Source organism: Arthrobacter sp. JZ12 (assembly GCF_035189165.1).
In the GTDB taxonomy this organism is placed as follows: domain Bacteria; phylum Actinomycetota; class Actinomycetes; order Actinomycetales; family Micrococcaceae; genus Arthrobacter_D.
Genome location: NZ_CP045246.1, coordinates 2,744,485 through 2,798,740, shown reverse-complemented (window position 1 = coordinate 2,798,740; position 54,256 = coordinate 2,744,485). Strand labels below are relative to the sequence as shown.

Here is a 54,256-nt window from a genome sequence, read left to right as displayed (position 1 = left end):
TGCACCATCTACCGCGTGGCGAAGGGGCCGTCGATCCTTGACCGCGTTCTCGCAGTGGACGTGCTGCTGGCCATCGTGGGCGGCTCCCTCGCCGTCGACATGGTGGTGAATCGGCACACCAACCACCTGGCCATACTGGTGGCCATCTCGGTGATCGGGTTCATTGCTTCGGTGACAGTTGCCCGCTTCGTCACGGACGCCAAGAAGTGAGGTCGCCATGGAAGCTCTGTTGAACGGACTGACAGCCGCCCTGCTGCTGGGCGGTGCGCTGATGTCCCTCGCGGCCGCCGTCGGGCTTTTGCGCTTTCCGGACCTGCTGAGCCGGATGCACGCGGCAACCAAGCCGCAGGTGCTGGGGCTGCTGCTTTTCCTGCTGGCGATCGCCGTGGAGCTACGTAGCTGGGCGCTGGTGCCGGTTCTCATTGTCTGCTGGATCTTTCAGCTCCTCACGGCACCGGTCTCGGCCCACATGGTTGGCCGGGCAGGCTACCGGACCAAGCACCTGCGCAAGGACCTGCTCAGCAGGGACGACCTGAACGAGGTCGTGGAACACGCGGCCACCCGCCATCGTGAGAAGGGTGACCGCGCATCCGATAGCTGAGCCTAGGTGAGGTGGCGGGTGTTCTCGTAGCGCTGGATGGCCCGCTGCGTGGTGCGGTTGGTGAGAACGCGGATGGTGGTGCTCACGCTTCCGGAGATGATCGCGAAGGCCAGTGCAGAACGGAGGCTGTTCTCCAGACCCTCCTTGTCCTTCGGGGGCTCGTTGCCGGTCACGCGCTTCCAGAGGAAGTCCACCAGCTGCGTGCTCACGAGGCCCGCACCGATGCCCAGTCCCACACCCATCAGCTTGAAAATCAGATTCATGGCGCCTCCTTCAGTCGGCTTAGCTTTGCTTCCAGCCTAGCGTTACCGAGCGCGTAAGGAACGACCTCGAGGTCCCGGTTACCCCCTTTCCGGGTGTAAAGTGGACTTCGCTCAAAACAACGACAGGGGAGCGCATCCACATTGGTGGAGGGCGCTGAGAGTGCGGACCACCGCAGACCCTCGAACCTGATCCGGCTAGTACCGGCGAAGGGAGTCGAGTTCTCAGGGCGGCCGGCGGCGTGCCGGTATGCCCTCCCCTCCTGTATCCAGGAGGATCCCACCCATGACTGCAACTCAGTCTTCGCAGCCCACAAGCCGGCGCCGGTACGAATGGCGCGTCGTCGATATCGTCGTCGCATCCGTCATCTCCGTCGCCGTGGGCGTCATCTTCTTCGCGTGGTCGGCTGGTTACAGCGGCATCGCCGCGGTGACCGCTGCCTACCCGCCGCTGGCCGGGCTCTACACCGGCGGTTGGCTCATCGCCGGCGTGCTGGGCGGACTCATCATCCGCAAGCCCGGCGCGGCCATCTACTGCGAGGTTGTCGCGGCAGCCGTATCCGCACTGATCGGCACCCAGTTCGGCGTCGCTGTCCTCCTCTCCGGCCTCATCCAGGGGATCGGTGCTGAACTGGTATTCGCCCTGTTCCTCTACCGTCGCTGGAACCTGGGCGTTGCGCTCCTCGCGGGACTGAGCGCCGGACTTGCCCTCGCGATCAGCGAAAACATCATGTACAACGCCGCCTGGGCGCTCGACTACAAGCTGGTGTACGGGGTTTTCGCCGCAATTTCCGGCGTCGTGCTGGCAGGCCTGCTGTCCTGGCTTGCCACCCGCGGGCTGGCGAAGACGGGCGCGTTGTCATCGTTTGCTTCGGGCCGCACCGCCGACGTCTGACATGGGAGTGTCAGTCACCGCCCGGGGCTGGGGCTGGCGGCACTCCGGGCGCTCGCGCTGGGCGGTCCGCGACGTCGACCTGTCCATTGGTGAGGGCGAGCGCGTACTGCTGCTGGGTGCCTCCGGTGCCGGCAAGTCCACACTGCTGCATGGCCTGGCGGGCGTCTTGGGCGAGCAGGAAGAGGGTGAGCAGGCCGGCGAACTGGCTGTCGACGGCGCGCGGCCGGCAGCCGCGCGCGGCCGTTCCGGGCTTGTCCTGCAGGATCCCGACACCCAGCTGGTTCTGGCCCGCGTGGGGGACGAGGTCGCGTTCGGCGCCGAGAACCTGGCGGTGCCGCGGGATGAGATCTGGCCGCGGGTCCACCGGGCGCTTGGCGACGTCGGCCTCGAAGTGCCCCTCAACCATCCGACCACGGCCCTCTCCGGGGGGCAGAAGCAGCGGCTGGCGCTGGCAGCCGTGCTGGCCATGCAGCCGGGTTTGCTGCTCCTCGACGAACCAACCGCGAACCTCGACCCGGCCGGCGTCCTCGAGGTGAGGGACGCCGTCGTGCGCGTGCTGGACCGCACTTCCGCCACCCTGGTGGTGGTGGAGCACCGCGTCGACGTGTGGGCGGGTGTTGTGGACCGCGTGGTGGTCCTTGATTCCGACGGCGGCATCCTCGCCGACGGAAAGCCGGGCGTGGTACTGCACCAGGAAGCAACGCGGGCCCGCCTCATTGAGGCGGGTGTCTGGGTCCCGGGGCACTCCCCGCTCTCCACGGCAGGCCCGGCCGCGCAGTCCGGGCTCGCCGGCGACAGCGAGGACCTGTTGCAGGCGTCGGGCCTGTCCGTGGCGCGTAGACGGCGAGGGGCAGCAGTGCTCGACGGCGTCGACCTCACCCTGCGCCGGGGTGAGTCCCTCAGCGTGCTCGGTCCCAACGGAGCGGGGAAGTCCACGCTCGCACTTACCCTGGCAGGACTGCTGCAGCCCCGCGGCGGCGAGCTGAGCGCGCTCGAGCCGCTGGCGCGCGGCGCCGGAAACAGGCCGCACCGGTGGAAGTCGGCCGATCTGGTGGACCGGATTGGCACTGTCTTCCAGGAGCCGGAGCACCAATTCCTCACGCCGTCGGTGGTCGAGGAGCTTGAGTTCGGCCCCCGCCGGGTGGCCCGCCTGCCTGAGGAAGAGGTACGACGGCGCGTGGACCCCCTCGTGGAGCGGCTGCGACTGACCGGGCTGCTGAAAGCGAACCCCTTCACACTCTCCGGAGGCGAGAAACGGCGGCTGTCCGTTGCCACGATGCTCGCGACCCAACCCGACCTCCTGATTCTGGACGAGCCCACGTTCGGTCAGGACGCCAACACCTGGGCGGAACTGGTCGGGTTGCTCGCCGAACTTATCAGCTCGGGCACTTGCGTGGTTTCCGTGACACATGATCGCGACTTCACCTCCGCTCTTGGAAGCAGGATCCTGGCCGTCAACGGCACGGGTGCCCGAGTGGGAGCGGCGGCATGAGCGTCGATGTGCTGAATCCGGAAATCACCGGGCGGCTGCTGCCACGGGCCAACCCGCTCTCCAAGCTGTTCGCCGCGACGCTGGTCACCATCGTGGTCATGCTCAGCGTGGACTGGGTGAGCGCCGGCGTCGTGCTGGTCTGTGAGCTGCTGCTCCTGCCACTGCTGGGCATCAGCGTGCGGCGCCTGCTAGTGCGGACTTGGCCGTTTGTCCTTGCAGCGGTGGTCGGTGCGTATGGAACGGCACTGCTTGCAGAGAAGACCGGTCGCGTGGTGCTTGAGGCAGGTCCGGTTCTCTTCACGGAGGATTCGGTGAACGCCGGTCTTGCCATTGGGCTGCGCGCCCTGGCGATTGCGCTCCCCGGACTGTTTCTCCTTTCGAGTACCGACCCCACCGACCTTGCGGACGCGCTGGCGCAACGGCTGCGCGCGCCTCACCGGTTTGTGTTGGGAGCCCTTGCGGGGATGCGGCTGGTGGGTCTGCTCTTCGAGGAATGGCGAACCCTCGGACTCGCACGGCATGCCCGCGGCGTTGGCCATGAAGGTAATCCCGCAGCCCGTCTCGGAAACTTCCTCGGCCAGGCATTCGGGCTGATGGTGCAGGCGATCCGCAGGGCCACCCGCCTGGCGGTCGCTATGGAGGCCCGCGGTTTCGGGGCCGGCAAGCGGACCTGGGCGCGGGAAAGCACGTTCAGTCGCGTTGACATCGGCGTTGCGCTGGGAGGAGTGGTGATCGCCGCGCTCGCCGTGACCCTGGCCGTGCTGGCGGGAACCTGGAACTTCGTGTTGGGCTAGCCGTCGCTGTTCCGATCTGGATTTCCAGCCCCTACCGTTGTGGACTCTTGACCTTCCAATTCCTCCAGGGAGGTGCATCATGGGAAGACATGGCGCCTGGGGACAGCCTTTTTCCAACCCCGTGGCGCGTCAATAGTCTCTGGCGATGCCGAATGCGGGGGACGAGGATGGGCGACGGACAGGCTGACTGGCTCAGCAGTATCAGCGAGAAGCATCTGCGTGCCCTGCAGCGTTTTGTCCGCCGGCTTACCTCGGATGCTTTCCTTGTCGACGAGGTTGTCCAATTGACCCTGATGCGGGCCTGGGAACACCCGGACATCCGTGTCCGCAGTGATCTGGAGATCCGCGCCTGGCTGTTCGTAGTTGCCAAGAATGCCCTCGTGGACTCGTTTCGCAGCGCATTTCATCGCCATGAGTTCGATATGGATGAGCTGCCCGAAACTCCCTCTACCGACGAGCTGGAGCAACTGCTGACGTCCTGGCTGGTTTCCGATGCGCTCAACGACCTGTCCCAGGAGCACCGCGACGTGCTACAGCACTTCTACTTCCAGGGCGAGACGACGGCGGAGATTTCCCGGGCCCTCGGCATCCCGGAAGGGACGGTCAAATCCCGCCTGCACTATGCGCTGCGCTCGCTGAAGGCTGCCTTGCTCGCCCGGGATGTAGTCTCGGGCAGCTAGGCGGTTCCCCGCCCGGCTGCCCGAGGCAATCGCTACTGGATCTGTCGGCCCTACTGGATCGGTAGGCGCTACTGAATCGGTAGGCCCTACTGAATCGGTAGGCCTTACTGGATCATGGTCCCGTCCGGCCCGATGACGTACCAGACGTCATTGACACCCTGGCCGTTGGTGTCACCCGGTGCCTCATCTTCTGCGTAGTAGTAGATGGGCATGCCGTTGATGGTGACCTGAAGTTGGCCGTCGGGGGTTTCAATTGTTCCGAGCTCCCCGGTGACGCCTTCAGCCTCTACCTCTTCGGTCTCGGTCAAGACCGGTGGCCAGGCTTCGAGGCACCCGCCCTCGCAGGCGCTGACGCCGGAGTTGGCTTCGTCCTGGGTGAAGTAATAGAGAACCATGCCTTCAGCGTCAACTACTACTTCGCCGAGGTCGGTCTCGGCAACACCGAGCGGAGTTCCGACCTTGCCGCCGCTCCCGGCCGCCTCAGTCTCACCGTCCGTCGGCTCGTCGGATGGTTCCTCGGTCGTTCCCTCGGTCGCTTCCCCAGTCTCTCCTTCAGTTGCTTCCCCAGTCGTGGGCGGTGCTTCTGCCGCGGTTTCCTGGCCTGCCGGGATGTCCTCGGACTGGGTATCTGAACCGCCACAGCCGGTCAGCGCCAGGAGACAGGCGGCGACGACAGCGAATAGAACGCGCATTGCTTTACTCATATTGTGTTACCTCCCGTGATCACCCCCTGGACGCCCGGGGGATGGAAGTGGCCGCTCGGCCCCTCTGCTGAGAAGACGGAGAGACACCAGCGAAAGGTTCAATGGCGCGGGTAACTCACAGGGATATCCCAGCTTCAACGTTGAGTCGGCAGGACACACCCCTTATAGCGCGCCGAAAGGGGTGTGTCCTGCCGGATGAACGCGAGACGAAACCTACTGCGGAGCCGGGGTGTCCCAAACCGGACGGGCGGCGTTGATCGGGTCGTTGGGGTCTGCTTCGCCGGCCTTGAGCCCCACCCGGAACTGGACCATCATGTCGTGGTCCTCGTGCGGGAGGTTGTGGCAGTGGACCATGTAGCGGCCCTTGTGGTGTTCGAACTTCATGATCGCACGGACGGTCTCGTTCTCTCCGACGTATATGACGTCCTTGGGGCCCTGCTCGTAGGCGAAGGGTGCCCGGCCGTTTCGGCTGAGGATGCGGAAGTCAACCAGGTGGATGTGCAGGGGGTGGAACCAGCCGCCCGACTTGTTCTCAATCTCCCAGATCTCGACATCGTTCAGGCCGGGGTTAGCGAAGACCTGCTGGAAGTTGCTGGCGATGACGTCCGCCCAGCTCCGATCGTTGATCTTCCATTCACCATTCGAGCGTTCCACCCGCATGCGCCTGGTGGCTTTGGATTGGCTGGGAGTCAACTGCATCGGCACGCTGTCGGCGAGGACGGTTGGCATCGTGAGCGCCGTCGGATCGTTGCGGTCGAACGCCTCATCGATCACGTCAAAAGCCATGACGCGCCCGGTGTGGGCGTAGTCGATGTTGTTCTTGTTCGACAGGTTCTGCAGCTCAACCCGCTGCCCCGCCCGGTACTTGGAGAAGTCGATCAGGATCTCGTAACGCTCCGCGTTCGCGTGCCGGTAGGAGGTTACCGGTACCGCTTTGGGCATCAGTCCGCCGTCGGTGGCAACGATGGTCATCGGGTCACCGGTGCTGAGCTTGAGGCGGTAGGACCGGGAGATGCTGCACACCAGCACACGGAACCGGTAGATGCGCCGCTTGACCTTCATCACCGGCCACGGCACGCCGTTGACCAGGTTGATGTCGCCCCACAGGCCGCTGTGGCTGTGGTCGTCGTAGTTGGCGTTGCCGTCGGCCCGTAACTGGATGTCGCTGACCATCAGCGGGACATCAAACTCGCCCTGCGGCAGGAGCGCCTTCTCCACGGCGTCGTGAATCTGATACATCGCCACCAGCCCGGAGTAGGCGTTCTGCGCCGTGTAGTGCACGCCGTGGTCGTGGTACCAGAGGGTGCGGGCCGGCTGGATGTTCGGGTAGATGTAGTCCTTCTTGAACCCGGGCAGTGTGACGTCCGATGCGTAACCGTCGTACTGGGGCAACGACGCCGAACCATGCAAATGCGTTGACGTCGCCAACGGGGTCCCGAAGTCTGGATGCTTTCCCGGCAGCTGATTACGCATGGTCACCACCGCCTCGGTGCCCTTATCCAGGCTGATCGTGGGGCCGGGGAAGATCCCGTTGTAGCCCAGGATGCGGGTCTTCATCCCCGGAACGATCTCGGCCGTGGAGGACTGCTGGGTCACCGTGTAAAAGTTCCGCGGTTGCCCATTCACAGGGCTCACATCGGTCTTGTACGGCGCGAGGAACGGCGGCCGCTTGAAGCCCTGGGTGTAGGGCTTGAGTTTGGAACCGTCCAGGACCGGCACGTCCTGTGCGCTGATGGTGGAGACCGGAACTGTGAGGGTGGCTGCGGCAAGCGCGCCGAATCCGCCCATGGAGAGAAGCTGACGTCTGGTGATCGACATGGCGAGTCGCCCTTCCAAGTGGTGCAGTTTTGGGTGGGGGACGCGCATCGGGCTGTTTCCAGACTGCCGAGATCTATAACTCGATGTGTGTCTCGGTGCCAAGAGTGCGCCTGCGCTCTTGGGAAAACCTTGGACAAACGGTCGTCATGAAGCCGGTAATCGGGCGGCCGTTTCAGGGGCCGTGGGAAGGGCAGATCAGGACGCCGCGAGCGCCTTGCCGAGGTCGGTCTGGAGATCCTGGACGTCTTCGAGTCCCACTGACAACCGGACCACTCCGTCGGACAACCCGATGGCCGCGCGGCCTTCCGGACCCATTGCCCGGTGCGTGGTGGTGGCGGGGTGTGTGATCAGAGTCTTCGAGTCGCCGAGGTTGTTGGAGATGTCGATAATGGCCAGCGAGTCGAGCAGCCGGAACGCACGGTCCTTTGCCCCGCCTTCGGGAGCATCCAGTTCGAACGTGACTACCGTGCCGCCGGCGGACATCTGCGCGGACGCCAGATCAAACTGCGGATGGGATTCGAGCAGGGGGTACCGCACCCAGTTCACGCCGGGCTGCGCTTCGAGCCAGCGCGCCAGCGTCAGTGCCGAGGCTGAGGCGTGGTTGACGCGCAGCGACAGGGTTTCGAGTCCCTTCAGCAGCGTCCAGGCGTTGAAGGAGGACAGCGCCGGGCCGGTGTGCCGCATCAGCGTCTTCACCGGACCCTCGATGAATTCCTTGCGGCCCAGGATCGCGCCGCCAAGGACACGGCCCTGCCCGTCCATGTGTTTGGTTCCGGAATAGACGACGACGTCGGCACCCAGTTCGGTGCACCGCTGCAGCAGCGGGGTAGCGAAGACATTGTCCACTACCACCTGTGCTCCGGCCGCGTGGGCCAGCTTGACCACGGCGCGGATATCCACGATCTCCTGCATCGGGTTGGATGGGGATTCGAAGAACACGGCCGTCGCGGGAACCCGGAGGGCTTCCTCCCACTGCGCAAGGTCCCATCCGTCCACGAACACCGTTTCGACGCCCCAGCGGGGCAGGATTTCGTTCAGGATGACGAAGCACGAGCCGAACAGGCTGCGGGATGCGACCACCCGGTCGCCGGCGGCAAGCAGTGCGCCCAGCGCAGTGAATACCGCCGACATTCCACTCGCGGTCGCGAAGCACGCCTCGGCTCCCTCGAGCAGGCGGAGCCGCTCCTGAAACATGGCGACCGTGGGGTTGCCGTACCGGGAGTAGACAAACCGGTCCACGTCGCCGGTGAACGCCGCTTCGGCTGCCGCGGCTGACGAGTACACGAAACCGGAGTTGAGGAACAAAGCCTCCGAGGTCTCCTCGAAGTTCGATCGCGCCAACCCGCCGCGCACGGCGAGCGTGTCGGCGCCCCAGCCGGCGTCGTCGTGCCCCTGGATTCGGGGGTAGCCGCCGTTTCCGGCGACCGGTTCGCGGCTGCCGGCAGGCGCAAACGACGACGGCGTGGACTCACTCACCTGCATCGGTCCTGTCCGTGCCGGGCACGGGAGCCGCCTGTCCGCTGTGCGTGGTGGTGGCCAGTCCGCTGGCGCGCCACCCGCCGTCGGCCTCGAAGCCGTGCAGCACGTTGTAGGCGGTGTGGCCGGCAGCAGCCGCACTCTGCGCCGCCGCAACAGAACGGACGCCCGAGCGGCACAGGAACAGCAGCTCGCGTCCCTTCAACGCGTTGAGCTGGTTGAGGAAGGACGTATTGCGGGTTCCGTCCGAGCGGTTCCACTCGAGGAACAGGGGAGCAGTGCCAGCGTCGGTAAGGTCGGGCACTCCGACGGAGCGCCACTCCTCAACGGTGCGCACGTCAACCAGTACGGCGCCCTTGCTGACCCGTTCCACGGCGTCGCGTGGCGTGATGTTTCCGGCGTAGCCCTCAGCGGGCTGGTGGGCAGGGATGGCTGAATGCTGTGACACTGGTTCTCCTCACGCTGTGCACGGTGCTGATCAATTGATCGGTGTGCCGAGTATTCACCTGAGGCACCCCGCCGTGAAAAGAGGGTTGCCGGCCAGCAAGTCAGGGCTTGGCGCTGGCGCTCGTTACTCCGGATTGAACGTAGCATCGGCTGCGTCCGCCTGCCACGCGGAGCCGTAACCTTCTGTAACGACGGCGCACCCGGCGATGACGCGCAGCTCAGGACACGGACTCCACCAGCTCGCCCAGTTCGGCGGACAACTCGGGCGAAATGGTCAGCGGCTTCCCGTCAATCGATCCGATTTCTGCGAGCAGCCGGACGCTTGAGATGAGCCACGCGCCGTCGGCGTTGAACAGGTCCTCGGGGACCAGCGGACCGTACCCCAGTTCCCACCCGGCATCACGCGCTGCCTCGAACAGCGCGCCCTGTGAAGTGCCCGGCAGGATGCCTGTTTCCAGTTGTGGGGTGATGAGGTGCTTGACGCCGTTGATCACGCGCGCGATGAGCACAGTGGACGTAGGGCCCTCGAGGACCTTCCCGTCCGAGGAGGTGAAGATGACATCATCGGCGCCCTGTGACCGGGCATGGCGGAGGGCCGCCATGTTGACTGCGTAGGAGAGGGTCTTTGCGCCCATGAGCAGCCAGGGTGCCCGCTGGGCGACGGTGCTGTCGTAGCCCCGGTCCAGGAGCAGGACGGACAGCCGCTGGCCCCGCAGTCCCTGCGGCAGCGGCGTCACCAGGACCCATGCGATGGCAGAGCTGCCGGCATCCCCGTCGCGGACTGCGACGAGCTTGACCACCAGGTCGCCGTCGTCGTCCGCTTCCCGCAGCGCGGTGGAAATGGCACGCTCCCACTCGTCCGACGGCGGCACCTTCAGTTCCAGGGCCTCGGCCGACGTCGCGAGCCGGGACAGGTGCGCCTGCAGCTTCCGGGGGGCCCCCTTCACCGCGAGCATGGTCTCGAAGATGCCGTCACCGCGCGTGATGCCCGAGCTGGTGACCTTGAGCTGCGGCTGGGAGGGGTCGGCTACGCGGCCCTCTGGGTGGGCGGGATCAAGGAATACCAGTGCGGTCATGCGCTCAAGCGTAGCCCCGCACCCGGTGTCAGGTTCCCGGCTGGTCCTCCGTCAGCCCGCGCTGGGCGCGGTCGGCTTCCTCGGAGCTGCCCTCGGGAAGCGGGTCTGTTGCGTCCGGAACCTGGTCGGGAGCGTAGTCGATCAGGCCGGCGTCGACGCGCTCCTGCTCGGTTGCTGCGGCCAATGCGTCATCGTCGAGGCGCTCGGGCTCGCCGGCATGACCCTGGTAGATCCGGTTCGGGAGGAACTCGTTGTCCGGTTCCTGAACGTCATCCAGATTCGGAGTGTTCTCCTCGGGTGAGCTGGTCATGGCTGTTCCCTCCGTTGGGTCGATGGACATCCATCATGCTTCCACACGGCCCCCGGGGAGCCAATAGCAAGCTGGGCAATGGCAGGCCTACTCTTCGTCCGGGAAACTGGTGCCCAGCGCGGAGAGTACGCCGAACGCCTTGGTGCGCACTTCCTCCCACTCGTCTGCCGGGTCGGAATCGGCCGTGATGGCTCCTCCGACGCCGAGCGTAAGGCGGGTCCCGCCGTCGTCGGCTTCCATCACCAGCGAGCGGATGACGACGGCGAGGTCCGCCGCCCCGTCGAGGGAGAAGTAGCCGGCCGCGCCCGAATAGATGCCGCGGGGCGCGCCCTCCAGCCGGTCCAGGATGGCCATAGTGCTGATTTTCGGGGCGCCGGTCATGGAACCGGCGGGGAAGGCAGCGGCAACCGCCTCTGCGCGGGATGATCCGGGCCGCAGCCGGGCGTCGATGGTGCTGACCATCTGGTGCACGGTGGCGTAGGTTTCGATGTCGCAGAGCCGGCTGACCGTCACGGATCCCGGCAGTGCAAGGTGTGACAGGTCGTTGCGGAGCAGGTCCACGATCATGATGTTTTCGGCTCGGTCCTTGGTGCTGCCGGCCAGATCCGCCTTGAGCGCAGCATCCTCGTCCGGATCCGGCGAGCGGCGCCTGGTGCCCTTGATCGGTTCGGCCCGCATGCCGCCGTCGGCGTCGAGCTGCAGGAACCGTTCGGGCGAGGTGCTGGCAAGGGCAAGCCCGGGGAACGCGAAGTAGGAGGCGAAGGGCGCCGGGTTGGCACCGCGAAGGATGAGGTGGACTGCGAACGGGTCCAGCTGCTCATGCCGCGCTGTCAGAGCCGTCGTCAGGCACACCTCGTACGAGTTGCCGTCCGTGATCTCCGCCTTGGCATCCCGGATCTTGTCCAGGTACTCCTCCCGCGAATCGCGCACGGCGAAGCGCGGCGCGGGAAGCGGCCTGGCCGGACGGGGGGAGGCCGCGGGTGAAAGCACGACGGCGCGTGCCCGCTCCAGCCACTCATCGGCGTCGTTGTCGCTCGACCCGTCGCGCAGGGTCAGGAGGTGGGTTCGCCCTTCAACGCGGTCGAGTACGACGGCGCGGCCCGCAAACAGGAGCGAGGCGTCCGGGATACTGCCGGCTGCTTCAGTCCGCCCGCCGGTCTCGCGCTTGAGCTCGTAGCCCAGGTATCCCAGCCAGCCGAGGGCGAAAGGGCCAGGGTAGGACGCCGGCCGGCGCACCGCGCGCCTGCCCCACACACCGTCGAGCCAGCGGAAGAAGGGACCGGCGATCCGTGCGGTGACCGCGCCTGCCTGGACCTCGGTGATACCCGCGGTGTGCTGTGCGAGCTGGCCGAACCGGCCGCCGTCGTCGGCCAGGATGGAGAACCGGCTGCGTCCCTGCGGATCCTCGGCGGCGGAACTGTCCAGCCATGCCGCGGAGGCGGACCCCCCGTAGAGACCCTGGAAGACACCGGCCGCGTCCGGGTAGCGCTCCAGGGTCTCGACCTGCAGGGTCAGGCCGCGGCGGGCGGCACGCTCCATCGACATCAGTGACTCGCATTGGGGAAGCCCGGTCAGCGCAAGCCGCAGTTGCTCCGGCACGGAACTTCCGCGATGCCCCTGCACCAGGAGGTCGGCGTCCTCGGCGGGGTTGTCCGACGCCAGCCACCGCTCCTCCTGGTCCGACCACCGCTGCCAGAACGGAGCGTAGGTGTCACCGTCGCGTTCCAGCGCGCTCGTGCGCCGCAGGTTCTCGTCGGCCTCGATCCAGACGACGACGTCCACCAGTTCGCGCGCCGCTGCGCAGGCCGCACCGACCCCCTCCACCACCACAATGTCCGCGGGCAGCGTGGTCCGGGTTTCGCCGTCGTCGTCGGCTGTCCAGTCCCACGCAGTCCAGGCGGCGGGAGAGCCGGCGGCGAGCGGCGTCAGCACGGACCGCACGTAGCGCTCCATGCCGCCGGCAAGCCCGTCCCACCCCGGGTAAATGTCCTCGAGGTGGAACAGGCTCACGGTGTGGTGCTGGCGCAGGAGTGCGGCCAGTTCCACGGCGAGCGTGGTCTTGCCCGCGCCGGAGCGGCCGTCCACGGCAATGATGAGCGGAACGACGGCGTGGGCGGACTTGGAGGCCATGGGCAGCTTTCGGCGGCGGATCAGGCGAACGCGAGCAGCGCGCCGACCGCCACGAAGAGGGACCCGAACACACGGTTGAGGATGCGCTGCCCGCGCGGGCCGCTGGTGAAGCGGCTGAAGGAGCGGGCGGCAGCGGCGAAGAACAGCCACATCACCAGCACATCGATGACGACGACGGTGCCCGCCAGCACTCCGTACTGTCCCAGCAATTCCTGCTCGGGACGGATGAACTGCGGGATGAACGCGAGGAAGAAGACGATCGCCTTGGGATTGAGCAGGTTTACCCACAGGCCCCGGCGGAACATGGACGCGGCGCCCTCGGCCTGAAGCGCTGCGGCTTCCTCCGCGGGGACCGGTCGCTCAAGGAACTTCCGGATGCCGAGGTAGACCAGATAGGCGGCTCCCAGGTAGCGGATGGCGTTGAAAGCCAGCGGCGAACCGGCTACCAGCAGTCCAACTCCCGCGGCCACCACCGCGATGTGGACCAGGAGTGCCGCCTGCTGCCCGAGAATGCCCCACAGCGAACGGCGGAAGCCCACGGTGAGCGAATTGCTCATGGTGTTAACGGCGCCCGCTCCGGGAGTGAAGCTGATCAGGGCCTGGGCGCCGACCAGCGCCAACCAAAGCGAAAGGGTCACTGAACAATCTTAGTGGCGGGCACGGGCTTCTTCGGCTCTCCTTCCCGCCACCAAGCCGCCGTTGCCGCCGCTCCTTCGGCAAGGGGAGTGGGGCGCAGGCCAAGGAGGTCCTCACTGGTTGAAGAATCCATGACGAAAGGCTGCTCGAACTGGTAGAGCATTTCGGCCAGTTCTCGCATGTCCCCCGGTACTGCGCCGAGCGTCCGGACCAGCCAACCGGGGATCGGTCGCACCGGCACGTCCTGCACTCCCGCTGCCCGCGACAGCTCCTTAACCAGTGTGCGGAACGTAGGTGCGGCGGCCGTCGGGGCGTGGAGGACCGAGTTCCAGACGTCGGTCCGTCCCGCAGCTGTAATCATCGCCGCCACCACGCTCAGCGTAGGAGTGTCCGAGTCCCGGCGCTGTGCAAGAAGTTCCGTGCGCACGCCGCGCTTGCCGCCCGCAGCAGCGCGGGGTGAATTCTCCGTCATCGCCTGGTCCGGCCGGCTGTAGGAGTAGAGGCTCTCCGGGAAAACGACGACGGCGTCCGTCTGGCCAGCTGCCTCCAGCACCACCTTCTCCGCGCGGGGAAGCTCGGATTGCCATGCCTTGTGGGTGTAGGACGAACCGTGGATGCAGTGGAAGACGGCGGAGGATCGCGAGATGAGGCGGGTCATCTGCTCAGTATCCGAAGCATCCGCGCGGATCCGCTCGATGTTGGGGAGATCCGGTCCGCTGCCGGACCGGGTGAGAACGCGAACCTGATTGCCTGCCAGCGCCAACTGCTCCGCCACGGTCCAACCGACCGGCCCTGCGCCCGTTACAACGTAAAACTCTTCCATCTTCCGCTCCTTGATAGGTCGTTTAAAGAGCACTGCTCTCGCAAAAGGATTGCGCCCGGCGAGCATGGTTGTCAAGAGCAGTGCTCTCTGAAGTTGACGCTGCTCTCGAACTGCTCGAGGATGATCTTCATGACTGATAGCGTGCGCACACCGCGCCAGCGTGCCCGCGCCCAGACCATCGACGACATCACCCGGCTGGGGCGTGAGCACCTGGCCGCACACGGCGCGGCGGCGCTGTCCTTGCGGGCTATTGCAAGGGATCTCGGGCTGGTGTCCTCGGCTGTGTACCGGTACGTAAAGAGCCGGGATGACCTGCTGACGCTCCTGGTGGTGGATGCGTACTCCGAACTGGGGGATGAGGTGAACCGCGCCGTCGAATCCGTACCAGAGGAGAATTACGCCGGGCGGTTTCGGGCGCTGGCACGAGCCGCGCGAGGCTGGGCGGTGCGTGAGCCGGCTCGCTATGCGCTGATCTTCGGCAGTCCGGTGCCGGGCTACCGGGCGCCGGCGGAGCAGACAACGGAACCGGGAACGCGCGTGATCCGCGCGCTGGTGAGGATCTACGACGACGCCTACCGCGCCGGGGCCATCAGCCGCCCCTTACCCGCTGCGTCAAACGGCGTTGCTGCCGATACGCCCCTGGCCGCGGACCTCGAGCGGATCCGGAACGAGATGCACCTGGAGACCGACGACGATCTGGTCGTGCGCGGAACACTGGTCTGGGCGTCGCTGTTCGGCGCCATCAGTTTCGAGGTGTTCGGGCAGTACGGCCAGAACACGTTCGGCGATCCCGAACAGCTGTTTGAGCAGTACCTGACACTCTTGCAGGGGATGGTGGGCCTGGGCGGTTAGCTCTGCTCGCTCCGCCTCGCCGGGCTTGGACTACCCGTCCGCGGAAGCATGGCCGCGGGCGAGTTCCTCCTGCACGTACTGGACAATGCCGGGAACTGCGTTGTGAATCATCTGCCAGGTGGCTTCGAAGTCGGCGCTGTCGCCGTACCAGGGATCATAGATTCCCAGCTCGGAGACAGGGGTGCCTGTGGTGGCCGGGTCGAACTCCCGCAGCATGCGCACCCTTCCCCGGCTGTCGGCGTCCGGAGCTTCAATGCGCAGGTCCTCATAATGGTCCACGTCCAGGGCAAGGATGAGGTCCCGTTCGGCATACCAGGCGGGCTCGAAGCGCCGGGCCCGGTGAGTCTCACTCTCGAGCCCGAGCTCGGTGAGCTTGGCTGCTGCCCGCTCATCGATCGGGTTGCCGATCTCCCAGCCGGTGGTTCCGGCGGAGTCCACCTGGACCTCGTTGCCAAGTCCGGCCTCCTCGAAAGCGCGGGTCAGCATGATCTCGGCCATCGGGGAGCGGCAGATATTGCCGGTGCAGACAGTGACAATCCGGTACATGACTCAATCGTAGATTCTCAGTTCGGGCAGACGCAGGGGGCTTGCCGAATTGACCGATCTTTGCAGAATCGGGCGCAGGCTAGACGTGAATGATGAGTTCGCCCGACGGGATCAGGAACCATCCGTCCGGGGACTCGCCCCAGCGCCGCCAGCCTGCCGCCATGCGCTCCAACGCGGCCTGATCCGCCAACCCGCGCTCGAGCGTCTGCTCAGCGAAGGCGGACGTCAGCACCCGCTCAGCCCAGGCCTCCGCGTGCCAGCGCCGCCGGTCCTCCGTGGCATACAGCCAGTTCGACGACGAGGGTTCAATGTCGGTCAGGCCCGCTTCGTGTGCCCACGCAAGCAGGTGACGGCCGGCGTCGGGCTCGGCATGGTTGCTCCGCGCCAACTGCTGGTAGGTCTCCATCCATTCATCCAGTTCCGGCGTCGGCGGGTACCAGGTCATGGCGTGGAAGTCACCGTCCCGGACTGCGATGATCCCGCCGGGGCGGGTCACGCGGCGCATCTCGCGGAGGGCGGCAACGGGATCGGTGAGGTGCTGCAGCACCTGGTGCGCATGAACTACGTCCACCGACTCATCCTCGAGGTCGAGGTCATAGACGTTGCCGGTGCGGAAGGAGAGGTTCTCCACGTCCGCGTAGGTCTGCTGGGCGAGGGCCACCACATCAGGCGAGCGGTCCATGCCGATGACCTGGCCTGGGTCCAGCAGTTCCGCGAAGTCTGCGGTGATGCTGCCCGGCCCGCATCCGACGTCGAGCAGGTCCATCCCGGACTTCAAATGTTCAAGGAGGTAGGCAGCCGAATCTGCTGCACGGCGGGTGGCGTGCGCGCTGGTCACGCTGGGGTGATGACCGTGGGAATAGACCTCGTTCCTCATGGTCACACGTTACTCCCGGCCGTCCTCCAGTGCCTGCTGGCGCGCCTGCACGGTTGCATCGGTGACCTTCTGCATCATCCGGGCAAGCAGTTCAAGCTCGTCGGGGGAAAACTCACTGAGCGACTGCTCCACCTGGCGGGCCAGTGGACCGAACAGGCGGGACCCGGTATCGAGGGCTTTTTCGGTCATCTCGAGGTGCACCTGCCGCCGGTCCACGGAGCTGCGCGAGCGGCGAACGTGGCCGGCAGAGTCCAGCCGGTCAATCAGTGCGGTGGTTGCGGGCGAGCTGAGGTTCAGCGCCTGCCGGAGCATGCCGGGAGTCACCGTGGCCCCGGAGCGGGCGGCCCCCATCATGATGCCGAGCGCATTCAGGTCCGTACGGTGCAGGGCATCGCGAACGCTGACGGTATCGACGTACCGATCGGTTTCAACCGTGAACTGCTGAAGCAGGGCCAGGAGTTCACGGGGTGCTGTAGGAGCCATCATTCACCTCTTCCCCTCCGAATTAAATACTAGTCAACTATCTCCATCATCGATATAGTTCTTCATGGAGATAACTACGGAAGGATTGCAATGTTGGCGAAGAAGTGGATGAGGGCGGTTCTTCCCGCTTTCATCGTGCTGTTGTGGTTCATCGGCGCGGGCTTCGGTGGGCCGACGTTCGGGAAACTCGAGGAGGTCTCCAGCAATGACCAGGCATCCTTCCTCCCCGCAAGCGCAGAGTCCACCGAGGCAGGGCAGCTGCAGGAAGCCTTCACGGACTCGACGGCGGTGCCTGCGGTGATTGTCGTCGAGTCGGAGGAGGAGATTGCGCCGGGTGAGCTGGGCCAATACCAGGAGCTGACAGAAGTTTTGGCGGACGTGGAAGGGCTGGAACCGGCCGCTGAAGGCCAGCCCGCCGTCGTCGGCCCCATCCCGTCGGAGGATGGGCTGGCCGTGCAGTACATCGCCTCCGTGTCCGACGACGTCGAACTGGGGGAGACGATCACCTCGCTTCGCGAGGTACTTGAGCGGGAACTCCCCGACGGGACGGAAGGTTTCGTGACCGGGCCTGCTGGATTCACGGCGGACCTGGTCAGCGCCTTCGGCGGTATTGACGGCATCCTCCTCGCGGTAGCGCTCGCCGCCGTCTTCGTGATCCTGCTCGCCGTTTACCGCGCGCTGCTGTTGCCCTTCCTGGTGCTCTTCACGTCCGTCTTTGCACTCGCAACCTCCATCCTGCTCGTCTACGCCTTCGCGCTCTGGGGGTGGATAGACCTTAGCGGTCAGAGCCAGGGCATTCTGTCCATCCTGGTGATCGGTGCGGCGACCGACTACGCGCTGCTGCTGGTTGCGCGTTTCCGGGAAGCGCTCACCGAATACAGTTCGAAGTGGGACGCCATGAAGGTCGCCTACCGGGCGTCCGTGGAGCCGATTGTCGCCTCTGGTGCAACCGTCATCCTCGCCCTGCTGTGCCTGCTCTTCTCCGACCTCAACTCGAACCGAAGCCTGGGCCCGATTGCCGCGATCGGCATTGTCTTCTCGTTGCTCGCCGCGCTGACCCTCCTGCCGGCACTGCTGCTGCTGTTCGGCCGGAGCGCGTTCTGGCCGCTCCGACCGAAGGCAGGCACGCACCCCATCGGCGCTTCGGCCGGGGCGGCCACCGGACTTGAGGGGTTGCGGGGAGTCTGGAAGCGCGTCGGCCGACTCATCTCGCGCGCTTCACGACCCGTGTGGATAGTCTCGCTCCTGGTGCTCGCAGCAGGATCGCTCGGCCTGCTGCAACTGCAGGCCAACGGGGTGCCGCAGTCCTCCCTGATCCTTACGCCGTCCAACGCCGTTGACGGCCAGGACGTGCTCGCACGCCACTTCGATGCCGGTTCAGGCAGTCCGCTCACTGTCATCGCGCAGGAGGGCCAGGAGGACGAAGTGCTCGAGATCCTCGAAGCGCAGGAGGGCGTCACCGAGGCGACCGTCACCGCGGACCAGGCGGGCGCCGTCGTCGTACGCGAAGGGAACGTCCTGGTGCGCGCCACGCTGGACTACCAGGCCGACTCGGCAGAGGCCGAGGCCGTGGTCCAGCAGCTGCGGAGCGACCTCGATCAGGTGAGCCCGGATGTGCTCGTGGGAGGGGTGACCGCGGTTGCGCTGGACACCAACGTCACGGCACAGGCCGACCTGGCCAAGATCATCCCGATCGTGCTCGTGGTGATTCTGGTGATCCTCATGCTCCTGCTGCGATCGGTGCTGGCGCCGGTTCTGCTGATCGGATCGGTGGTGCTCTCCTATGCGACAGCGCTCGGTGTGTCGGCGCTGGTGTTCAACAACCTGCTCGGTTTTGACGGTGCGGACGCTTCGGTGCCGCTGTTCGGGTTCGTCTTCCTGGTGGCGCTCGGCGTGGACTACAACATCTTCCTGATGACCCGGGTGCGGGAGGAATCGCTGCGGATCGGAACGCGGCGCGGCATCCTGCGCGGTCTCGGCGTGACCGGCGGCGTGATCACCTCGGCGGGAATTGTGCTCGCTGCAACGTTCGCTGCGCTGGTCGTGATTCCCATCCTCTTCCTGGCACAGATCGCGTTCATCGTGGCGTTCGGCGTGCTGCTGGATACCGTGATCGTCCGGTCGCTGCTGGTGCCTGCGCTCGCCTACGACATAGGCCCGAAGATCTGGTGGCCATCGAAGCTCGCACGCTTCGACGGCGGGCGTGGCGCCGGTGGCGAGCGCGGGAATGATCACGTGCGGCATTCAGCGGTCGGTCCCTTCAAAGCAGAGGATTCAGTGGGAGTGTCTAGACAATCCCAGTGAACGGGGCGTTTGGGTGGGACAGCCTTAGTCTTGGAGTCAAGACGAAGTTGAGCGTGGCCGACTCAACTTCGACTTGACATCAAAAACCTCCTGAGTAGAGTTGAGTGCAGAACGCTCAATCTGGGCGCGCCGGGTCCCGACAGGGTTTCCGGTCACGGCCTGTTCGAAAGGAAATCGCATGTCACGTGCAGTAGGCATTGACCTCGGAACCACCAACTCCGTTGTCTCCGTGCTCGAAGGTGGCGAGCCCACCGTTATCGCGAACGCTGAGGGTGCACGCACCACTCCGTCCATCGTTGCCTTCTCCAAGGGCGGCGAAGTTCTGGTCGGCGAAATCGCCAAGCGCCAGGCCGTCAACAACATCGACCGCACCATCGCTTCCGTCAAGCGCCACATGGGCACCGACTGGAAGAAGCAGGTTGATGACAAGACCTACACGCCGCAGGAAATCTCTGCCCGTATCCTCCAGAAGCTGAAGACCGACGCCGAGAGCTACCTTGGCGAGAAGGTCACCGACGCCGTTATCACCGTTCCCGCGTACTTCAATGACGCGGAGCGCCAGGCCACCAAGGAAGCCGGTGAGATCGCGGGCCTGAACGTCCTGCGTATCGTCAACGAGCCCACCGCTGCGGCACTGGCCTACGGCCTGGACAAGGGCAAGGAAGACGAGCTCATCCTGGTGTTCGACCTCGGCGGCGGTACCTTCGACGTCTCGCTCCTCGAGGTCGGCAAGGATGAGGATGACTTTTCCACCATCCAGGTCCGCGCTACGGCCGGTGACAACCGCCTCGGTGGCGACGACTGGGACCAGCGCATCGTGGACTTCCTGCTCTCGCAGGCCAAGGCCAAGGGCGCAGACCTGTCCAAGGACAAGATCGCCCTCCAGCGCCTGAAGGAAGCTGCTGAGCAGGCAAAGAAGGAATTGTCCTCGGCGTCGTCCACCAACATCTCGCTTCAGTACCTCTCCGTCACTCCGGAGGGACCGGTCCACCTGGATGAGCACCTGAGCCGTGCAAAGTTCCAGGACCTCACCAAGGACCTGCTGGACCGCACCAAGAAGCCGTTCCACGACGTCATCTCCGAGGCCGGCATCAAGGTTTCGGACATCGACCACATCGTCCTCGTCGGCGGCTCCACCCGTATGCCCGCTGTCTCCGACCTCGTGAAGGAACTGGCCGGCGGCAAGGAGCCCAACAAGGGCGTGAACCCGGATGAGGTTGTCGCCGTCGGCGCTGCCCTCCAGGCCGGTGTGCTGAAGGGCGAGCGCAAGGACGTCCTGCTGATCGACGTGACCCCGCTGTCGCTGGGCATCGAGACCAAGGGCGGGGTAATGACCAAGCTCATCGAGCGCAACACGGCCATCCCCACCAAGCGCAGCGAAACCTTCACCACGGCTGACGACAACCAGCCCTCCGTTGCCATCCAGGTCTTCCAGGGGGAGCGCGAGTTCACCCGTGACAACAAGCCGCTGGGCACCTTCGAGCTCACCGGTATTGCTCCGGCACCGCGCGGCGTTCCCCAGGTTGAGGTCACCTTCGACATTGACGCCAACGGCATCGTGCACGTGTCCGCGAAGGACAAGGGCACCGGCAAGGAGCAGTCGATGACCATCACCGGCGGCACCGCGCTGTCCAAGGAAGACATCGACCGCATGGTCCGCGAGGCCGAGGAGCACGCAGCAGAGGACAAGAAGCGCCGTGAGGCAGCGGACGTCCGCAACTCCGCCGAGCAACTCGCCTACTCCGTGGGCAAGCTCATCGAAGACAACTCGGACAAGCTGCCTGAAGAGGTCAAGACCGAGGTCCAGGCCGACGTCGACGCCCTCAAGAAGGCTCTGGAATCCCAGGACAACGACGACGAAGTAAAGGCCGCCTTCGAGAAGCTGCAGTCTTCCCAGACCAAGCTTGGCGAGGCCATCTACGCCCAGGCCCAGCAGGAAGGCGCAACCGGCGCTGACACCGCCGGCGAGCCGAGCGCGAACGGCTCCAAGGCTGAGGACGACGACATCGTTGACGCAGAGGTTGTCGACGAAGACGAGAAGAAGTAACCATGCCGCACCACGGAAACGAAGAAGAGCACGCAGAGCCGGTCAGCTTCCGGGATAACCGGAAGATCGACCCGGAAACTGGGCAGGTCCGTGGGCAGCAGGGCACAGGCGACTCGGCTGAGGCCGGAGTTCCTGACTCGGCACCCGCAGCGGGTGCCGGTCAGGAGCAGGCTGCCGGCTCCGCTGACACCGGAACCGGGGACAGCGGAGCCGACGGCGCCGATGCCCTGGCCCAGGCAGAGGCCATCCTCAACCAGGCGGGCGGTGGGGAGAACATTCCTGCTCCGTCCACCAATGTGGAAGCCGAACTGCGCAACGACCTGTTGAGGCTCCAGGCTGAGTACGTCAACTACCGGAAGCGTGTGGAGCGTGACCGGGACGTTGCCCGCGACATGGCAGTCATTGGAGTCCTGAACTCACTGATGCCGGTCCTGGACGACATCGACGCTGCCCGTGCCCACGGCGACCTTGCCGAAGGCCCATTCGCTGCAATCTCCACCAAGCTGGAGAACGCGCTGAAGACCTACGGCCTGACCCGGATCGACGAGACCGGTGTGGAGTTCGACCCAAACATCCACGAGGCCCTCATCCAGCAGCCCAGCGCCGATGTGCAGTTCGACAGCGTCAGCCAGATCCTGCGCGCCGGCTACAAAAAAGACGAAAGAGTGCTGCGCGCAGCTCAGGTAATCGTGGCAGTACCGGAATAGCAAGCGGCCGGTGGGTCCTTCGAGGAAGGGGGCTTTAATCCCGAAGCGAGCTCTGCGAGTCTCGGGATTTCGTTGCCGCCGTTCGGAGGTCCCTCCGGCCACCGCCGGTAGCAAGGACTTCGTGATTCAGAGAGAAGGAAACGCCAGATGGCAAGTCAGGATTGGGTCGATAAGGACTTCTACAAGATCCTTGGCGTGCCCAAGGACGCATCCGACGCCGACATCAAGAAGGCCTATCGGAAACTCGCGCGCAAGTTCCATCCGGACCAGAATCACAATGACGCTGCCGCGGAGAAACAGTTCAAAGACATCTCCGAGGCATATTCAGTGCTGTCCGATCCGGAAGAACGCCAGCAGTACGACGCGATCCGGGCCATGGGCAGCGGTGCCCGCTTCACCGCCGGCGGGCCTGGTGGCCCGGGCGGCGCCGCCGGATTCGAGGACATCTTCGGCAATCTCTTTGGCCAGACGGCCGGCCGTACCCGCGGTGGTTTCCGCGGCAGCGACCTTCCGCCCGAGTTCGCGGACCTTTTCGGTGGTGGCGGCTATCCGTCGGGAGGCGGCTTTCCCGGCTATTCGGCGCCTCCGCGAAAGGGTGCGGACCGCACGGCGAGTACCAGCATCTCCTTTGCCGGGTCCATACGCGGCACCACCATCGGGCTGCGGGAACCTTCAGGTGAAGTGATCGACGTTCGCATTCCCGCCGGTATTCGGGACGGGCAGAAGGTTCGTGTCCGTGGAAAGGGCCAGAGCGGCCCGGCCGGGAACGGTGACCTGATGGTCACCGTGAACGTGAAACCGCACCCCTTCTTCCAGCGCGACGGCGACAACATCCGGGTGCACGTACCGGTTACCTTCCCGGAGGCAACGCTGGGGGCACAGATCGAAGTGCCCACCGTCACGGGAGAAACCGTGAAGGTGAAGATCCCGGCTGGCACGCCGTCAGGGCGCACGCTTCGGGTGAAGGGCCGGGGAGTGAGAACGGCGAAGGGCACGGGTGACCTGCTGGTGACCATTGACGTCGTCGTACCCCAGAATCTGAACAAGGACGCCGCAGCCGCGGTAGAGGCATTTGCAAACGCAACCCAGGAAGCTAATCCCCGCAGCGGTCTTGCCGAGAAGGCACGGTTGTAGGGGGCGGGCTCTGAGCAGCAGAGGGGAGGATCGTTTTGTCGGTCGACATCAACATGCCCATCTACGTCATTTCGGTTGCCGCTGAACTGGCGGACATGCATCCCCAGACGCTGCGTCAGTACGATCGGCTGGGCCTGGTCAAGCCAAGCAGGGCGCCGGGCCGGGCCCGCCGGTACTCCCAGCGGGATGTCAACATCCTGCGGGAGGTGCAGCGGCTGTCCCAGGAGGGCGTGTCCCTGGAGGGCATCCGCCGCATCCTTGAACTGGAGAACCAGGTTTTGGCACTCCAGCATCGGGTCCGCGAGCTGACCGAGGAACTTGCACAGAAGCGAAAGTCCGAGACCAGCCGGATCTTCGCAGCAGGACTGGCGGGCGACGTCGTTACCCTTGCGCGCGGTCAGCGACCGCGCCCGCGAAGCCAGGCGTTGGTCATCTGGCGCGGCGACAAATAGGCGTGCCGCTACCCGGACACGGCCTCTGCATGGCGCCCGGCCCAAATCCACGGCACACTTTAAGACATGCCTGACTCAGATTTCGACGGACTTGCCGAAACCATGCTGGAGGGCATCCTCCAGCTGTTCCTTTTCGGTGCAGTGACCCTGGGCGTGCTCGCCCTCGCCGCTGCTACCGGCGTATGGCTCATCGTGCGCAGGGTCCGCCGGTCGGGGGTGCTTCGCCGCCGCATCGATCGCGGCGCGAGCAGGATGCGCTCCTTCTCAACCGACCCTTCCTCACGCGAGCTGGCAAAGCTCCGCCTGCAGCTCGAGAATTCCACTGACGCAACCCGCCGTTCTCTTTCAGCGGCGGGCTCCCAGGGGTACACCGTGGGTGATCTTTCAGCCACCGCCGAGGACCTGACCCGGGCCGAAGCAGTTCTCTGCGAACGAATCTCCCTCGCAGAGCGCGAGCCGAACAAGGCGCTCCGCGCCGATCTCGCCAAGGGAATCAGCACCCAGGTCAACTCGCTCTGCGAGCTCTCGGCGCAGCTGCGCCGGACCCTCCTTGAGATCCATCAGGTTTCCGGGAACAGCCAACTCGAGCGGGCAACCTCGCGACTGTCGCTGGAAATCGGCGCCCTGCAGACGTGGAGCGCCGCGTACGGCACGGGCACCCGGCGGGCCTGACGCTCCGTGTCCATACGACGCCGCATTTCCCGGATCATCACCGCCCGCCGGAACGCTACTGAGCCCGTCGACCCGGTCGCAGCGCTGAACCAGTCCCAGCGCGCACAGGAGGAACAGCTCGACCTGGCCCGTCGAAGCGTGGCGGACCTCGCCGCCGTCCGGCACCGCGTGACCAGCCTGACCCAGCAGGCCGCCGCCGACCTTGATGCTTGCAATCGCGAGGCAGAGGCGGCCGTTGCAAGGAACGACGACGACGGCGCCCGCTCGGCACTGCGCCGGGCTCTGGAGGTACAGAAACGCCTCGAGACGCTTACCCGGCAGCGGGACGACGTCGACCGGCAGTTCCAGTCGCTGGAGGCGGATCTGTACCGGCTCGAGACTGCCTTGCACGAGAACACCGCGCGTTACGAAGCGCTCAAGGCGCAGCATGGTGCCAGCCAGGCGGCGCTCGGAATGCAGGGAGCGGTGAGCGCGTCAGCCGGTCAGAGCGCGGAAACCGCGCGTGCTGCTCGGGAGGCCGAGGAGGAGGCGCGGCGCCTGCGCCACCTCCAGGCGGCCCGCGAGGAGTTGGCCTGGTCGGACCCGACGTCGGAGAAGCTTGAGCAGGCGTTCAGCGAGCTCGAAGCCAGGGATGTTGCCGAGCAGGAGTTGCGCCAGCTCAAGGCACGCGCCCAGGAACGCGGCGGGCACTAAGCGGATCCGCTGAACGCCTAGCGGTACCGACGGCCCTGATCCCGCCGTGCCGCCCATAGCGCGGCCGCCGTGAGCGCCGTCGTCCACGCCAGCAGGCACAGCACGGTGCTGGATTCCAGGCCTTCGCCGGTGATCGCAACGACCGACAGGTCGCGCGCGGCGCGGGATGGCAGGAAGAGCGAGAACCCGTCCAGCCACTGCGGAAAGGCAGCCGGGGGCAGCATCATGCCGCCGGCGAAGGCCAGGGGGAAGAACACCACCTGCGTTACGGCCACGGCGACTTTCGAGGTGCACAGGTACCCGATCAGCAGGCCCAGTGCCAGGAACGGCAGGCCGCACAGCAGCCAGACAACGACGGCGAACGGGATCCGCCACCACGGCAGGTCACCGTTGGTGAACAGGTCCGGCGCGGAAGTCAGGGTTGCGCCGAGCAGAAGCACGGGCAGCAGTGACATCAGTCCGAACAGCATCGCGCCGGTCGCCCGCGCAAGGATTCCCGGCAGCGGCCCCACAGGCAGGGAGCGCAGGTAGGCGCTCCACGGGTTCGCCCGGTCCTCAGCCACGCCCACCCCGTAGTTGAACAGGTAGGCGCTCATCACGCCGAAGACCGCGAGCTGCGCGATCGCTGACAGGGAGGCCTGCGGGCTGTCCGTGACCGATGACTGCGGCACAACAAAGAACAACAGGACCAGCGCCGGGAAAACCACCGACGAAATCACCGCGACAGGAATGCGGAACTGTTCCAGCAGCTGCGCCTTGGTGTAGGTGCGGATCAGCGAAAACTGTGACGGTGCTGCTGTGGACGTGTTCATGGCTTCTCCTGGGCGGTGATGGCGCGGAAGGCTTCTTCGAGGGTGGCGGCGTGGACTTCGAGCTGGCCGAACGGCAGGTTGCCGACCACCAGTTCGCGGACGGTCGCGTCCGCGTCCTGCGTGACCACGGTGGTCCTGCCGTTCTCTGCCGTTGCGGCGTCTACGGCGCCGGGCAGGGCAAGGAACGACGACGCCGGCAGCCCGGTCTCAAACGACACCTTGCTTACCGCCACGCGGCTGCGGATCTGGTCCACGGTTCCATCGGCGATGACCGTGCCGCGGTCAATGACCACGACGCGGTTGGCCAGGGCCTGGATTTCCTCCAGGTAATGGCTGGTGATGAGCAGCGTCCCGCCGGACCGTCGGTACTCGCGCAGCTGCGCCCAGAGCGTTTCACGGGCGTCGACATCGAGACCGGTAGTCGGCTCATCGAGGATCACCAGTTCCGGCCGGCCCACGAGCGCCAGTGCGACCAGGAGCCGCCGCTGCTGCCCGCCGGAGAGTCCGCCGCACTGCTTGCGCTCAATGGCGGTGAGTCCGAAGTCCTCGAGCAGCTGTCCCGCGGGAACCGGGTCCGGGTAGTGGCCGGCCACAAACCGGACGGCCTCGCCGACGGTGAGGTTCTGCGGCACTGCGGTTGCCTGCGGGGTGATGCCGAGACGGAGGCGGGTCCGCGGAGAAGAGGGATCGCCGTCGAACAGGCGGACGCTGCCGGCATCGGGACGCCGCAGCCCGGCGAGCAGGCTGATCAGCGTGGACTTGCCGGCGCCGTTCGGGCCCAGCAGCCCAACCGATTCGCCGGCGCGGATCTGGAGCGTCACGCCGTCGAGCGCTGGATTGCCCGCAAAGGATTTGGTGACTGCATTCGCTGACGCAAGAACCGGGGCAGTTTGCTGCCTCGCCGAATCCAATGTGGTGGTGGTCATGGCTTCTCCGTGAGTTGAGTAGTGAGCAGTTCATGCAGTGCCTTGCGGTACGCGGCGTAAGCCGTTGAGCCTTCCCGGGTGATGGCCACGTACGTGGTGGGAGTACGGCCCTCAATGGTTTTGGTGACGGTTACGTAGCCGGCATCCTCCAGCTTTCGCAGGTGCGTCGAGAGATTGCCTGCGGTCATCTCCAGGATTTTCTGCAACTTCGTGAAGGCGATGCGGTTGCGCTCGCCGACCTCGTTCAGTGTTGTGATCGCCCTGAGCCGGGACTCGGCGTGGATCACGGGATCAAGTTCAGGCATGGTAGGTTCTCCGTCGCTGTCGGAGGGTTTCCACGGCCGCGCCCACGAAGAATCCGGCCGAGCCGAAGATGAAGAACACGGTGAGGAAGTGTTCCGGTCCGCTCATGATGGACACGATGTCCACCACCAGGAACCAGATGCCCATCACCACTTGGATCACGTCATTGAAGGTGGTGCCGCCGGTGATGTAGAGCAGTCCGACGATCAGGATCGCGATGCCGTTGATTAGCATTCCGCGGAGCCAGAAGTCATCCACTGCAGCCGAGATCGCGCTGCCAAGCGCGCCCATCACGGTGAATCCGAGCGCCCAGGCTACGGCGTAGAAGCCGCCGGTGAAGGACGAGTGCCCCCGGATGCCGCGGCTCTGCTTGCCGAAGACTGCGACGGTGGCCGCGATTCCCAGGGCGATGAGCAGGCCGAAGATGAGCAGCGCCGTCGGGGGTTCAAGGGGGAGCCACCCGTTGCGGGAGCCGTGCAGGACTCCGTATCCGAGGAACCATGCCAAGGCCCACAGCAGGTAGAGCCAACCGCCGTTGGGGTGAAGTTCTCGGCGGGCGCGGGTTTCGGCAGCCGTCACGACGCTCAGCGCCTGGGCCAGGTCGAGGGGACGTTCGTCGTCGGAATAGGAGTCGGCGCTCTCAGCAGCAGGATGGAAGCTCATGCAAACTAGTTTGCACCGCAAAGTACTTTGTCGCAACTCCGATTTCCGGATAGGGGGTTGGCCATTCGTTAGGGGAATACCCCTAACGAATGGCTGTACGGCTACCGCGAGGCAAGACCCCTAACGCGAAGGAGTGGGCGGGTGGAATTAAGTGGGACGGCGCCGGGTTAGTCTTCCCTCATGGCGATTGAACCGGACACCAAGGACTGGACGTGGGTGCTTCAGCGTGCCTGCAACGAATGCGGTTTTGACCCCGCAGACTATCCGCCGCAGGCGATTTCCCAGCACCATCGGGACGCTTTCCCGCGGTGGCAGCGGGTGCTTGAGCGGGCGGACGCCAGCGAACGCGCGGACGAGAACGCCTGGTCGGGTCTTGAGTACTCGGCCCACGTGCGCGACGTGTACCTGCTCTTCACGGAACGCACCCAACTGATGCTGGATGAGGACGACCCGCAGTTCGAGAACTGGGACCAGGACCGCACCGCCGAGGAAAAGAACTACGCCGCCGAAGACCCCCGCCGGGTAGGCGAAGAACTTGCGACGGCGGGGGAGCGCTACGCGGCGCTGCTTGACACGGTCACCGATTGGGACCGGACCGGCCTGCGCAGCAACGGCTCGCGCTTCACCATCGGAACCCTGACGCAGTACGGCTGGCACGACGTCGTCCATCACCTTCACGACGTGCGCGGCTAAAAGCTGGCCTGGTGCAGGACTGGGCAGGAAGCTGACGACGACGGCTGCCGCCGTCGTCAGCCATGCCTTCTGCCGATCGGGGCTAGGGCTGTCCGCCTTGCCGCGCCCGGTCGAGGTGCTGTCGGGCGGCCTGCTCAAGGTGGGTCAGGTCGGAGGCGATGGTCACGAAAGTGAACCCCTGGGAGATCCGTTCGCGGGCGCCGTCGCCATCGCCGGTGATGATCCCCGGAATTTTGCCGGCCGCGCGTGCGGCGGACAGCACCCGTGAGATCGCTTCGTCCAGGGCGTCCTGCACCTGCGCGTCGTCCGGGGTGCGGCCGCCGAGGGCGAGGCCCAGATCGGAAGGGCCGATGTAGACGCCGTCCACACCCTCGACCGCACAGATATCCTCAACGTTCGCCAGCCCCTCCGCGGTCTCGATCATGACCAGGACCAGTACCGCGTCGTTTGCTTCCGTGGGGGCAGGGCCAACGCGCAGGCCCGAGCGCATTGGTCCGAAGGAACGAGCCCCGGCACCCGGATAACGGGCTGCTCGGACTGCCGCGCGGGCGTCGTCGGCCGTGTCCACCAGCGGCACAATGACGCCGCGTGCACCGGCGTCGAGCGCCTGACCGATGACCGCGGCGTCATTCGCTTCCACGCGGACGACCCCGGCAGGTCCGTGGGCGGCGTCGATCGCCATCAGGTTGCTGAGGATGCCCGAGTAACCCATGAGCCCGTGCTGGCCGTCGATGGTGATGTAGTCATAGCCAGTCATCGCCACACGCTCGTTTGAGATGGGCGAGTCCAGGACGGACCAGTAGCCCAGAACTACTTCATTATTCCGGGCCCTACAGACGACGTCTGCTGCTGGGTGGTTCATCGGTTTCCTTTCACTCTCCCGGGCCTGTGAAGTCGAAGGCAAACCTCTTCATCTGCTGATGCATGGGTCGTCCTTGATCCTGCCAGGTTCACTAGATGAACAATTCGTTTACTCACTGAACGGAAAGAACGTTAGAGTGGCGTAAGCCACATAGTCAAACGCGCTCGTGTTCGACGGCCGTAGGCCCCCCATTGAGTACTTCCCAACGTTGAGGAGAACCATGCCGTACGCCATGCAGATCAGCCGGGCCGGGGGCCCGGAGGTCCTCAAAAAAGTCCTATTGATCCCCACCAAGAAAGGACAGGTTGCCTGATGGCCATCGACATTGACGACCTTGCAGAGAAGCTGGTCCGCGCCCGCAATGAGGGAAAGCCGCTCGATTCCCTGGTCCCGGCAGGGACTGAAGGCACCGTCCGGGACGCATTCCGCATACAGCAGGAGGTGATCCGTCAGCAGGTGAGTGCCGGCGACCAAGTGGTCGGCTTCAAGCTCGGAAACATCGCGAAAGCAATGCAGTCCAAGTTCGGGGTGGGGCAGCCGGACTTCGGCTACCTCCTCGCCAGCCAGTTCTATCCGGAGAACTTGTCCCTGTCGGAGGCCAACTTCATCGAGCCCTTCGTGGAGCTTGAACCTGCATTCGTGCTGAAGGGGCCACTGGGCGGTGCCCATGTCACTGTCGCAGATGTCATCTCGGCAACTGACTATGTGCTGCCGTCGCTGGAGATCATCGACTCGCGAATCAAGGACTGGAAGATCGATATCTTCGAGACGCTCGCGGACTGCGGGTCAACTGGGGGGATCATCCTGGGCGGCCAGCCCCGGCAGCTCAGCCAGCTCAATCTGGCTGACACCGCCGGCGAGATCAGGATCAACGGGGAAGTGGTGGCAGAGGGGAACACCTCGGAAATCTACGGCAGCCCGGTTTCCGCGATCATGTGGCTCTGCCGCAGGGTCAGTGAGTTCGGCGTGGAGTTCCAGAAGGGCGACGTGATCCTGCCCGGTAGCTGCCTGGCCGCTGTCCGTCTCAGCTCCAACTCCCATGTCACTGGCAGCTTTGCTGGTTGGGGCGACGTGTCCTTCGAATACGAAGCTGCAGAGTAGCCCGAAGAAGAAAGCGAGGAAGGCCAACAAGCGCAGATGGGCGAAACCGGTACGGGAAGCGGAATGAGCTCCAACAGGTCGGTGGCGCGCGCCGTCAGCGTCCTGCGTGCGCTTGCCGCCAGTCCCAACGCCGCGACGGCGACCGACATCGCCAAGAAAGTTGGCCTTCCTCGCGCCACCACGTTCCGGCTGCTTCTCACTCTTGAAGAGGAGGGGTTCGTTGACCGCAACGATACCCAGTTCTCACTGGGATGGGATCTGGCGCGTCTGGCGCAGTCCGTTGATCCTGCCGCAGGCATCGTCGCCCGTGTGAGGCCAACTGCCGAAGAAATCGCGGACCGGCTGGGGGAGACGGTGACCCTGAGCGTTCGGAAAGGTGTTTATGAGCTCGACGTGGTCCTTCAGCAGTCACCTCGCTCGATCGGAGTGACCATCTCGGACATGAGGGGCATGAGGTGGCCGCTTCATGCATCAGCAACCGGGAAGCTGCTGCTTGCGGAACTGGAAGCGGACCAGGTGCGGCAGGTTACGGGGGAAACACTCGCCAGCTTCACAGCGCACACGATCAAGGATCACGAGCAGCTCCGCGCGGAGCTGGACCGCATCCGCGACCAGGGCTGGGCGAAGATCGATGACGAGCTGGAAGACGGCATCTTCTCCGTCTCCATGCCGCTACGGGACAACGTGGGGGAGATGTTCGCGGCGCTGGCGGTGGTGATGCCCAAACACCGCCTCGATCATGGCCACTTCGAGGGACATCAACTTCCCATCCTTCGCGACGGTGCCCTGCAGCTGCAGAAGCAACTCGCCTCGGGACCCGCAGGTTAAGGGCACCTGGTTCCTGCGCCGGGCTTAGTCCAACAGACTCTTGAAGTAGCGCGCAACAGGCCATTGTTCGAATCCGGCTTCTTCGTACGCGTGCCGGGCAGGGGCATGGCCGGGGTCATCGCCGGTTTCCACCAGCACCATGCTCATTCCTGCCTCGCGTCCAATTCTGAAGGAGTGCTCCATTAGCGCATGACCGATGCCCTTCCGCTGATGGACTGGGTCTACGGCCAGCACGTAGATTTCGATCCCTCACTGACGCAGTCCGGCATTGCAATGGGTTCAGTCATCGCCTGCGGATGAAGTATTCGGCCACCGAAAGGTTCAGCGCCCAACCGGCTCCCATGAGGAGTGCCCTGGTGGTGACATCCGGTGGGCTGGATACGAGTTCCGGTCCAATCAGGATCAGTGCCTGGGTTCCGGCGCCGAGGCCGGTGGCGTAGGCGCGGGTCATCCACGCCCCGTGCGAGCTGAAGTCGCGTCGGATGATGGTCCGGACACCAAGGATGAGGCTCAGTGTCATGGCGAATCCGAAGAACAGCCGAAAGGACAGCAGCAGTTGGCCGTCACTGGGCGGCAGGGTGTAGAAGAGGGTCATCCAGAGCCCCGAGATGGCGCTTAGGAGGCCCGCCGGGATAAGGATCTTTCCGGCGATTCGATGCCAGCTCCGCCTGCCCCGCAGGGATGGACTGAACTGGAACGCCCCAAGGAGCGAATAGACGACGGCGGCAACGATGTGAGCGACCACCGGCACCGGAGATTCGAAAAAGCGGGCATTCTGCTCCGTAAGCGGCGCGCCGCCGGTCAACTCCCCGAGCCGGGCGGCGCCCGCGAGCACGGGAATGAGGCTGAGGGAGATCAGCCCCGCCGGGATGAGCCAGCCGGGCACGCGTGGTCGTGCGAAGACTGGAGTAGCGGGATTGCCCTGGCTGATGGTGGCCATGTGGTGTCCTTCTCGGATCTGTTGGTGTACGGCGTACACCTTCTGCGATCAGAGTAGGTGTACGGCGTACACTAGTCAAGGACGATACGAGCACACGAAGGAGGGACCGGTGAGCAAGCAGGAGGCGCCCGCGGCGCGGACGCGGCTCAACCGGGAGCGTGTGCTCCAGACCGCCGTCGGTCTTGCCGATGCGGAGGGCGCTGAGCAGGTGAGCATGCGAAACCTCGCTGCGGAGCTCGGCGTCGTGCCCATGGCCCTGTACAAGCATGTGTCCAGCAAGGAAGAGCTGCTCGACGGCATGGTCGACGTCATCATCGGCGAAATCGAGCCGCCTCCCGTCGACGCGCCATGGAAGGACGCCGTGCGTGAGCGCGTCCTCTCGGCGAGAAGGGTGCTTCAACGGCACCGCTGGGCTCGCCGGGTCCTGGAGACCCGCACCAACAAGACGCCCGGCGTTCTTGCCTATATGGATTCGTTCATCGGCCTTTTCCTGGCTGCGGGCTTCTCGGTCGACCTGACTCACCACGTGATGCACGCGATCGGCAGCCGCATGTGGGGGTTCACCCAGGAACTGTTCGAGGACCCGCCCAGCGAGGAAGTACGTGAATTCGGCGAGGCGGAGCTGGCGATGATGGAGGAGATGGCGAAGCGATTCCCGAACATCATGCGGATCGCAACGGCCTCCGCGCACGAATCGGAGTCGGTGGTGGGTTCCGGGTGTGATGACCAGTTCGAGTTCGAGTTCGCTCTCGATCTGCTGCTGGACCGCATCGAACAGCTCCACGAGCAGGGTTGGTCATTCCGAACAGCCCGCTCGCGGTGACGCTAGCTCACAGTCAGTGCCGGTCCCGGCGCTCCTCGCCCGCTTGATCCACAGCAGTGGAACCTCCACCCGAGGAACGCGAGGCAGAGGACTCTGAAGCAGACTTGCCCGGACGGTAGCCGGCCATTGCTGCCCGGACGTCGCCCTCCTCATGCCCGCCCTTCTTCTTGCCTAACGGCAGTGCCTTGAGCAGCGGGTGGACGATCACCATCACGAGCAGTCCCCAGATGAGCCCCACAATGGCCGAGCAAAGGGTATTTACCAGCCAGGCCAGGAGACCGCCCACCACAGGGATAGCGACGAAGGGTTCCTCGAGGGAATGGACCAGGTCGTACAGCAGGTGCCAGCCGAGGTCATGCGTTCCCTGCAGCATGATGTGGCCGCCGACCCATAGCATGGCGATCGTGCCCACGAAGGTGATGGCTGCCAGCACCGCGGGCATGCCCTTGACGAGCATTTCGCCGAAGCGCTTGGAACCGGCTGATTCCTTGGTGGTCAGGTGCAGACCGATGTCGTCCATCTTGACGATAAGGGCCACGGCTCCGTACACCAGCACGGTGATTGCGATGGCGACGACCACCAGGATGAGCGCGCGCGTCCAGATCGATTCGTCAGCCACCTCGTTCATCGAGATGACCATGATCTCGCAGGAGAGGATGAAGTCTGTGGTGATCGCGCCCTTGATGACGCGGGCTTCCGCCTCGGGACCGCGCTCGACCGCCGGCTTCTTCTCGGCTTCATGGTGGCCGCGAAGCTTGTGCCACACCTTCTCGGCCCCCTCATAGCAGAGGTAGGTGCCGCCCAGCATGAGGATGAATGGGATCGACCACGGGGCGAAGGCGCTGACGAGCAGCAGCGCAGGCAGGATGATCAGCAGCTTGTTCCGGAGCGAACCCCAGAAGATCTTCTTGATCATCGGGAGTTCGCGCGCCGGGTCCCTCCCGGCGACATACTGCGGGGTGACGGCGGCGTCGTCAATGACCACACCGGCGGCTTTGGCGCCGGCCCTGGCGGCGCCGGCAGCGACGTCGTCCACCGAAGCGGCCGCGATGCGGGCGAGGGCCGCGACGTCGTCCAGGAGCGCGACCAGACCGCCGCTCACAATTCGCCCCCGTGCTGCTGCAGGGCGGATGGCTGGACCTGAAGACCTTGGTCGAGACGCACAATAAGCATGCTTGGAGTATAGGACGGCGGGCCGCCCGCTGGGTTCTTCTTCCCAAAAGAAGCAGGGCCGGGCATGTGCTGATCACATGCCCGGCCCTGCTGTTACCTAAAGGTGGCTTACGCAGCGACGTCGGCGGTAAGAGCAGAGAAGACGCCCTTGATCTGCTCCACGACCTCAGCGTCATCCTTCGGGTGGCTTTCCGCGAAACGGACCATGGAGCCCGGCACGGCCAGCTTGACGTCCTCAAGGACGCGGGCACCGGCAATGCCGGCCGCCTTGCGGGCCTCATCCTGTGCCCACACGCCACCGTACTGGCCGAAGGCGGTGCCGACGACGGCGGTGGGCTTGCCTGCCAGCGCACCCTCGCCGAAGGGGCGGGACAGCCAGTCGATCGCGTTCTTCAGTGCGGCGGGAACGGTGCCGTTGTGTTCCGGGGTTACCAACAACACGGTGTCGGCCTCAGCGGCGGCGGCACGCAGGGCGGCGGCTGCTGCGGGAACCTTGCCCTCGACGTCAATGTCCTCGTTGTAGAAGGGGATGTTGCCCAGGCTCTCGTGGATGACTACATCCACGTCCTCGGGGGCGTTGAGCTGAATGGCTTCAGCGAGCTTCTGGTTGGTGGATTCGGCGCGGAGGCTGCCGACGAGAGTAAGAACGGTGTTCTTGGGCATATCTGATCCTTTGGCTTTCGACGCTTGCACGCCGGCGGGATTTCTGGAGGCCAATGGCCTTTCCGAATATAACCGGACTCCGGTCCGCTTCTATTCCGGAAGGGCTAGAATGCCGAGTGTGAGCTTCGACCCACTCCTGCCTGGTGCTGCAGGAGCCCGCGCGCAGGAACGAAGCGATGCTGCCCGGAATCGTGAGCTGCTGCTCAGTGCCGCCCGACAGCTGGTAGGGGAGTGCGGCGTCGAAAGCCTGACCATGGGCCAGCTTGCCGAGCGTGCCGGGGTCGGCAAGGGCACTGTATTTAGGCGGTTCGGTAGCCGGGCCGGCCTCATGATGGCGCTGCTCCACGACGCCGAGGCGGAGTTTCAGGGCCGCTTCATGTTCGGGCCGCCGCCCCTGGGGCCGGGCGCGCCACCGCTGGAGAGGCTGGTGGTCTTCGGTGCCGAACGCATCCGCTATATCCTGACGTACGGGGAGCTCGTGCGGGCCGCCGAAGCATCCCTGCACAACCGCTTTGATGCTCCGCCCGCGGTGCTGTGGCGCCGGCACCTTGAGCACCTGCTGCGGCAGGCGGGGTTCGACGGCGACCCATGGGTGATGGCCTTGTCACTGGCCGCGACGTTAGACCCCGAGTGGGTGCTGCACGCTGTGCAGGAGCAGCACGTTCCACCCGAGCGGCTCGAGGAGACCTGGCGCCGGCTGGCCGTCGGCGTCGTTCGAGCAGCGGATCGATTGTGACCTGTACAGCGGACACAACTCGCGACAGACTGGCGCGGTGGGCAAGCTGACCTTCGCCATGAACGTGAGTCTGGACGGCTACGTCGCCGCGCCCGGCGGGGACCTCGGTTGGAGCGTACCGAGCGACGAGCTGTTCCAATTCTGGTCGGACCGGGTGGGAGCGACGGGTCTGGCGCTGTATGGGCGCAAACTGTGGGAGGGAATGAGTTCGCACTGGCCGACCGCTGACCAGCAACCGGGCGCTACTGCAGCTCACATTGAATACGCTCTCCGGTGGCGGAATATGCCGAAGGTGGTGTTCTCCTCGACTCTCAGCGCTGTCGACTGGAACGCCCGGCTGGTCACTGGCGACGCGGTCGCCGAAATCGCCCGGCTGAAGGCCGACGACGGCGCCTCCATGGACATTGGCGGTGCCACTCTCGCTGCGGCAGCCATGAGGGCAGGGCTCGTCGATGAATACTTGATGGTTACTATCCCTGTCCTGGTCGGCGGCGGTACTCCTTTTTTCACAGCCTTGGACAATTGGGTGAACTTGAGTTTGGTGGAGACCCGGACGTTCCCGGATGGTGTGCTCCTGACGAGGTACCAGACCAGGCACTAATTCAAGGCATGCATGAGTTCTTCACATCTAGCAGTGCACCCGTTGCGGGAACTTGTTGCCGGGTCGAGCGGGCAACGCTTAAGGCCTGAATGTCCGCAACAACCTGAGCCAGGGCCTGTTGCCTCTGGCCCTGCAATTTCTTCACTCTGCGCTCGCCGGGTTTTGCGTGTCTTCTAGTCTTCGAACCTCGACGGGCCTGAGGATACTGCAGAAGATCATCGATTTGAGGAAGGGTGCCTTGCAGGGGGTCGTGAAATATCGGAAGAGTCATCAGTCGATCGGATTCGGGTTGGTGCTTGAGACCCGTCGTCGAAGCCACGATGTTCCTACCAACTCTCGTTCATAAGTGGAGGGCTGCACCCAACTCGGGCACGCCACTGCATCGATCTAAGCGGAACGCTGGCAACCTGCTCAACGGACGAACCGATGGAATTAATCCGGTGAGCTGTGCACTAGTACAGCTGCTTTGCAATGCGGTGGCGGAGGGAAGGCAGTACCGGCCAAGGACGGGCCGCGAGTGTTGGTTGATGGCTGAATCGCCACCGGGGCTCAGCCCAGGTCCCCTCTTTGGCTCAGCCTCTCGATGTGATTAATCGAAGTGTGTTGCGGGTTTCGAATTTGCGTTGGAGTTGGCGACGATTTGTTCGGCGAGGTCACGAAGTTTGATGTTGCGGTGCGAGGACGCTCTGACCAGGACTGAGAACGCGTCGGTTTGGCTGCACTGACTTTGACTCATGATGATCCCGACCGCGATATCGATCGCTGTGCGTGATTCCATCGCTGCTTCCAAGTTCCCGGCACGCTCGCTGTGTTGCGCGATGCGCACGGCAAGGCGCAATGACCGGGAAGCCTCATTCGCATACGTCCTTGCGCGTTCTATCGCGGGTGCGGTGAACTTGTTCACCGCATCTGAGTACAGGTTCAAGGCAGCTTTCGCGTCTCCGGCCAGATCGAACGGGACCGCGAGGATCGAGCGCAGACCGTGCCCGGAAATGATCTCAGCGTAGTGCGGCCAGCGCTCTTCCCGGCGTATGTCCGGGACTTCAACAACGACTTGCTCGCGGGCGGCCGTTAGACAGGGACCGTCATTGAAGCTGTACTGGATCTCGTCCATTTTCCGGGCGTAGTCGCTGCTACTTCCCACTGTTGCACCTTCCCGATCCCGTAGCAGGGTAACACCACAAAGCACTTGTTCCCCGAGGCTCAGGGAGCGCACCGCGTGCTGACAAAGCTCGTCGAGGAACTGATGCACGTCGGAAGAATCGAGGATAGCCTCGTGAAGACGGTGGTTGTCGTTAGTATGCGAATCGGTGAGATCGCTACTCATCGCAGTGGGCTCCGGGTTTTTCCATGCAGAGCGGCATCAGGAAAAAGTTTTCGCGCCCGGAGCATCAGCTACGCAAGAGGGACAAAAACTAGCATCCATGATGGCGCAGCTAATTGTCGGCCGTCTGCTTAACCTTGCGCCCAGCTTATCGAATCAATTCCCGCTTTCGCACAGGCCACACGGCGAGGGATCGATCAGGAACCGCTACGCCGGCCTTCTGTAATTCAGCCGCCGGATCTGAAACGCTGCGAGCAAAGCGGCGACGACACCAAACCCAGTCGCCGTGACGAACGAGGGTAACGGCATGTTCCAGACAAGGGTGAGTCCGACCCCGAGATAGATGCTGGTCATGAGGCCTGCACCTAGAGCCCCAGCGCGACCACTGGGAAAGCTTTCCGGGGACGATATACGAGCCAAGCGCAGGCTGATCAAGGCGCCGACGCCTGTCATCAAACCTGCCAACGCACCAACAGGGATTCCGATCATGCCAAGGACGACCATTTGTATGAAGCCCAGCCATGAGGACCCGCGCTGTTGAGCGATGAGGTCCAACAGGGTCAATCCGGCACCTACAGATGCACCCAGCAGAGCGCCCGCCACCGCAGCCCGAAGTAACAGTGGCAACGCAACCGGCGCCACTACGAACCAGCCCCCATGCACGACACACTAATCCATCCCGGGATGACCGGATGCAGAAGGGCACTCCGACCGTGGCGCAGTGAGGGATTCCGAGTGGCCGCAAACTGAGGGCTGGCTGCTATTGGCCTTGCGGGGCTGGCTGCTTTGCGGTGTGGATTGAAACGAACGCCACGATCCCACAGCACAGCGCTACACCTATAGCTGCGAGGGAAAAGTAGTGTGCAAATGCGAGCAGTGTGTATGAGGCATATGCGAATAGAAGGACTGACAAGGCGCCAACCACGGATGCCAGTGTCAGCACCGATTGCCTTCGAGACGCGGGTTCAGGATCCTGGATCCACTGGGAAGAGTTCGTAAGGACTGCCCTGACGATCTGTATACCGAATGCCAGCGCGGTCAGAGTTATCAGGACAGCAATCAAGGCAGATGGAGATGTCTGCGAGAAAAAGCCGACTACGAGCATCAGAACGATGCTTCCTATCAGTGGCTCGGTCCGGACGTTCCCCATTGTCGTCATGTTGCCATGCTAACTACTTCCAAATCGACGTGATCGGACACCCCCGAGACACGGGCGGTGAGGGATGCATCGGTACAACTAGAGGCTGAGCCTGTGCATGCCGGTGCTCCCGTCGGAGTAGGTCACTGTGACATCGAGTCCGTTACTGGCGTCTTTGAGTTCGTCACCGGGTAGCCAGAGCGCGAAGTGGCCTCGGGCTACTGTGGCGGTTACTTCTCCCAGGGTTGGACTGTTGTAGGAGACGCCGATGATGTCGGTGCCGGCGATGCCGGCCGCCAGGGATATGTCACCGGCGCTCATGGTCCCGGTTCCCAGACTGAGGGCTTTTAGCTCTCGAGCGTTCAGGGTCGAGGGATCGGCGGCCCTGCCAATCGAACCGATCATGGCATTGCCGAAGAAGGAAGTGGAGTCATCGGTGATGCACATTGCGGAGAAGCCGTTTGGGCCACCGAGAACGACTGTGGTCCAAACGCCGCGCCGCTCGGCGATAGCGATATGCGCCAGGTCTAGGTCGTCCGCATACATGCCGTCGCCGGTGTCCCGCTGAGAATCCCGGCATGAATCGGCGGCTTCTGACTGATTGTGCTCGTCCTCTATGCTGGCCGGCTCTGCTGTCCAGCTTGCGAAAGCTGGATCGCTGCTTTGAGTAAGGGAAGGCACGACGGTGGCGGCTACGGTTGCTGCCGCCACCGCTCCTGCGATCAGGACAAACTTGCGCAGGGGCCGTGATTTCTGAGCCTGCGGGAAGGCAGCGGTAACCGGGTCTGTGTTGAGGATTCTGTGCAGATCAGCTCGGGCACGGGGTGAGTCGGCTCGGTGGGTTGTGCTGTCTGCGGGGTCCAGGGACCGAAGAATGGGGTCGATGTCGTGAAGTTTGGTCATCGTGGTGTCCTTCCGGCGAGTTCGGCTGGCAGGGGTGTCGCCTGTGGCAGGTGGTCGAGGTGGAGTTGAAGCGCTCGTCTGGCGCGACTGAGCCGGAGCCGGAATGCAACCGGCGAAATGCCGAGTACTGCAGCTGCTTGGGGGGCCGTGAGCTCCTCTAGGACCGCAAGGCTCAGCGCCTCTTGATGAACTTCGGACAAGCGGTGCCAGGCTCGAGCAAGATCGACCCGGGTTGCGGCCAGGTCCGCGCTGGAGTCGTCGGAGAAGGCCATCGCATCTGCAAGCCGGACCCCAAGCGCCTGGCGACGCAGCTCGCTCCGGTTGCTGTTCAACAGAATGTTCCTTGTGATGCCGTAGATCCATGCCCGCGCGTCGTCCTGATCGTTCGGCACGTCATTCAACCGGCGCCAGACAACAAGGAACGCGTCTGCGACGACGTCTTCCGCATGATCTGGGTGCGCTCGGCGCTGCACGAACCGGATCAGATCCGAATAAGCGGATTCGTACAGCGCTCGGAAGGTTTCCTCCCGGTCAGGGGGGCGCGAAGCTTGGCTCATAACCGATACATGTCCGGAAGTAGTAGAAGTGTGTCTCAAGTGACCCAATCTTCCTACCGTCAATCCTGAAGAAACGGGATGCAGCGAAAACTAGGGCGCGCCTCACCGGCTGTGGCGGCCAACCTGGCCCGAGGCGCCTAAGACAATGCGTTCGCAAGAGAAAGCGCGACCCGCTGCCCTGAGAAACGGTGGGCCGCGGAATGCTGGCTCAGTCAGACGCACGGTGCAGGATCCCTCATCGCACCCGCACTTCAGGGTGCTGGCCACGCGGCCGACAGGCAGTCTTAGACCGGCCAATAATTGACGTCCATCGTCCGCATATCGTTATGCACATCCAGTATCAAACACGGTCATCTCGTGGTGCACTGGCAGCACTACATGTACAAGTGCTTGGTGGAGATCGATCATGGGAGTTCGTCGACGGCTGCTCGCTCTGACAGTGCTCTGTGCCTTCACTCTTACTGCCTGCGGCTCAGGACAAGTCGCAGGCACGAATGGATCAGATACCGTTATTCTTCTCATCTCTGAATCAGAACGGGACGGCAAGTCGGGGCCGGAGGCGCTATTTCGGGGCGTTCTTCGCGTCGGAGACGATAACTGCCTTCAAGGACATGCCCTCGACGGGAAAGTCTTCAACATCGAGTTCCCGGCAGGTACGCATTTCAATGAGGCAGGAGCCCTCGACATGGGCTTCGCGACAGTCACCATCGGGGACGAAATCTCCCTCGGCGGCGGATACAGCGAGAGGCCGGAGCTAACGGAGTCCCTTCCTGAATCCTGCAGGACTGGCACCACATTCCGCGTTTACTCGGCCTGAGTGCGACTGGCGTTCCCTCCACAGCACACACTTAGGCCATCCCTCACCGAACAGTGCTCATGAAACCTGACAAGCGGCAGGGTAGGGCGATCATGTTTCCGCATCCAGTAATGTCGTTATTGCGGGAGAGGGAAAAACTGTGCGCCTTGAGGATTTCGTGGAAGAGGCACGACTATGGAACCGCGATCCCGCGCCACAGTCGGATGCGTTGGTCAAGAAGCTGCGCTCCTTGGCTCCCGAAACGATCATCGATCTCTACCAGCAAGCCCTGCAGCGCGCTTCGGACGTGTATGAAGAATGGAATGCAAGGCCTGAACCGAGGGCCCTGTTCACTGCGAAGCACGTAGACGATCAGGGGAGTAGCCCGCAGGATCCTTTCCCTGGGGCACCACCGCTGTTGGGGCGCTTCCCGAAGTCGGTTCCGTCCGACTACGAGCAGTGGATTAGGGGTTGGTGCTTGTATCAGGTTCTCGCCGGCAACACTCCTGTACCGGATGACCAATTCGAACCCCGGACCGGTTGGCCGGATGTGATGGAGTACTTCACCGGCATGATCGGCATCAAGAGTTTTCACCATGACTTCCAATCGGCATACGAACGCAGCACCGACACTCTATGGCCGCTCTCTCCCCGTGAGGAGGATCGAGAGTTCCTGATCTATGGTGAACAGCGCGAGCACGCTCCATATCCAGTACAGCTCTACCGTGCGACCGCCCGCGAAGTAACCATGGACTTGAACGAGTCCGCCACATGGCGACGCTGGTGGCTAAGTGGACCTCTACGTTCGCTTGAGTTCGGCATCGCTGAGACTTACGCACTCTACCCAGGCGCAACCGCCATGCACACAAGTGCTACCCCTACCTCCACCCGAATGAGAAAGCTCGGCCTGACCGTGACGACAACCGTCATCCCAAATCTCGACCGGATTCTAGAAGCCGGAGAGGCTGATGTCCGCCAGTTGGTCATCACGGATCTGGACGTCATGTTCCACAAAGTACACAACAAATACGGTTTCACCGTCGAACTGCCCAAAGCCGAATAGAGCGACCGCCGCTCGAGCTATCCTTTTCCGTCGCTCAAGCTGACCCCTCACCGCGCGCCCGAGGTTCAGAAGCCTAGACGCCGAAGCCACCGTTTGTTCGATCGTCTGTCTACTTCGCGCTCTACTTGGGCCGGCGGTAGGAGCTCGGTGAATTGTTCACTTAGCCGCTGCATCAAGCTCAGATACGCCGTCTTATCGAAGGTGAACCGTTGACGCTCGAACAACCAGGGTTGTGGTGGTTCCTCGGTGTAGCCGTCTTGCCAGCCGAAGTCTTCCCAGATGACCGTGTCAGCTTCGATTGCGATGCGGGCGCTCACTGTCCCGCAGTCGACATCCCCACAGACAGGGCAGAGGAGGAGAGCGACGCGGCCGTCCTTGAACTCTCCTGGCGCGGCGAGCGTGAGCCGGTTGATTTGTTCGATAGCTGCGTGAGGCCAGTCAGCACGCAGCAATGTGGCCTCCTGCTCGATTGCCGCCAAGTCGGTCCCGGCCCGCAGCGTCTCCCGCAGGAGGTGCCCGTCGATTGCGAAATCCATGAACTGTTGAGGGGCAGCTAGCCCCTCATACTCAACCTCCGCCGGCACGACGCTCAGCGCATTCAGCTTCTCCACCCGATCAGTATGCGGCGCCTCTCACGCTCGAACTGCTACAACTGCCGTATGGGATGGCTCGATAAATGGTTTGACGAAACGGACTGGCCGAAAGATCCGAACCTCGACGTCTTCCGGGAAGCGGTGTGGGAACTGTCGCTGAACGGCGAATCCGCGGGATGGCTCACCACCTCAGTCATGCCTATGCGGTCCTTTCCCTTCATGTGGTTGAAACAGGAGCAGATGTGGACACAGGTGCACTGGCTCGATGGGACACACGAATATCTCGAGGAGGACTACGGCCCCGAATGGCCGATAGCGAAGGACCTACGGAATGGGCGCCTAGTTACCACTGACCCTCGGACAGGCCAGGACGTCACCTTCGAAGCAACGGCCGTCACCCGGCATGACCGCGATCAGCTCTGGGCGCAGCTAAAACATGGCGCAGAACCACAGGTTCGAAACGCATAGCCCCCTTCCGGGCGACGTCGAATCCACTCCCTCATCGTCCGCATCCCGGGTGGTATCGCTACAGTGGTCGAGAAGTCAGGTGAGTAGTAGTGCGATCTACCGGGGGAGACGATGGGACGCTCTGATTTGGTGGTCATTGAGAACGAGCCGCACCCCGATGGTTCGCTCCATAGCTGGAGCGAGAGAAGACTGATACGGGATTCGTTCGATCACGTACTGTTCAGTCTTTCCGCCGTTATTTACTTCGGGAAGAGTCAGGGAGCGATTGAGAAAATTGCTTTCCAGGAGCATCTGAGCGAGGAGGATTTGAGCGTCCTTCGGGCTACCAATGAGATCGCGCAGACTCGCTATTTTGAACCCGTTGTAGATCTCAGTGAGACGCGTCCCCTGCTTCACCCTCACGTACTGAAGGCCATCCGGGAGATGATCGATCAAGGGCTATGGGGCAGCCGGCCGCCCTGGCGAATTTTCTGACCATCTTCCAATTCGCTTGAGTCATCCCAGGGATCGCACACGTGAAAGTGCTGCTCGAGTATGTTGAAGGTTGCCGACAAGCTTCAACGACTAGCGACTTCGGCTATCCGGTAGTTGATGTAGTTTTCGACCGCACTGCGATCAAGCCGGTCCTGCACGAAGGCTAGGTGCCGGTCTCCGCGTTTGAAACGTTGGTCTGTCTCCCTGAAGATTGGGAAACAAACCCTCAGCCACAATTCATCACCGATGGGCATCGCGGCAGAAGGTAGGAACCGGCTGAAGCGGCCAAGGTGTTGACCTAGCACTCCGAGGAGCCGGTCCTCGGTGACCAGCTGAGCTGAGAAGACCGTGGCCCATGCATCTCCGCTTCGACCGAAAGATTCTCCTGAGAAGATGCGCTTGTCTTCCTTCTCGGTGATCCATTCGGGAACGGACGGTATTCACATTCCTCGCGTATCTCAGCGATCCTGATCGGCATGTCACTATCATCTCGCCGGTTGAGGCGGTCTTGTACATAATCCCTCACCGCTCAAACAGAAAACGTGCATTGTGATGTTTGCCCGCTAATATCTTGGTCTGGCTACGGATACGGCAATGGAGGTAGCGCCGATGCTAGAAGGCGCTATGACCATGCGACCTCAGCTGATTACGCGTATAGCCATGTTCGCGTGCACCGTCATATTCCTTGCGGTCGCCTTGTTCGATCCTGCGATCGGTTCGATGTTTGAGTCGGCACCCGATCTCGCATTCTTCGTGCTGATCATTGGTCTCCTTCTGGTGTTCAGCTGGCGGAACTGGCGCTTAGGCGTCCGCGTTTCGCCCACACACGTCAAAATCCTTGGCTTCTTGCGTGACCGCACCGTCGCCCGGTCAGCAGTTGTCGATGTGACCAGTACCGGTTACCTTGCCTGGCAAAAGGCGAACGGAGACATCCGATTGTCACCAATCCTGGCCTTCATGGATATGGGTGGGATGGCCTCAATGGTGCTGCGACATAACGATCGGAGCCTGGCACTACTGCGGAACGAGCTTGTAGGTGACAACGCAATCGACGTCGATCCTGTAGGAGAGGACCGACATTTCGATCCGCCGAGCTACATCCGTCCGCGCCGGAAAGAAGGGCCACCAAAGCATTCCGGAGGGAGGATGCCTCTCAAGGACACGTTGCTTGGAGCAGCGATGATGACTGGTCTCCTGACCGCGACCGCTCTTTCGGTCTGGCTCGTCATCGAACCCGCGCTCTGGCTGTCGGGCATCTCCAACACTCCCGGGCGGCTGCGCATGATCTACAGCAGCACCCCTTATTCCCGGGACGACGCCGAAGCACTCCTCATACCCCATACAGCCTTAGCTGTATTCCTCGTCTGGTTAACCGGAAAGCGGCTTTACTCCCTCTTCCCTCGCAGACGCTAACTCGTGCCGCCCACAATCCATCCCTCACCGAACGCGTCGTTAGCGCTATCGTGATGCGTATTTCCTGTGGGCTAGGGTCATTGCTGTGACCAGCCTGAGCCTCCATCCTTGCTTGAAAGGAAGAAATGGAATCCTCTGATCTCGCTCGCGTAGAGCAGCAGATTGATGAGTTCGCACTTCAGCAACGAGCAGGAGAAGCGGCCGAACAATTGATCCGAATCGTTCAAAGCACCCCTTACGAGGACCTGGACTCAGAGATCGCCAAGTTGCTCGATTGCACCCCTCTAGAAGCGAGGAATGTCCGCCACCTGTCACTTGACCGGCTCTCGCCCTACAGGATCGCCAAGATCAGTGCTGAATTGGAGAGCCTGCGCCGCCGCTACGCCGGCGAGGAATAACAGCAGCTTAGAGAAACGTAGGATCCCTCACCTGACATCCAGGACTATGGCGAGATTCACTCGGCACCTTTCTCGAGTGCGAGGGTGGTTGCCTTGCTTCTGAGCGCGAGCACTGTTGCGATGAATGCAACTGAGGTGACCAAACCGAATAACATCGCCGGCCCGCCGACCTTTGCGACGGAGCCGGCGTGTACGCAGATACCGGCGAAGATCAATGCCATGAGACAAAGGCATGCCATCCCGATGTTGGTCCAGGGCTTCGCTTTCCTGACCGGCTCCCTTTCACCTCCTTCGGCGGCGAGGAGCTGCCAGGCGGCAAGCAGGGCAACCTCAAAGAAGGCGAGAGCGACTACGACCGCGAGGACGTACGGCGCCTCCAGATGTGCAACCTCGGGGAAGCGCTCGGCGTAGTCAGACGCGAGCTGCGGAACGATCACGGCTTGAGCCAAAACCGCTCCGACAGCAAGTGCTCCGAGCAGGATGCGGGCGAGTGCCACTTGGTGTCTGCTCATGCTGCATCCAACTCGACCATCGGCAATAAAGCACGTCTGTGTGCCATGACAAGCCAGCCCCCCAAGGTTTGAACAGCCGATCACAAACGGGCTCCTTACGAAGCTACTCGCTGAATTCAGGAGGAGCTAGGTATCCGCTGAACCGTGATTCACCTGTAACTGCAGCCGGACCACCGGGATCCTTCAACGCGCAGTTGCACCGGTTTGTCGAAGGTGTCGGGCGCGTTTGAGATTCCGACTACTTCTAGGGCTACCTCGTTCGCGTCCTTAGATCTTTGTCGTCACGGCGTGTAGACGTTCGATGCTGGTGCGCAGTTGTTCGGCTGTGGCAACGGGGCTGCCGATTTTGACCAGGCCGCTGGGGGTGTGTGCCAGGAGGGTGGGGTAGCTGTGGACGCCGAGTGCGGCGGCTTGTTCCTGTTCGGCGAGGGCTGTGTCGCGTGTCTTGGGGTCGAGGAACAGGCGGGTGACGAGTTCGGTGTCGAGGCCGTGCTCGGCGGCGATGCGCTGGTAGGCGGTGACGCCCGAGAGGCTTAGTCCGTCGCGGTAGAAGGCGCGCTGCATGGCTCCTGCCATTTCCACGTCCCTGCCTCCGGATGCTTCTTTCAGTGAGACCAGGCCGGTGCCGGCGTCGTCGGAGTCCATGACGAAAGAGCCGTCTGCGAGGGCGGCCTGGTAGGCGGGTCCGAATTGGACTCCGGTGAGGGCGCTGATCCGCTCGTTGGCTTGAGGGATGTGCGGCATCTCGTTCATGCTGACGGCGTGGAAGAGTCCGCCGCTGATGACGGTGATGTTGATGTCGGGGTCCTGTGCGAGTTCATGGAGCGCGGGGCCGAACCCGTAGCACCATCCGCAGTAGGCGTCGAAGACGTAGGTCAGTTGCGTGCTGGTCATTGTTTCTCCAGGAGGGCTTGTGTTCATGGGAGTGCAGGTGGGACCGTTTCGGCCCCACCTGCCGTGCCGGTTCAGCCCCGGCGGTGTGTGCCGTTAGTTTGCGGCGGTGAAGCGCGCCCGAGGGTAGGCGGGGCTTTCGATCTCATCGAGCATGGCCACGGCGTAGTCCTGGGTGGAGATGCTGTCGCCGGCGGGCGTGTCGGTGGCAGTGGTGTACTTGCCGGTGCGCTCACCCGGGGTAATCAGTGGTGCCGGGGCGAGCATGGTCCAGTCCAGGGCCGCGGGGGCGTCCTGGAGGGCGTCGTAGGCGGCGGCGAGGGTCAGGGCCTCGTTTTTGTACGCTGCGGGGAAGTCGGGGCTGTCGACCAGTCGGGCGCCGTCGATCTTCAAGGCCCCGGCCCCGCCGACGACCATCAGCCGGGTGCCTGCGGCGTTGGTGTAGGCGGAGTTCATCGCGGAAAGCCATTCCTCGTGGCTGCCTCCGGTGCGGCTCGGTCCTGTTGCCAGCACGACGACATCGTGTCCGTTGGCCACTTCAGTGAAAGCCTCGACGTCAGCCAGGTCTGCACCATGAGCCGTGGCCCCGGGGACTTCGGTGGCCTTGCGGGAAATGGCGGTTACCTCGTGGCCTCGGCTCAGAGACTCGGTCACGATCTCGCGGCCGATCATACCGGTGGCTCCATATACGGCGATCTTCAAGGGTGCTCTCCTCAGGGTAGGGATTGGTTGCTGTTTTCGATGCACCATGAGAGTATCTTTTGGATACTGATCGCTTCAAAGGTACTGAGGAACCTGATGGATACTAATGGAATGGCGGTGAGCATTTTTGACCCGGGGTGCCCCTCGCGTGTCATCTTCCAGCGCATTGGGGACAAGTGGGCTTCCCTTGTGATCCAGGTGTTGGCAGACGGGCCGGTCCGATTCAGCGACCTCCGAGGCATGGTCAGCTCCGTGACACCGAAAGTACTCACCCAGACACTCCGAGCGCTGGAGCGTGACGGGCTCGTCACCCGCACGGTCCACCCACAGGTGCCACCGCGAGTCGACTACGAACTCACCGAGATGGGCCGGTCCCTTCTGGGCCCGCTCGCGCAACTACGGGACTGGGCAGAACACCACGTCCCCACCATTCTGGAGGCACGCGACAGGTATGACAGCGCACGCGACGAGGCCATCCTCGCAGGCGATTAGTCGAACCGCCCAGAATTCTCGGTGGCTCGCCAACCGCTAACCAGCGTTGGATCCCTCAACGGGCAGGTGAAGTGCCACCGCCCTGACCGCACTTCTTGCGTGCGAAACTGCACAGCACACCTGTACCTCACCTTCCGTGGCATCCGCTACGCCAGGGAAATTGCGCATTCTCCTAGAGCACCGAAGTTGCAGGATCTGCGCAGCACATGTGATGCCGGGTCCTTCCACTCCTCAATGCTGCTGAGCAACGATTGGGCCGCGGTCCATAACGGTTCGCTTACGTGATCATTTTGTGCTGTTGACTAGGGCCTTTCCCCGGTAGCGTCCGCTTTGGGGGATGCAGCACAGCAGGGTCATTTGCCTCGGCGATTCTCCGCCACCACACCTATCCGCTTCTTCACGAAAGTACGCCCTTGTCCAAGCTGACATCCGTCACCAGTCTCGCTCTGGCCGTAGCCCTTCTCGCAGGTTGCGGCAGCGCCCCAGCCGAAGAACCCAACACCCGCGCTGCATCGTCGGAATCCGCGTCTCCGTCGACTACACCTTCACCGGAGCCCACCGAGAAGACCAACACTCCCGAGCCCGAATCGGCACCCGAACCGGCACCCGAACCGACTCCCGAACAGGAGCCCACCGAGACGGCCGAGACGCCGGAGGAACCTGTCCCGACCATCGAGCCGCTGCCGGTAGGGCCGCACGACCCGTTCGTGCCGCCGCCGCACGGAGAGCCGAACCCGGAGTTGCCGCCTGTGAACCAGACGCCGCCGCAGACGGTCGGCCCCAATCTGCCACACAGCGACCCCGCCTATTTCCTGAACCAGACGATTGAGCCACTCCCGAACTCAGTGCCGACGCCATCGCTGTCCATGCAGCGAGGTGGCACCCTTACCGTTGTCGGCGGCGAATATGAGCCGGCGGAGCAGGTCTACGTCATGCTCGGTAAGCCACAGACGGACTACAACTACATCCAGGGCTCACCTATCGCAGTTGCCGACCAAAATGGGCTCATCAGCTTCCCGATCAGCGTCAGCACAGAACTGCCGGTCGGGGACTACGTGGTCATGATCGTCCCGGTGAATACTCACGAGACGGTGGAAGACGCCAACAAGAAGTGGTACAACATCACCCTCACCGTCTAGCGCGGAGGCCCGCTGAAACGAGGCGAGTGCCTCCCGCCGCCTCGCGGCAGCGGTCGAGGAGTCCCACGGTAAAGACCGTAAATCAGCCACAAGCACTTTCGGAGCCCGGCCGCACAGAGAAGTAAGTGCGGCCGGGCTTTCAGTTTCGTGGACCCAGAGAGGCCTAATCAAAAAAGATGAGTAAGAAAGCCAGATCGGCAGACCGATCTTTCTGGCCGAGCATGCCATCAGGATTGATTGAAGCGCAGAGCGTGCCCGACCAGGGCGGTCCGCTCCTCGGCGGATACAACAATGCGTTGCAAGCTTGGGCAGCTACGCATCCAGAAGTCGACCGTGCCGACCAACATCATCAATAACCGATTGCTCTGGGAACATCGATGAGTTGCACCCCATTCAGGAGCGATCCTTCAGCGGGCATGGCGCGGTTCGGGCTTTTGGGCTCGGTGCGCCTCGTAGACTCCTGGCATGCGTGATTTTGAAACTGTTCATGCTGAACCGCGCAACGTACTTCGCTCACCGAAGTATCGCGTCAATTTCTGGCAAGGTTCGCACATTGGATCTTGGAACCTCGACGGACACATACTGGTCGATGCCCAGGACCTCACGGAAGTTCTCGGATGGGTGGAGGAGAACGCGCATGGGCGTCAATTTGAGCTGTTCGTGGAGCTCGACGACGAACCTAACGAGTCATTCCAGCACCCAAGAAGGAGCAAGCTCGTTCGGCTTATCGGAGATGATCCGAACGCAGCCTAAGGATGGCATCCGGCTCGCGGAGTCGATCCCTCAAAGCCCAGCAAATTAGCGATCCTTCTCCTCAGAAGTGGGTGTTCTCTCTTCTTCCTCCGCCTCTTCATATCTGAAGACGTAGGGCAGTCGTCTAATCTCCCTGATTGATAGGACGATGCCTACAGGAGCGATAACAAGGACCCCTAGTGCTATCAGTGCGTGATCGCGGGTTGGTTCCTGAAAGTAAAGCAGAGGGGCAACGATTAGGGCACCTATACAGCCCAGGATGCCGACGGTGAAGATGTACCGGCCACGTCGTACATACGGATGAACCCAGTCCTTCATTTGCCCCCTGCTTTCAATGCGCGCCCAATGGGCAGAGCTTATCCACCAGAATGCTCAGTGGCGACGGTTCCGCTTGGAGCTCGACCATCACATCCCGAAATCGATAGACCAGGAGCCGCTCCACTAGGGCTACTCAACCTCCGAAAAAGAACCTGCTCAACAAATAAATTCCGGGCATAAGAGGACGTGGGTAAGCGCAACCTGCCTTTTGCGTTCCTGGTCGATCCCTCTCCGCACACGATGGAGTGAAGCCACAGGATGCTCAGAGAGGGAAGGCTCTGATGGTGTCCTTTTTACGTTCAATACCCCAGACAGATACAGATCCATCCTGTCTCTGGACGGCTACGGATCGCTGGACCTTCAGAATGTTCACGTCAGCTGGATACCGTTCGCTGGTGTGAGCGAAGAATGCGGTAGCGAAGCGTTCGTTGATCAGCGGCCCGAGCTTCTTTTGCAATCTCCACTGATAAACGAGGCATCCCACGAAAAGCACAAAGGGGATTAGCCCTAGGGTGCGCAGAGGTAGGTCTGCCATCTCGGGAGGGCCGTATAGGCCGAATCCCCATGTAACCCAGAAGACGACGAAAAGCACAAAGGTAGCTACCGCGACTGCCCTGGATTTCCGCGCCTCGGGAAAGGGGACAGAGAAAGCGGCACTGCGGTTCTCCAAGTGGCACTCCAAAGTCGCGATTAGTCGTTGACGGTCAGACTAGAGCTGAATGTCACCGTCCAACAGTGCCATTCATCAGGACCAGGCGCTTGCGACCAGCAGATACTCCTAACGACTTGCCAATCCTCCATCGCTCGCCCCCGGCGATGGACAACCTGGAGCTTGTAGGTGCGGCTCGATCATGCACCGGATGGGCGATCGGGATGCTGCGGATTCCTACCGCGCTCCCGCCAGTACTCATTTCGCTGCCATAAGGAGAAGCGGGCTACCAAGGTAACGAAAACAACCGTGCCGACTGCGAGGACGGCCACCTTGACCCAAACCCATGGTTCGGATCCGATCGGCAAAAAGCTGAAGATGAGTAGAACGAGTGCCCAGACTGCTCCGAAGTAGGTAAGCCGCCGGATTCTGCGCTTCAAATCAGGGCTGGCGCTTGCTGCTGCGCGCGTTCGTCGAGGTTCAGCTGGCATAAGTGAACTGAAGCATGCAGATCAAGGAAACGGTAGGGCACCGGCACCCTCACATCGGATCCTCCACCGCGCGATCCAATTTCGGCCCGACTGTCACCAATCGCGACCTATCATCGTCAAATGATCAAGGTTGTGAAGTGGCTGATCACTGTGGCCTTACTCGTCGGTTTGATAGTTCTTGTCGAGCGCTTGTGGGGATCGGAACCGGCCGCTTTGCTCGGCACCTTGATTGCAGTCTCCATCGGCGTATCGCTTGGCATCACCTGGGGAAGCAGACGAGCAGATGAAACGGACGAGTATCGTCAGAAATGGTTATCCCGTCGACGGGATAACCCGGAAGATCAGGACGGCAACCCGGCATAGGTTGCTGTAGGCATCCCTCAAAGTGCAGGCTCTTCAGCGGGCTAACTCAACCGAGGATTGTCCAGTTGAGGCATCTTCAGGTCGAACGAGTGATTGGAGCTCACTTCTTCGAGCAGTTGCAGCACGTCTTCTGCAGCTACAGCCCGGACGTCGTGGTCTCCATTCGCGTTCGCGATTCTGTCGCGGCTTGGAGTTAGGACCGCGGTGACGGCTAGCCCGGTTCTGCTCAAGCTGATCTCCGTGGGTACGTTTCCCTCGAGCATCTGATCAGTCTCCACAATGCCGAACTCCAATGACGTCAGAGGACCGCTCATCCACCACGTTCGCCACTGTTTACATCCATTGATGTGGGCAGTGAGTTCACGAAGGCTGGCCCGGTATAGCTGAATGGGTTCTAGGGAATGTTCCTGTTGTTCTTGGTAGAAGAGGAAGGCGACACCCTGGCGTGGTTTCAACGGCCATGATTGCCCGGTTCGTTCCTCGTACGCATCGCGGAAGCCATCCAGCAGGCCAGGTCCCATCATGCCCTCGAAGTAGTCAATGATCTGCAGGGGCGGTAATCCGTTGTCGAAGTGTCCGTCCTCCGGGTCGAGGTTGCCCAGGAGAACCTGATGGATGCACCAACCCCAGAGCCACTCGTCATAGCTGGGCCCGGCACTAGGGGTGAAGCCACCGACCATGGGCGGCGCGCCGCCTGCCCGCCCGTTTCCCGATGCAAAGGCCATCGACATCTGGCTCTCGAACAACCTTCGTGGACCTTCTCTGTCCTGCCATTTGCTGCGAATCCGTTCGGCGGCTTCCGTGACTGCTTCGTGAAGCTGAACGATCGACTCCGGCTCCTGAGCGAGTAGAAACTTGGACAAGGCACGCTGCTTGGCCCCAGGATCTCGACGGGCTAGACGCGTCTTCTTGGCCATCTCCTGCAGATCCAACAAAAAGCTCCTCACCTAAACCGAATTTCAACGAGTGTAAGCTTCGCGAGCCGCTTTAGAGCAGGATCCTTGAGCGCGCAGGTGCTGGAGGACCGGATTTGGTGCCGGGTGCTTGGTTATTTGCTTGTTGAGGTATTCGGGTTTTTTCTGCGTTGATCCCTCCACTGCGACAGGCGCCAAATGGCAGTAGCTGTGATGAATGAAGGAAGTAGGACGACGAGGGGGCCTCGCGATATGGCTAGGGGACCGAAAACACCCCACAGGACCGCCGCGCCCACAAACCAGGCGACTACTACTCGCCCGCTGATCTTTGGAGAAACTTCCTCGCCACTTGCCCTGCGCTGCTTTAGTTCCCGCCAAGCTGCTCTCCCAAGAGGAACCAGAACGAATACCACTGCGGTCACAACGATCACCGAGGCGACGAAGGACGAAACGCCAAGCAGCTGCAGCAGGAAGTGAGCTACAGGGGCTGCGAGCAATAGTAGGAAAATCAACCAGCCCCAGAATCGTCTCCGATGTTGAGGTAGTTCGTCCCAAGTTCTGTTGTCTCGGGTTCCCTCAGATCCTGTATTTCCGCTCACTGCGCCTCCCCATGGCTACTTGTGCACCCACATCGGAGATTACATTGCGCAGGTTGCCGTTGAATGCAGTGTCCGGCGCTCATCCTCCACCGTTCTGCCCTAAGCGCCGTGTCTCTGGGATACCTTTGGGGAACGGCGGTTAGTGAGCACATGGGGGTGTGGCGTGAAGTTTCGGCGATTCCTGATGGCGAGTATCTTCCTGGGTGCAACTGCTTGCGCGGCAGCCGACTCAACCTCGCCTGGCCCATCCCCGGAGTCTCTCGCTCCCACAGCCCCGCGGGAGGCTCCCACCATGGGGAACCATCGCTCATTTCAAGTAGGGGAGGGGGTACCCGCCGATGAGCAGGTATCCCTTGCGGCGAGCGAGTTAAGCGGCGCGTTGCAAGAGGACGAACGACTCGCCTCTGTAGAAGTAGTAGACGGGACGAAGGTCGTCATTCACTGGGATGGTCCTGTCGACGCTCAGCTGCAGAGCATATTGGCGCGCTTCCCGGATGTGCAGATTGCCGTTGAACGCACTACCTGCTCCCCAGGATCTGTACGAGCCAAGGGGGAGGAGCTGATGAAGTCGGATCCGGCGATAAATGGCTTCGCCCTCGCCCCCGATGGATCAAGCGTCGAATTACTGCTGGACCGATCTCTTGAGTCAGACAATGAAATCAACAGCCTGGAACGCTCGTACGCCAAAACCCTCGGATGCCCCGTCAAAATACAGTTCGGCGAAATAACACCCGCCTGACAGCGGATCCCTCACCGCCCGTGTCTCGGGGGTGTCCAATCACGTCGATCTGGAAGTAGTTAGCATGGCAACATGACGACAATGGGGAACGTCCGGACCGAGCCACTAATAGGAAGCATCATTCTGATGCTCGTAGTCGGCTTTTTCTCGCAGACATCTCCATCTGCCTTGATTGCCGTCCTGATAACTCTGACCGCACTGGCATTCGGTATACAGATCGTCAGGGCAGTCCTTACGAACTCTTCCCAGCGGATCCCGAAGCTTGAACCCGCGTCTCGAAGGCAATCGGTGCTGACACTGGCATCCGTGGTTGGCGCCTTGTCAGTCCTTCTATTCGCATACGCGTCATACACACTGCTCGCATTTGCACACTACTTTTCCCTCGCAGCTATAGGTGTAGCGCTGTGTTGTGGGATCGTGGCATTCGTTTCAATCCACACTGCAAAGCAGCCAGCCCCGCAAAGTCAATAGCAGCCAGCCCTCAGTTTGCGTTACACGGATCCCTCAGAGGGCACTGCCTGAAGCGGCACGTAT

General features: G+C 63.1%; 62 protein-coding genes and 2 riboswitches (1 of these 64 cut by a window edge). Of the genes, 31 read left to right on the top strand and 31 right to left on the bottom strand.

The window, feature by feature from the left end; all coding sequences use genetic code 11:
- Together GC088_RS13020 and mnhG are read left to right on the top strand one after the other, a co-directional pair.
- Window positions 1-210: the 3' portion of an MrpF/PhaF family protein gene (locus GC088_RS13020; protein WP_323959420.1), read on the top strand. The gene continues 63 nt to the left of window position 1, outside the view; only the last 210 of its 273 coding nucleotides appear in the window; the start codon falls outside the window, past its left edge; the stop codon is at window positions 208-210.
- Window positions 211-217: 7 nt separating this feature from the next.
- Entirely contained in the window at window positions 218-601 is a 384-nt protein-coding gene (gene mnhG / locus GC088_RS13015) for a monovalent cation/H(+) antiporter subunit G (protein ID WP_323959419.1), read from the top strand.
- Window positions 602-603: 2 nt separating this feature from the next.
- Here mnhG and GC088_RS13010 read toward each other — a convergent pair whose 3' ends face one another.
- Entirely contained in the window at window positions 604-864 is a 261-nt protein-coding gene (locus GC088_RS13010) for a DUF4235 domain-containing protein (protein ID WP_323959418.1), read from the bottom strand.
- Between the two features lie 114 nt (window positions 865-978).
- Window positions 979-1,094: riboswitch (TPP riboswitch) on the top strand.
- Window positions 1,095-1,147: 53 nt separating this feature from the next.
- On the opposite strand from GC088_RS13010, the gene GC088_RS13005 reads away from it, so the two are divergent.
- From GC088_RS13005 to GC088_RS12990, 4 genes are all read left to right on the top strand, one after another.
- Complete coding sequence (locus GC088_RS13005; protein ID WP_323959417.1) at window positions 1,148-1,756, top strand: ECF transporter S component; 609 nt, start codon at window positions 1,148-1,150, stop codon at window positions 1,754-1,756.
- 1 nt (window position 1,757) lies between these two features.
- Window positions 1,758-3,248: an ABC transporter ATP-binding protein gene (locus GC088_RS13000; RefSeq protein WP_323959416.1), complete on the top strand. Its 1,491-nt coding sequence runs from the start codon at window positions 1,758-1,760 to the stop codon at window positions 3,246-3,248.
- Complete coding sequence (locus GC088_RS12995) at window positions 3,245-4,042, top strand: energy-coupling factor transporter transmembrane component T family protein (protein ID WP_323959415.1); 798 nt, start codon at window positions 3,245-3,247, stop codon at window positions 4,040-4,042. The genes GC088_RS13000 and GC088_RS12995 overlap by 4 nt, the downstream gene beginning before the upstream one ends.
- Before the next feature lie 167 nt (window positions 4,043-4,209).
- Complete coding sequence (locus GC088_RS12990) at window positions 4,210-4,722, top strand: sigma-70 family RNA polymerase sigma factor (protein WP_323959414.1); 513 nt, start codon at window positions 4,210-4,212, stop codon at window positions 4,720-4,722.
- Window positions 4,723-4,826: 104 nt separating this feature from the next.
- Here the strand turns inward: GC088_RS12990 and GC088_RS12985 are convergent, their stop codons facing one another.
- The 9 genes from GC088_RS12985 to GC088_RS12945 all read right to left on the bottom strand — a co-directional run bounded on the left by GC088_RS12985 (window position 4,827) and on the right by GC088_RS12945 (window position 14,142).
- Window positions 4,827-5,414 carry a COG4315 family predicted lipoprotein gene (locus tag GC088_RS12985; protein ID WP_323959413.1) on the bottom strand — a complete coding sequence of 196 codons (588 nt, stop codon included), beginning with the start codon at window positions 5,412-5,414 and terminating at the stop codon, window positions 4,827-4,829.
- 225 nt (window positions 5,415-5,639) lie between these two features.
- The gene (locus GC088_RS12980; protein WP_323959412.1) at window positions 5,640-7,244 is read right to left on the bottom strand and encodes a multicopper oxidase family protein; all 1,605 of its coding nucleotides are present in this window, start codon (window positions 7,242-7,244) and stop codon (window positions 5,640-5,642) included.
- A gap of 195 nt (window positions 7,245-7,439) precedes the next feature.
- On the bottom strand, window positions 7,440-8,726 hold the full coding sequence (locus GC088_RS12975; protein WP_416377465.1) for an O-succinylhomoserine sulfhydrylase: 1,287 nt from the start codon (window positions 8,724-8,726) through the stop codon (window positions 7,440-7,442).
- Window positions 8,713-9,168 carry a rhodanese-like domain-containing protein gene (locus GC088_RS12970; RefSeq protein ID WP_323959411.1) on the bottom strand — a complete coding sequence of 152 codons (456 nt, stop codon included), beginning with the start codon at window positions 9,166-9,168 and terminating at the stop codon, window positions 8,713-8,715. Before GC088_RS12970 ends, GC088_RS12975 begins: the two co-directional genes overlap by 14 nt.
- Window positions 9,169-9,174: 6 nt before the next feature.
- Window positions 9,175-9,296, bottom strand: a riboswitch (SAM riboswitch).
- Window positions 9,297-9,385: 89 nt separating this feature from the next.
- Window positions 9,386-10,243 (bottom strand): aminodeoxychorismate lyase, encoded by an 858-nt coding sequence (locus GC088_RS12965; protein WP_323959410.1) that lies wholly within the window; start codon window positions 10,241-10,243, stop codon window positions 9,386-9,388.
- 28 nt (window positions 10,244-10,271) lie between these two features.
- Complete coding sequence (locus tag GC088_RS12960) at window positions 10,272-10,553, bottom strand: hypothetical protein (RefSeq protein ID WP_323959409.1); 282 nt, start codon at window positions 10,551-10,553, stop codon at window positions 10,272-10,274.
- An 87-nt stretch (window positions 10,554-10,640) separates the two neighbouring features.
- Window positions 10,641-12,683, bottom strand: a complete 2,043-nt coding sequence (locus tag GC088_RS12955) for a chorismate-binding protein (RefSeq protein WP_323959408.1) — start codon at window positions 12,681-12,683, stop codon at window positions 10,641-10,643.
- A gap of 20 nt (window positions 12,684-12,703) precedes the next feature.
- Window positions 12,704-13,321, bottom strand: coding sequence for a LysE family transporter (locus GC088_RS12950; RefSeq protein WP_323959407.1), 618 nt, complete (start codon window positions 13,319-13,321; stop codon window positions 12,704-12,706).
- Window positions 13,318-14,142, bottom strand: coding sequence for an NAD-dependent epimerase/dehydratase family protein (locus tag GC088_RS12945; RefSeq protein WP_323959406.1), 825 nt, complete (start codon window positions 14,140-14,142; stop codon window positions 13,318-13,320). Before GC088_RS12945 ends, GC088_RS12950 begins: the two co-directional genes overlap by 4 nt.
- 129 nt (window positions 14,143-14,271) lie before the next feature.
- On the opposite strand from GC088_RS12945, the gene GC088_RS12940 reads away from it, so the two are divergent.
- Window positions 14,272-14,994 carry a TetR/AcrR family transcriptional regulator gene (locus tag GC088_RS12940; protein WP_323959405.1) on the top strand — a complete coding sequence of 241 codons (723 nt, stop codon included), beginning with the start codon at window positions 14,272-14,274 and terminating at the stop codon, window positions 14,992-14,994.
- Window positions 14,995-15,024: 30 nt separating this feature from the next.
- On the opposite strand, the gene GC088_RS12935 is transcribed toward GC088_RS12940, so the two are convergent.
- The 3 genes from GC088_RS12935 to GC088_RS12925 all read right to left on the bottom strand — a co-directional run bounded on the left by GC088_RS12935 (window position 15,025) and on the right by GC088_RS12925 (window position 16,900).
- Window positions 15,025-15,540 (bottom strand): low molecular weight protein-tyrosine-phosphatase, encoded by a 516-nt coding sequence (locus tag GC088_RS12935; RefSeq protein WP_323959404.1) that lies wholly within the window; start codon window positions 15,538-15,540, stop codon window positions 15,025-15,027.
- 79 nt (window positions 15,541-15,619) lie between these two features.
- The gene (locus GC088_RS12930) at window positions 15,620-16,417 is read right to left on the bottom strand and encodes a methyltransferase domain-containing protein (protein ID WP_323959403.1); all 798 of its coding nucleotides are present in this window, start codon (window positions 16,415-16,417) and stop codon (window positions 15,620-15,622) included.
- Between the two features lie 9 nt (window positions 16,418-16,426).
- Entirely contained in the window at window positions 16,427-16,900 is a 474-nt protein-coding gene (locus GC088_RS12925; protein ID WP_323959402.1) for a MarR family transcriptional regulator, read from the bottom strand.
- A gap of 90 nt (window positions 16,901-16,990) precedes the next feature.
- Here GC088_RS12925 and GC088_RS12920 point away from each other — a divergent pair, with 90 nt between their 5' ends.
- From GC088_RS12920 to GC088_RS12890, 7 genes are all read left to right on the top strand, one after another.
- A complete protein-coding gene (locus GC088_RS12920; RefSeq protein WP_323959401.1) occupies window positions 16,991-19,204 on the top strand; it encodes an MMPL family transporter in 2,214 nt (737 codons plus the stop codon).
- Between the two features lie 178 nt (window positions 19,205-19,382).
- Window positions 19,383-21,251 (top strand): molecular chaperone DnaK, encoded by a 1,869-nt coding sequence (gene dnaK / locus GC088_RS12915; RefSeq protein ID WP_323959400.1) that lies wholly within the window; start codon window positions 19,383-19,385, stop codon window positions 21,249-21,251.
- A gap of 2 nt (window positions 21,252-21,253) precedes the next feature.
- Window positions 21,254-21,958, top strand: a complete 705-nt coding sequence (locus GC088_RS12910; protein WP_323959399.1) for a nucleotide exchange factor GrpE — start codon at window positions 21,254-21,256, stop codon at window positions 21,956-21,958.
- A 147-nt stretch (window positions 21,959-22,105) separates the two neighbouring features.
- On the top strand, window positions 22,106-23,092 hold the full coding sequence (locus GC088_RS12905; protein WP_323959398.1) for a DnaJ C-terminal domain-containing protein: 987 nt from the start codon (window positions 22,106-22,108) through the stop codon (window positions 23,090-23,092).
- A 53-nt stretch (window positions 23,093-23,145) separates the two neighbouring features.
- Window positions 23,146-23,544, top strand: coding sequence for a heat shock protein transcriptional repressor HspR (locus GC088_RS12900; RefSeq protein WP_416377540.1), 399 nt, complete (start codon window positions 23,146-23,148; stop codon window positions 23,542-23,544).
- A gap of 66 nt (window positions 23,545-23,610) precedes the next feature.
- Complete coding sequence (locus GC088_RS12895; RefSeq protein WP_323959396.1) at window positions 23,611-24,216, top strand: hypothetical protein; 606 nt, start codon at window positions 23,611-23,613, stop codon at window positions 24,214-24,216.
- 6 nt (window positions 24,217-24,222) lie between these two features.
- Window positions 24,223-24,909, top strand: coding sequence for a PspA/IM30 family protein (locus tag GC088_RS12890; RefSeq protein ID WP_323959395.1), 687 nt, complete (start codon window positions 24,223-24,225; stop codon window positions 24,907-24,909).
- Between the two features lie 17 nt (window positions 24,910-24,926).
- Here GC088_RS12890 and GC088_RS12885 read toward each other — a convergent pair whose 3' ends face one another.
- The 4 genes from GC088_RS12885 to GC088_RS12870 are packed head-to-tail and all read right to left on the bottom strand — an operon-like array spanning window position 24,927 to window position 27,613.
- Window positions 24,927-25,721: an ABC transporter permease gene (locus GC088_RS12885; RefSeq protein ID WP_323959394.1), complete on the bottom strand. Its 795-nt coding sequence runs from the start codon at window positions 25,719-25,721 to the stop codon at window positions 24,927-24,929.
- Window positions 25,718-26,647 carry an ABC transporter ATP-binding protein gene (locus tag GC088_RS12880; protein ID WP_323959393.1) on the bottom strand — a complete coding sequence of 310 codons (930 nt, stop codon included), beginning with the start codon at window positions 26,645-26,647 and terminating at the stop codon, window positions 25,718-25,720. Before GC088_RS12880 ends, GC088_RS12885 begins: the two co-directional genes overlap by 4 nt.
- On the bottom strand, window positions 26,644-26,952 hold the full coding sequence (locus tag GC088_RS12875; protein ID WP_323959392.1) for a transcriptional regulator: 309 nt from the start codon (window positions 26,950-26,952) through the stop codon (window positions 26,644-26,646). Before GC088_RS12875 ends, GC088_RS12880 begins: the two co-directional genes overlap by 4 nt.
- Window positions 26,945-27,613: a hypothetical protein gene (locus tag GC088_RS12870; protein ID WP_323959391.1), complete on the bottom strand. Its 669-nt coding sequence runs from the start codon at window positions 27,611-27,613 to the stop codon at window positions 26,945-26,947. The genes GC088_RS12875 and GC088_RS12870 overlap by 8 nt, the downstream gene beginning before the upstream one ends.
- 180 nt (window positions 27,614-27,793) lie before the next feature.
- On the opposite strand from GC088_RS12870, the gene GC088_RS12865 reads away from it, so the two are divergent.
- Complete coding sequence (locus tag GC088_RS12865; protein ID WP_323959390.1) at window positions 27,794-28,306, top strand: DinB family protein; 513 nt, start codon at window positions 27,794-27,796, stop codon at window positions 28,304-28,306.
- Between the two features lie 82 nt (window positions 28,307-28,388).
- Here the strand turns inward: GC088_RS12865 and GC088_RS12860 are convergent, their stop codons facing one another.
- Window positions 28,389-29,168, bottom strand: coding sequence for an HpcH/HpaI aldolase family protein (locus tag GC088_RS12860; RefSeq protein ID WP_323959389.1), 780 nt, complete (start codon window positions 29,166-29,168; stop codon window positions 28,389-28,391).
- 312 nt (window positions 29,169-29,480) lie between these two features.
- Between GC088_RS12860 and GC088_RS12855 the strand changes: the two genes are divergently transcribed.
- Both GC088_RS12855 and GC088_RS12850 read left to right on the top strand, forming a co-directional pair.
- Window positions 29,481-30,269, top strand: coding sequence for a 2-keto-4-pentenoate hydratase (locus tag GC088_RS12855; protein ID WP_323959388.1), 789 nt, complete (start codon window positions 29,481-29,483; stop codon window positions 30,267-30,269).
- Between the two features lie 63 nt (window positions 30,270-30,332).
- On the top strand, window positions 30,333-31,097 hold the full coding sequence (locus tag GC088_RS12850) for an IclR family transcriptional regulator (protein WP_323959387.1): 765 nt from the start codon (window positions 30,333-30,335) through the stop codon (window positions 31,095-31,097).
- A 24-nt stretch (window positions 31,098-31,121) separates the two neighbouring features.
- On the opposite strand, the gene GC088_RS12845 is transcribed toward GC088_RS12850, so the two are convergent.
- Together GC088_RS12845 and GC088_RS12840 are read right to left on the bottom strand one after the other, a co-directional pair.
- Entirely contained in the window at window positions 31,122-31,280 is a 159-nt protein-coding gene (locus tag GC088_RS12845; RefSeq protein WP_323959386.1) for a hypothetical protein, read from the bottom strand.
- A 100-nt stretch (window positions 31,281-31,380) separates the two neighbouring features.
- Window positions 31,381-32,037, bottom strand: coding sequence for a DUF2306 domain-containing protein (locus GC088_RS12840; protein WP_323959385.1), 657 nt, complete (start codon window positions 32,035-32,037; stop codon window positions 31,381-31,383).
- 109 nt (window positions 32,038-32,146) lie between these two features.
- Here GC088_RS12840 and GC088_RS12835 point away from each other — a divergent pair, with 109 nt between their 5' ends.
- Window positions 32,147-32,860, top strand: a complete 714-nt coding sequence (locus GC088_RS12835; protein ID WP_323959384.1) for a TetR/AcrR family transcriptional regulator — start codon at window positions 32,147-32,149, stop codon at window positions 32,858-32,860.
- A 13-nt stretch (window positions 32,861-32,873) separates the two neighbouring features.
- On the opposite strand, the gene GC088_RS12830 is transcribed toward GC088_RS12835, so the two are convergent.
- A complete protein-coding gene (locus GC088_RS12830) occupies window positions 32,874-33,962 on the bottom strand; it encodes a DUF808 domain-containing protein (RefSeq protein WP_323959383.1) in 1,089 nt (362 codons plus the stop codon).
- Between the two features lie 179 nt (window positions 33,963-34,141).
- Entirely contained in the window at window positions 34,142-34,696 is a 555-nt protein-coding gene (locus GC088_RS12825) for an NAD(P)H-dependent oxidoreductase (RefSeq protein WP_323959382.1), read from the bottom strand.
- A gap of 109 nt (window positions 34,697-34,805) precedes the next feature.
- Between GC088_RS12825 and GC088_RS12820 the strand changes: the two genes are divergently transcribed.
- Entirely contained in the window at window positions 34,806-35,432 is a 627-nt protein-coding gene (locus GC088_RS12820; protein WP_323959381.1) for a TetR/AcrR family transcriptional regulator, read from the top strand.
- A 37-nt stretch (window positions 35,433-35,469) separates the two neighbouring features.
- The gene (locus GC088_RS12815) at window positions 35,470-36,033 is read left to right on the top strand and encodes a dihydrofolate reductase family protein (protein ID WP_323959380.1); all 564 of its coding nucleotides are present in this window, start codon (window positions 35,470-35,472) and stop codon (window positions 36,031-36,033) included.
- Between the two features lie 589 nt (window positions 36,034-36,622).
- Here the strand turns inward: GC088_RS12815 and GC088_RS12810 are convergent.
- From GC088_RS12810 to GC088_RS12800, 3 genes are all read right to left on the bottom strand, one after another.
- The gene (locus GC088_RS12810; protein WP_323959379.1) at window positions 36,623-37,360 is read right to left on the bottom strand and encodes a GAF and ANTAR domain-containing protein; all 738 of its coding nucleotides are present in this window, start codon (window positions 37,358-37,360) and stop codon (window positions 36,623-36,625) included.
- Between the two features lie 1,234 nt (window positions 37,361-38,594).
- Window positions 38,595-39,398, bottom strand: coding sequence for a hypothetical protein (locus tag GC088_RS12805; protein WP_323959378.1), 804 nt, complete (start codon window positions 39,396-39,398; stop codon window positions 38,595-38,597).
- Complete coding sequence (locus tag GC088_RS12800) at window positions 39,395-39,955, bottom strand: RNA polymerase sigma factor (protein WP_323959377.1); 561 nt, start codon at window positions 39,953-39,955, stop codon at window positions 39,395-39,397. The genes GC088_RS12805 and GC088_RS12800 overlap by 4 nt, the downstream gene beginning before the upstream one ends.
- Window positions 39,956-40,361: 406 nt before the next feature.
- On the opposite strand from GC088_RS12800, the gene GC088_RS12795 reads away from it, so the two are divergent.
- Entirely contained in the window at window positions 40,362-40,772 is a 411-nt protein-coding gene (locus GC088_RS12795) for a hypothetical protein (RefSeq protein WP_323959376.1), read from the top strand.
- Between the two features lie 139 nt (window positions 40,773-40,911).
- Window positions 40,912-41,814 carry a hypothetical protein gene (locus GC088_RS12790; protein WP_323959375.1) on the top strand — a complete coding sequence of 301 codons (903 nt, stop codon included), beginning with the start codon at window positions 40,912-40,914 and terminating at the stop codon, window positions 41,812-41,814.
- A gap of 65 nt (window positions 41,815-41,879) precedes the next feature.
- Here GC088_RS12790 and GC088_RS12785 read toward each other — a convergent pair whose 3' ends face one another.
- Window positions 41,880-42,425 (bottom strand): hypothetical protein, encoded by a 546-nt coding sequence (locus GC088_RS12785; protein ID WP_323959374.1) that lies wholly within the window; start codon window positions 42,423-42,425, stop codon window positions 41,880-41,882.
- A gap of 48 nt (window positions 42,426-42,473) precedes the next feature.
- On the opposite strand from GC088_RS12785, the gene GC088_RS12780 reads away from it, so the two are divergent.
- The 4 genes from GC088_RS12780 to GC088_RS12765 all read left to right on the top strand — a co-directional run bounded on the left by GC088_RS12780 (window position 42,474) and on the right by GC088_RS12765 (window position 45,160).
- The gene (locus tag GC088_RS12780; protein ID WP_323959373.1) at window positions 42,474-42,875 is read left to right on the top strand and encodes a hypothetical protein; all 402 of its coding nucleotides are present in this window, start codon (window positions 42,474-42,476) and stop codon (window positions 42,873-42,875) included.
- A gap of 111 nt (window positions 42,876-42,986) precedes the next feature.
- Window positions 42,987-43,349, top strand: a complete 363-nt coding sequence (locus tag GC088_RS12775) for a hypothetical protein (RefSeq protein WP_323959372.1) — start codon at window positions 42,987-42,989, stop codon at window positions 43,347-43,349.
- A gap of 624 nt (window positions 43,350-43,973) precedes the next feature.
- Window positions 43,974-44,762 carry a hypothetical protein gene (locus GC088_RS12770; RefSeq protein WP_323959371.1) on the top strand — a complete coding sequence of 263 codons (789 nt, stop codon included), beginning with the start codon at window positions 43,974-43,976 and terminating at the stop codon, window positions 44,760-44,762.
- 125 nt (window positions 44,763-44,887) lie between these two features.
- A complete protein-coding gene (locus GC088_RS12765) occupies window positions 44,888-45,160 on the top strand; it encodes a hypothetical protein (RefSeq protein WP_323959370.1) in 273 nt (90 codons plus the stop codon).
- Between the two features lie 56 nt (window positions 45,161-45,216).
- Here the strand turns inward: GC088_RS12765 and GC088_RS12760 are convergent, their stop codons facing one another.
- From GC088_RS12760 to GC088_RS12750, 3 genes are all read right to left on the bottom strand, one after another.
- On the bottom strand, window positions 45,217-45,672 hold the full coding sequence (locus GC088_RS12760; RefSeq protein WP_323959369.1) for a DUF2975 domain-containing protein: 456 nt from the start codon (window positions 45,670-45,672) through the stop codon (window positions 45,217-45,219).
- A gap of 267 nt (window positions 45,673-45,939) precedes the next feature.
- Window positions 45,940-46,566 (bottom strand): DsbA family protein, encoded by a 627-nt coding sequence (locus GC088_RS12755; protein ID WP_323959368.1) that lies wholly within the window; start codon window positions 46,564-46,566, stop codon window positions 45,940-45,942.
- Window positions 46,567-46,659: 93 nt separating this feature from the next.
- Entirely contained in the window at window positions 46,660-47,265 is a 606-nt protein-coding gene (locus GC088_RS12750; RefSeq protein ID WP_323959367.1) for an NAD(P)-dependent oxidoreductase, read from the bottom strand.
- A 111-nt stretch (window positions 47,266-47,376) separates the two neighbouring features.
- On the opposite strand from GC088_RS12750, the gene GC088_RS12745 reads away from it, so the two are divergent.
- The 3 genes from GC088_RS12745 (at window position 47,377) to GC088_RS12735 (ending at window position 49,649) form a co-directional block, all read left to right on the top strand.
- The gene (locus GC088_RS12745; RefSeq protein ID WP_416377464.1) at window positions 47,377-47,757 is read left to right on the top strand and encodes a winged helix-turn-helix transcriptional regulator; all 381 of its coding nucleotides are present in this window, start codon (window positions 47,377-47,379) and stop codon (window positions 47,755-47,757) included.
- 413 nt (window positions 47,758-48,170) lie between these two features.
- On the top strand, window positions 48,171-48,896 hold the full coding sequence (locus GC088_RS12740; protein WP_323959365.1) for a hypothetical protein: 726 nt from the start codon (window positions 48,171-48,173) through the stop codon (window positions 48,894-48,896).
- 465 nt (window positions 48,897-49,361) lie between these two features.
- Window positions 49,362-49,649 (top strand): hypothetical protein, encoded by a 288-nt coding sequence (locus GC088_RS12735; protein WP_323959364.1) that lies wholly within the window; start codon window positions 49,362-49,364, stop codon window positions 49,647-49,649.
- A 45-nt stretch (window positions 49,650-49,694) separates the two neighbouring features.
- Here the strand turns inward: GC088_RS12735 and GC088_RS12730 are convergent, their stop codons facing one another.
- Entirely contained in the window at window positions 49,695-49,967 is a 273-nt protein-coding gene (locus GC088_RS12730; RefSeq protein ID WP_323959363.1) for a hypothetical protein, read from the bottom strand.
- Window positions 49,968-51,227: 1,260 nt separating this feature from the next.
- On the opposite strand from GC088_RS12730, the gene GC088_RS12725 reads away from it, so the two are divergent.
- Window positions 51,228-51,470, top strand: coding sequence for a hypothetical protein (locus GC088_RS12725; protein WP_323959362.1), 243 nt, complete (start codon window positions 51,228-51,230; stop codon window positions 51,468-51,470).
- A 41-nt stretch (window positions 51,471-51,511) separates the two neighbouring features.
- Here the strand turns inward: GC088_RS12725 and GC088_RS12720 are convergent, their stop codons facing one another.
- Window positions 51,512-52,402, bottom strand: a complete 891-nt coding sequence (locus GC088_RS12720; RefSeq protein ID WP_323959361.1) for a hypothetical protein — start codon at window positions 52,400-52,402, stop codon at window positions 51,512-51,514.
- A gap of 873 nt (window positions 52,403-53,275) precedes the next feature.
- Between GC088_RS12720 and GC088_RS12715 the strand changes: the two genes are divergently transcribed.
- A complete protein-coding gene (locus GC088_RS12715; RefSeq protein ID WP_323959360.1) occupies window positions 53,276-53,722 on the top strand; it encodes a hypothetical protein in 447 nt (148 codons plus the stop codon).
- The last annotated feature ends 534 nt before the right edge of the window (window positions 53,723-54,256 follow it).

Coding starts and splice junctions, on each gene's coding strand:
- mnhG (WP_323959419.1), top strand. CDS start 218: ATGGAAGCTCTGTTGAACGGACTGACAGCCGCCCTGCTGCTGGGCGGT.
- GC088_RS13010 (WP_323959418.1), bottom strand. CDS start 864: ATGAATCTGATTTTCAAGCTGATGGGTGTGGGACTGGGCATCGGTGCG.
- GC088_RS13005 (WP_323959417.1), top strand. CDS start 1,148: ATGACTGCAACTCAGTCTTCGCAGCCCACAAGCCGGCGCCGGTACGAA.
- GC088_RS13000 (WP_323959416.1), top strand. CDS start 1,758: ATGGGAGTGTCAGTCACCGCCCGGGGCTGGGGCTGGCGGCACTCCGGG.
- GC088_RS12995 (WP_323959415.1), top strand. CDS start 3,245: ATGAGCGTCGATGTGCTGAATCCGGAAATCACCGGGCGGCTGCTGCCA.
- GC088_RS12990 (WP_323959414.1), top strand. CDS start 4,210: ATGGGCGACGGACAGGCTGACTGGCTCAGCAGTATCAGCGAGAAGCAT.
- GC088_RS12985 (WP_323959413.1), bottom strand. CDS start 5,414: ATGCGCGTTCTATTCGCTGTCGTCGCCGCCTGTCTCCTGGCGCTGACC.
- GC088_RS12980 (WP_323959412.1), bottom strand. CDS start 7,244: ATGTCGATCACCAGACGTCAGCTTCTCTCCATGGGCGGATTCGGCGCG.
- GC088_RS12975 (WP_416377465.1), bottom strand. CDS start 8,726: ATGCAGGTGAGTGAGTCCACGCCGTCGTCGTTTGCGCCTGCCGGCAGC.
- GC088_RS12965 (WP_323959410.1), bottom strand. CDS start 10,243: ATGACCGCACTGGTATTCCTTGATCCCGCCCACCCAGAGGGCCGCGTA.
- GC088_RS12960 (WP_323959409.1), bottom strand. CDS start 10,553: ATGACCAGCTCACCCGAGGAGAACACTCCGAATCTGGATGACGTTCAG.
- GC088_RS12955 (WP_323959408.1), bottom strand. CDS start 12,683: ATGGCCTCCAAGTCCGCCCACGCCGTCGTTCCGCTCATCATTGCCGTG.
- GC088_RS12945 (WP_323959406.1), bottom strand. CDS start 14,142: ATGGAAGAGTTTTACGTTGTAACGGGCGCAGGGCCGGTCGGTTGGACC.
- GC088_RS12940 (WP_323959405.1), top strand. CDS start 14,272: ATGACTGATAGCGTGCGCACACCGCGCCAGCGTGCCCGCGCCCAGACC.
- GC088_RS12935 (WP_323959404.1), bottom strand. CDS start 15,540: ATGTACCGGATTGTCACTGTCTGCACCGGCAATATCTGCCGCTCCCCG.
- GC088_RS12930 (WP_323959403.1), bottom strand. CDS start 16,417: ATGAGGAACGAGGTCTATTCCCACGGTCATCACCCCAGCGTGACCAGC.
- GC088_RS12925 (WP_323959402.1), bottom strand. CDS start 16,900: ATGGCTCCTACAGCACCCCGTGAACTCCTGGCCCTGCTTCAGCAGTTC.
- GC088_RS12920 (WP_323959401.1), top strand. CDS start 16,991: ATGTTGGCGAAGAAGTGGATGAGGGCGGTTCTTCCCGCTTTCATCGTG.
- dnaK (WP_323959400.1), top strand. CDS start 19,383: ATGTCACGTGCAGTAGGCATTGACCTCGGAACCACCAACTCCGTTGTC.
- GC088_RS12910 (WP_323959399.1), top strand. CDS start 21,254: ATGCCGCACCACGGAAACGAAGAAGAGCACGCAGAGCCGGTCAGCTTC.
- GC088_RS12905 (WP_323959398.1), top strand. CDS start 22,106: ATGGCAAGTCAGGATTGGGTCGATAAGGACTTCTACAAGATCCTTGGC.
- GC088_RS12900 (WP_416377540.1), top strand. CDS start 23,146: ATGCCCATCTACGTCATTTCGGTTGCCGCTGAACTGGCGGACATGCAT.
- GC088_RS12895 (WP_323959396.1), top strand. CDS start 23,611: ATGCCTGACTCAGATTTCGACGGACTTGCCGAAACCATGCTGGAGGGC.
- GC088_RS12885 (WP_323959394.1), bottom strand. CDS start 25,721: ATGAACACGTCCACAGCAGCACCGTCACAGTTTTCGCTGATCCGCACC.
- GC088_RS12880 (WP_323959393.1), bottom strand. CDS start 26,647: ATGACCACCACCACATTGGATTCGGCGAGGCAGCAAACTGCCCCGGTT.
- GC088_RS12875 (WP_323959392.1), bottom strand. CDS start 26,952: ATGCCTGAACTTGATCCCGTGATCCACGCCGAGTCCCGGCTCAGGGCG.
- GC088_RS12870 (WP_323959391.1), bottom strand. CDS start 27,613: ATGAGCTTCCATCCTGCTGCTGAGAGCGCCGACTCCTATTCCGACGAC.
- GC088_RS12865 (WP_323959390.1), top strand. CDS start 27,794: ATGGCGATTGAACCGGACACCAAGGACTGGACGTGGGTGCTTCAGCGT.
- GC088_RS12860 (WP_323959389.1), bottom strand. CDS start 29,168: ATGAACCACCCAGCAGCAGACGTCGTCTGTAGGGCCCGGAATAATGAA.
- GC088_RS12855 (WP_323959388.1), top strand. CDS start 29,481: ATGGCCATCGACATTGACGACCTTGCAGAGAAGCTGGTCCGCGCCCGC.
- GC088_RS12850 (WP_323959387.1), top strand. CDS start 30,333: ATGAGCTCCAACAGGTCGGTGGCGCGCGCCGTCAGCGTCCTGCGTGCG.
- GC088_RS12845 (WP_323959386.1), bottom strand. CDS start 31,280: ATGGAGCACTCCTTCAGAATTGGACGCGAGGCAGGAATGAGCATGGTG.
- GC088_RS12840 (WP_323959385.1), bottom strand. CDS start 32,037: ATGGCCACCATCAGCCAGGGCAATCCCGCTACTCCAGTCTTCGCACGA.
- GC088_RS12825 (WP_323959382.1), bottom strand. CDS start 34,696: ATGCCCAAGAACACCGTTCTTACTCTCGTCGGCAGCCTCCGCGCCGAA.
- GC088_RS12820 (WP_323959381.1), top strand. CDS start 34,806: ATGCCGAGTGTGAGCTTCGACCCACTCCTGCCTGGTGCTGCAGGAGCC.
- GC088_RS12810 (WP_323959379.1), bottom strand. CDS start 37,360: ATGAGTAGCGATCTCACCGATTCGCATACTAACGACAACCACCGTCTT.
- GC088_RS12805 (WP_323959378.1), bottom strand. CDS start 39,398: ATGACCAAACTTCACGACATCGACCCCATTCTTCGGTCCCTGGACCCC.
- GC088_RS12800 (WP_323959377.1), bottom strand. CDS start 39,955: ATGAGCCAAGCTTCGCGCCCCCCTGACCGGGAGGAAACCTTCCGAGCG.
- GC088_RS12795 (WP_323959376.1), top strand. CDS start 40,362: ATGGGAGTTCGTCGACGGCTGCTCGCTCTGACAGTGCTCTGTGCCTTC.
- GC088_RS12780 (WP_323959373.1), top strand. CDS start 42,474: ATGGGATGGCTCGATAAATGGTTTGACGAAACGGACTGGCCGAAAGAT.
- GC088_RS12775 (WP_323959372.1), top strand. CDS start 42,987: ATGGGACGCTCTGATTTGGTGGTCATTGAGAACGAGCCGCACCCCGAT.
- GC088_RS12770 (WP_323959371.1), top strand. CDS start 43,974: ATGACCATGCGACCTCAGCTGATTACGCGTATAGCCATGTTCGCGTGC.
- GC088_RS12765 (WP_323959370.1), top strand. CDS start 44,888: ATGGAATCCTCTGATCTCGCTCGCGTAGAGCAGCAGATTGATGAGTTC.
- GC088_RS12760 (WP_323959369.1), bottom strand. CDS start 45,672: ATGAGCAGACACCAAGTGGCACTCGCCCGCATCCTGCTCGGAGCACTT.
- GC088_RS12755 (WP_323959368.1), bottom strand. CDS start 46,566: ATGACCAGCACGCAACTGACCTACGTCTTCGACGCCTACTGCGGATGG.
- GC088_RS12745 (WP_416377464.1), top strand. CDS start 47,377: ATGGCGGTGAGCATTTTTGACCCGGGGTGCCCCTCGCGTGTCATCTTC.
- GC088_RS12735 (WP_323959364.1), top strand. CDS start 49,362: ATGCGTGATTTTGAAACTGTTCATGCTGAACCGCGCAACGTACTTCGC.
- GC088_RS12730 (WP_323959363.1), bottom strand. CDS start 49,967: ATGAAGGACTGGGTTCATCCGTATGTACGACGTGGCCGGTACATCTTC.
- GC088_RS12725 (WP_323959362.1), top strand. CDS start 51,228: ATGATCAAGGTTGTGAAGTGGCTGATCACTGTGGCCTTACTCGTCGGT.
- GC088_RS12715 (WP_323959360.1), top strand. CDS start 53,276: ATGGGGAACCATCGCTCATTTCAAGTAGGGGAGGGGGTACCCGCCGAT.